The 55914-nt window shown below is 59.7% G+C and carries 57 protein-coding genes (2 of these 57 running past the window's edge); 30 read left to right on the top strand and 27 right to left on the bottom strand.

All coding sequences use genetic code 11. The features are described 5' to 3' along the window. Together DW58_RS05230 and manA are read right to left on the bottom strand one after the other, a co-directional pair. Positions 1 to 841 carry the 5' portion of a YdgA family protein gene (locus DW58_RS05230; protein ID WP_024562438.1) on the bottom strand. Its footprint begins 710 nt before the window's first position, so the window shows 841 of its 1551 coding nt (coding positions 1–841); it begins with the start codon at positions 839 to 841; the stop codon falls past the left edge of the window. A gap of 102 nt (positions 842 to 943) precedes the next feature. Then, complete coding sequence (gene manA / locus DW58_RS05225) at positions 944 to 2122, bottom strand: mannose-6-phosphate isomerase (protein WP_024547508.1); 1179 nt, start codon at positions 2120 to 2122, stop codon at positions 944 to 946. A gap of 199 nt (positions 2123 to 2321) precedes the next feature. On the opposite strand from manA, the gene fumA reads away from it, so the two are divergent. After that, complete coding sequence (fumA, locus tag DW58_RS05220) at positions 2322 to 3968, top strand: class I fumarate hydratase FumA (protein ID WP_024547509.1); 1647 nt, start codon at positions 2322 to 2324, stop codon at positions 3966 to 3968. Positions 3969 to 4111: 143 nt separating this feature from the next. Next, positions 4112 to 5509, top strand: coding sequence for a class II fumarate hydratase (fumC, locus tag DW58_RS05215; protein ID WP_024547510.1), 1398 nt, complete (start codon positions 4112 to 4114; stop codon positions 5507 to 5509). Here fumC and tus read toward each other — a convergent pair. The 6 genes from tus to ydgH form a co-directional block, all read right to left on the bottom strand. Continuing rightward, the gene (gene tus, locus DW58_RS05210; protein WP_024547511.1) at positions 5506 to 6435 is read right to left on the bottom strand and encodes a DNA replication terminus site-binding protein; all 930 of its coding nucleotides are present in this window, start codon (positions 6433 to 6435) and stop codon (positions 5506 to 5508) included. The two genes, fumC and tus, sit on opposite strands and share 4 nt — an antisense overlap. Before the next feature lie 270 nt (positions 6436 to 6705). Further along, positions 6706 to 7986, bottom strand: a complete 1281-nt coding sequence (gene rstB, locus DW58_RS05205) for a two-component system sensor histidine kinase RstB (protein ID WP_024547512.1) — start codon at positions 7984 to 7986, stop codon at positions 6706 to 6708. Continuing rightward, a complete protein-coding gene (gene rstA, locus DW58_RS05200) occupies positions 7986 to 8708 on the bottom strand; it encodes a two-component system response regulator RstA (protein ID WP_024547513.1) in 723 nt (240 codons plus the stop codon). The genes rstB and rstA overlap by 1 nt, the downstream gene beginning before the upstream one ends. A 75-nt stretch (positions 8709 to 8783) precedes the next feature. Next, positions 8784 to 9506, bottom strand: coding sequence for a dihydromonapterin reductase (gene folM, locus DW58_RS05195; protein ID WP_024562618.1), 723 nt, complete (start codon positions 9504 to 9506; stop codon positions 8784 to 8786). Positions 9507 to 9535: 29 nt separating this feature from the next. Then, the gene (locus tag DW58_RS05190) at positions 9536 to 10918 is read right to left on the bottom strand and encodes an amino acid permease (protein WP_024548113.1); all 1383 of its coding nucleotides are present in this window, start codon (positions 10916 to 10918) and stop codon (positions 9536 to 9538) included. 184 nt (positions 10919 to 11102) lie between these two features. After that, on the bottom strand, positions 11103 to 12047 hold the full coding sequence (gene ydgH / locus DW58_RS05185) for a DUF1471 family protein YdgH (RefSeq protein ID WP_024548112.1): 945 nt from the start codon (positions 12045 to 12047) through the stop codon (positions 11103 to 11105). 521 nt (positions 12048 to 12568) lie between these two features. Between ydgH and pntA the strand changes: the two genes are divergently transcribed. From pntA to DW58_RS05170, 3 genes are all read left to right on the top strand, one after another. Beyond that, the gene (gene pntA, locus DW58_RS05180; protein WP_024548111.1) at positions 12569 to 14098 is read left to right on the top strand and encodes a Re/Si-specific NAD(P)(+) transhydrogenase subunit alpha; all 1530 of its coding nucleotides are present in this window, start codon (positions 12569 to 12571) and stop codon (positions 14096 to 14098) included. Positions 14099 to 14108: 10 nt separating this feature from the next. After that, positions 14109 to 15497 (top strand): Re/Si-specific NAD(P)(+) transhydrogenase subunit beta, encoded by a 1389-nt coding sequence (gene pntB / locus DW58_RS05175; RefSeq protein ID WP_024548110.1) that lies wholly within the window; start codon positions 14109 to 14111, stop codon positions 15495 to 15497. Between the two features lie 138 nt (positions 15498 to 15635). After that, positions 15636 to 16766: a mechanosensitive ion channel family protein gene (locus tag DW58_RS05170; protein WP_024548109.1), complete on the top strand. Its 1131-nt coding sequence runs from the start codon at positions 15636 to 15638 to the stop codon at positions 16764 to 16766. Positions 16767 to 16820: 54 nt separating this feature from the next. Here DW58_RS05170 and uspE read toward each other — a convergent pair whose 3' ends face one another. The 3 genes from uspE to ogt all read right to left on the bottom strand — a co-directional run bounded on the left by uspE (position 16821) and on the right by ogt (position 19407). Further along, entirely contained in the window at positions 16821 to 17771 is a 951-nt protein-coding gene (gene uspE / locus DW58_RS05165) for a universal stress protein UspE (protein ID WP_024548108.1), read from the bottom strand. A gap of 194 nt (positions 17772 to 17965) precedes the next feature. Further along, positions 17966 to 18718: a fumarate/nitrate reduction transcriptional regulator Fnr gene (fnr, locus tag DW58_RS05160; protein WP_024548107.1), complete on the bottom strand. Its 753-nt coding sequence runs from the start codon at positions 18716 to 18718 to the stop codon at positions 17966 to 17968. Positions 18719 to 18891: 173 nt separating this feature from the next. After that, complete coding sequence (gene ogt, locus DW58_RS05155; protein WP_024548106.1) at positions 18892 to 19407, bottom strand: methylated-DNA--[protein]-cysteine S-methyltransferase; 516 nt, start codon at positions 19405 to 19407, stop codon at positions 18892 to 18894. 922 nt (positions 19408 to 20329) lie between these two features. Between ogt and smrA the strand changes: the two genes are divergently transcribed. Beyond that, entirely contained in the window at positions 20330 to 20887 is a 558-nt protein-coding gene (gene smrA, locus DW58_RS05150) for a DNA endonuclease SmrA (protein ID WP_024548105.1), read from the top strand. An 18-nt stretch (positions 20888 to 20905) separates the two neighbouring features. On the opposite strand, the gene umuC is transcribed toward smrA, so the two are convergent. The 3 genes from umuC to DW58_RS05135 all read right to left on the bottom strand — a co-directional run bounded on the left by umuC (position 20906) and on the right by DW58_RS05135 (position 24084). Further along, complete coding sequence (gene umuC, locus DW58_RS05145; protein ID WP_024548104.1) at positions 20906 to 22168, bottom strand: translesion error-prone DNA polymerase V subunit UmuC; 1263 nt, start codon at positions 22166 to 22168, stop codon at positions 20906 to 20908. Positions 22169 to 22415: 247 nt separating this feature from the next. Next, positions 22416 to 22643: a non-oxidative hydroxyarylic acid decarboxylases subunit D gene (locus DW58_RS05140; protein WP_024548103.1), complete on the bottom strand. Its 228-nt coding sequence runs from the start codon at positions 22641 to 22643 to the stop codon at positions 22416 to 22418. 10 nt (positions 22644 to 22653) lie between these two features. Continuing rightward, the gene (locus DW58_RS05135) at positions 22654 to 24084 is read right to left on the bottom strand and encodes a non-oxidative hydroxyarylic acid decarboxylases subunit C (RefSeq protein ID WP_024548102.1); all 1431 of its coding nucleotides are present in this window, start codon (positions 24082 to 24084) and stop codon (positions 22654 to 22656) included. 279 nt (positions 24085 to 24363) lie between these two features. Between DW58_RS05135 and DW58_RS05130 the strand changes: the two genes are divergently transcribed. Both DW58_RS05130 and DW58_RS05125 read left to right on the top strand, forming a co-directional pair. Continuing rightward, positions 24364 to 24648, top strand: a complete 285-nt coding sequence (locus DW58_RS05130; RefSeq protein WP_024548101.1) for a DUF2623 family protein — start codon at positions 24364 to 24366, stop codon at positions 24646 to 24648. Positions 24649 to 24737: 89 nt separating this feature from the next. Continuing rightward, positions 24738 to 25160 carry a MarR family winged helix-turn-helix transcriptional regulator gene (locus tag DW58_RS05125; RefSeq protein ID WP_024548100.1) on the top strand — a complete coding sequence of 141 codons (423 nt, stop codon included), beginning with the start codon at positions 24738 to 24740 and terminating at the stop codon, positions 25158 to 25160. A gap of 54 nt (positions 25161 to 25214) precedes the next feature. On the opposite strand, the gene proP is transcribed toward DW58_RS05125, so the two are convergent. Together proP and DW58_RS05115 are read right to left on the bottom strand one after the other, a co-directional pair. Continuing rightward, positions 25215 to 26669, bottom strand: a complete 1455-nt coding sequence (gene proP / locus DW58_RS05120; protein WP_024548099.1) for a glycine betaine/L-proline transporter ProP — start codon at positions 26667 to 26669, stop codon at positions 25215 to 25217. A 344-nt stretch (positions 26670 to 27013) separates the two neighbouring features. Next, entirely contained in the window at positions 27014 to 27895 is an 882-nt protein-coding gene (locus DW58_RS05115) for an alpha/beta fold hydrolase (protein ID WP_024548098.1), read from the bottom strand. Between the two features lie 250 nt (positions 27896 to 28145). On the opposite strand from DW58_RS05115, the gene DW58_RS05110 reads away from it, so the two are divergent. Then, positions 28146 to 28730 carry a CGNR zinc finger domain-containing protein gene (locus tag DW58_RS05110; RefSeq protein WP_024548097.1) on the top strand — a complete coding sequence of 195 codons (585 nt, stop codon included), beginning with the start codon at positions 28146 to 28148 and terminating at the stop codon, positions 28728 to 28730. Positions 28731 to 29269: 539 nt separating this feature from the next. On the opposite strand, the gene DW58_RS05105 is transcribed toward DW58_RS05110, so the two are convergent. Next, positions 29270 to 29881, bottom strand: coding sequence for a TetR/AcrR family transcriptional regulator (locus DW58_RS05105; protein ID WP_024548096.1), 612 nt, complete (start codon positions 29879 to 29881; stop codon positions 29270 to 29272). Positions 29882 to 30053: 172 nt separating this feature from the next. Here DW58_RS05105 and DW58_RS05100 point away from each other — a divergent pair, with 172 nt between their 5' ends. Continuing rightward, positions 30054 to 30458, top strand: a complete 405-nt coding sequence (locus DW58_RS05100) for a RidA family protein (RefSeq protein ID WP_024548095.1) — start codon at positions 30054 to 30056, stop codon at positions 30456 to 30458. A gap of 111 nt (positions 30459 to 30569) precedes the next feature. Beyond that, complete coding sequence (locus tag DW58_RS05095; RefSeq protein WP_024548094.1) at positions 30570 to 30815, top strand: DUF1272 domain-containing protein; 246 nt, start codon at positions 30570 to 30572, stop codon at positions 30813 to 30815. A 152-nt stretch (positions 30816 to 30967) separates the two neighbouring features. On the opposite strand, the gene umuD is transcribed toward DW58_RS05095, so the two are convergent. Continuing rightward, positions 30968 to 31396: a translesion error-prone DNA polymerase V autoproteolytic subunit gene (umuD, locus tag DW58_RS05090; RefSeq protein ID WP_024548093.1), complete on the bottom strand. Its 429-nt coding sequence runs from the start codon at positions 31394 to 31396 to the stop codon at positions 30968 to 30970. Between the two features lie 172 nt (positions 31397 to 31568). Next, on the bottom strand, positions 31569 to 32351 hold the full coding sequence (locus tag DW58_RS05085) for a DeoR/GlpR family DNA-binding transcription regulator (RefSeq protein ID WP_024548092.1): 783 nt from the start codon (positions 32349 to 32351) through the stop codon (positions 31569 to 31571). Positions 32352 to 32652: 301 nt separating this feature from the next. Between DW58_RS05085 and gatZ the strand changes: the two genes are divergently transcribed. From gatZ to DW58_RS05055, 6 genes are read left to right on the top strand one after another with little or no spacing between them, the layout of a single operon-like run. After that, positions 32653 to 33948, top strand: a complete 1296-nt coding sequence (gatZ, locus tag DW58_RS05080) for a tagatose-bisphosphate aldolase subunit GatZ (RefSeq protein WP_024548091.1) — start codon at positions 32653 to 32655, stop codon at positions 33946 to 33948. Then, entirely contained in the window at positions 33941 to 34399 is a 459-nt protein-coding gene (gatA, locus tag DW58_RS05075) for a PTS galactitol transporter subunit IIA (RefSeq protein WP_024548090.1), read from the top strand. Before gatZ ends, gatA begins: the two co-directional genes overlap by 8 nt. Before the next feature lie 33 nt (positions 34400 to 34432). Beyond that, a complete protein-coding gene (gatB, locus tag DW58_RS05070; protein WP_024548089.1) occupies positions 34433 to 34717 on the top strand; it encodes a PTS galactitol transporter subunit IIB in 285 nt (94 codons plus the stop codon). A 4-nt stretch (positions 34718 to 34721) separates the two neighbouring features. Continuing rightward, a complete protein-coding gene (locus DW58_RS05065; protein WP_024548088.1) occupies positions 34722 to 36104 on the top strand; it encodes a galactitol-specific PTS transporter subunit IIC in 1383 nt (460 codons plus the stop codon). A gap of 40 nt (positions 36105 to 36144) precedes the next feature. Continuing rightward, positions 36145 to 37209: an alcohol dehydrogenase catalytic domain-containing protein gene (locus tag DW58_RS05060; RefSeq protein ID WP_024548087.1), complete on the top strand. Its 1065-nt coding sequence runs from the start codon at positions 36145 to 36147 to the stop codon at positions 37207 to 37209. Next, positions 37209 to 38063: a tagatose bisphosphate family class II aldolase gene (locus DW58_RS05055; protein ID WP_024548086.1), complete on the top strand. Its 855-nt coding sequence runs from the start codon at positions 37209 to 37211 to the stop codon at positions 38061 to 38063. The genes DW58_RS05060 and DW58_RS05055 overlap by 1 nt, the downstream gene beginning before the upstream one ends. 193 nt (positions 38064 to 38256) lie before the next feature. Here the strand turns inward: DW58_RS05055 and DW58_RS20845 are convergent, their stop codons facing one another. Both DW58_RS20845 and DW58_RS05050 read right to left on the bottom strand, forming a co-directional pair. Then, the gene (locus DW58_RS20845; RefSeq protein WP_152525665.1) at positions 38257 to 38634 is read right to left on the bottom strand and encodes a hypothetical protein; all 378 of its coding nucleotides are present in this window, start codon (positions 38632 to 38634) and stop codon (positions 38257 to 38259) included. Continuing rightward, positions 38603 to 38803: a hypothetical protein gene (locus DW58_RS05050; protein WP_024548085.1), complete on the bottom strand. Its 201-nt coding sequence runs from the start codon at positions 38801 to 38803 to the stop codon at positions 38603 to 38605. The genes DW58_RS20845 and DW58_RS05050 overlap by 32 nt, the downstream gene beginning before the upstream one ends. A 258-nt stretch (positions 38804 to 39061) precedes the next feature. Between DW58_RS05050 and mdcA the strand changes: the two genes are divergently transcribed. The 8 genes from mdcA to mdcH all read left to right on the top strand — a co-directional run bounded on the left by mdcA (position 39062) and on the right by mdcH (position 46148). Next, entirely contained in the window at positions 39062 to 40714 is a 1653-nt protein-coding gene (gene mdcA, locus DW58_RS05045; RefSeq protein ID WP_024548084.1) for a malonate decarboxylase subunit alpha, read from the top strand. After that, entirely contained in the window at positions 40714 to 41571 is an 858-nt protein-coding gene (locus DW58_RS05040; RefSeq protein ID WP_024548083.1) for a triphosphoribosyl-dephospho-CoA synthase, read from the top strand. The genes mdcA and DW58_RS05040 overlap by 1 nt, the downstream gene beginning before the upstream one ends. 17 nt (positions 41572 to 41588) lie before the next feature. Continuing rightward, positions 41589 to 41888 carry a malonate decarboxylase acyl carrier protein gene (gene mdcC / locus DW58_RS05035; protein WP_024548082.1) on the top strand — a complete coding sequence of 100 codons (300 nt, stop codon included), beginning with the start codon at positions 41589 to 41591 and terminating at the stop codon, positions 41886 to 41888. After that, positions 41881 to 42717: a biotin-independent malonate decarboxylase subunit beta gene (locus DW58_RS05030; protein WP_024548081.1), complete on the top strand. Its 837-nt coding sequence runs from the start codon at positions 41881 to 41883 to the stop codon at positions 42715 to 42717. The genes mdcC and DW58_RS05030 overlap by 8 nt, the downstream gene beginning before the upstream one ends. Further along, a complete protein-coding gene (gene mdcE, locus DW58_RS05025; RefSeq protein ID WP_024548080.1) occupies positions 42714 to 43514 on the top strand; it encodes a biotin-independent malonate decarboxylase subunit gamma in 801 nt (266 codons plus the stop codon). Before DW58_RS05030 ends, mdcE begins: the two co-directional genes overlap by 4 nt. Before the next feature lie 157 nt (positions 43515 to 43671). Continuing rightward, on the top strand, positions 43672 to 44631 hold the full coding sequence (locus tag DW58_RS05020; RefSeq protein WP_024562684.1) for an AEC family transporter: 960 nt from the start codon (positions 43672 to 43674) through the stop codon (positions 44629 to 44631). Between the two features lie 2 nt (positions 44632 to 44633). Beyond that, positions 44634 to 45242, top strand: a complete 609-nt coding sequence (locus DW58_RS05015; protein WP_412778446.1) for a malonate decarboxylase holo-ACP synthase — start codon at positions 44634 to 44636, stop codon at positions 45240 to 45242. After that, the gene (gene mdcH, locus DW58_RS05010) at positions 45243 to 46148 is read left to right on the top strand and encodes a malonate decarboxylase subunit epsilon (RefSeq protein ID WP_024550345.1); all 906 of its coding nucleotides are present in this window, start codon (positions 45243 to 45245) and stop codon (positions 46146 to 46148) included. A 1-nt stretch (position 46149) separates the two neighbouring features. Here mdcH and DW58_RS05005 read toward each other — a convergent pair whose 3' ends face one another. Then, positions 46150 to 47085, bottom strand: coding sequence for a LysR family transcriptional regulator (locus tag DW58_RS05005; protein WP_024550344.1), 936 nt, complete (start codon positions 47083 to 47085; stop codon positions 46150 to 46152). Continuing rightward, complete coding sequence (locus DW58_RS05000; protein ID WP_409371878.1) at positions 47082 to 47495, bottom strand: ASCH domain-containing protein; 414 nt, start codon at positions 47493 to 47495, stop codon at positions 47082 to 47084. Before DW58_RS05000 ends, DW58_RS05005 begins: the two co-directional genes overlap by 4 nt. A 486-nt stretch (positions 47496 to 47981) precedes the next feature. Here DW58_RS05000 and mdtJ point away from each other — a divergent pair, with 486 nt between their 5' ends. The 3 genes from mdtJ (at position 47982) to DW58_RS04985 (ending at position 50939) form a co-directional block, all read left to right on the top strand. After that, positions 47982 to 48344 carry a multidrug/spermidine efflux SMR transporter subunit MdtJ gene (gene mdtJ, locus DW58_RS04995; protein WP_152977156.1) on the top strand — a complete coding sequence of 121 codons (363 nt, stop codon included), beginning with the start codon at positions 47982 to 47984 and terminating at the stop codon, positions 48342 to 48344. Continuing rightward, complete coding sequence (gene mdtI / locus DW58_RS04990) at positions 48331 to 48660, top strand: multidrug/spermidine efflux SMR transporter subunit MdtI (protein WP_024550341.1); 330 nt, start codon at positions 48331 to 48333, stop codon at positions 48658 to 48660. The genes mdtJ and mdtI overlap by 14 nt, the downstream gene beginning before the upstream one ends. A 119-nt stretch (positions 48661 to 48779) precedes the next feature. Further along, positions 48780 to 50939: a putative bifunctional diguanylate cyclase/phosphodiesterase gene (locus DW58_RS04985; protein ID WP_024550340.1), complete on the top strand. Its 2160-nt coding sequence runs from the start codon at positions 48780 to 48782 to the stop codon at positions 50937 to 50939. Here the strand turns inward: DW58_RS04985 and DW58_RS04980 are convergent. From DW58_RS04980 to DW58_RS04970, 4 genes are all read right to left on the bottom strand, one after another. After that, positions 50936 to 51763, bottom strand: a complete 828-nt coding sequence (locus DW58_RS04980; protein WP_024550339.1) for a trypsin-like serine peptidase — start codon at positions 51761 to 51763, stop codon at positions 50936 to 50938. The genes DW58_RS04985 and DW58_RS04980 overlap by 4 nt on opposite strands. Before the next feature lie 103 nt (positions 51764 to 51866). Beyond that, the gene (gene ydgU, locus DW58_RS21640; protein WP_459565199.1) at positions 51867 to 51947 is read right to left on the bottom strand and encodes a small membrane protein YdgU; all 81 of its coding nucleotides are present in this window, start codon (positions 51945 to 51947) and stop codon (positions 51867 to 51869) included. A 103-nt stretch (positions 51948 to 52050) separates the two neighbouring features. Continuing rightward, entirely contained in the window at positions 52051 to 52428 is a 378-nt protein-coding gene (gene asr / locus DW58_RS20615) for an acid resistance repetitive basic protein Asr (RefSeq protein ID WP_024550737.1), read from the bottom strand. A 151-nt stretch (positions 52429 to 52579) separates the two neighbouring features. Then, the gene (locus DW58_RS04970; protein WP_024550738.1) at positions 52580 to 54064 is read right to left on the bottom strand and encodes a carboxypeptidase M32; all 1485 of its coding nucleotides are present in this window, start codon (positions 54062 to 54064) and stop codon (positions 52580 to 52582) included. A gap of 183 nt (positions 54065 to 54247) precedes the next feature. On the opposite strand from DW58_RS04970, the gene DW58_RS04965 reads away from it, so the two are divergent. Both DW58_RS04965 and DW58_RS04960 read left to right on the top strand, forming a co-directional pair. Next, positions 54248 to 54817: a hypothetical protein gene (locus DW58_RS04965; RefSeq protein WP_024550739.1), complete on the top strand. Its 570-nt coding sequence runs from the start codon at positions 54248 to 54250 to the stop codon at positions 54815 to 54817. Between the two features lie 611 nt (positions 54818 to 55428). Then, positions 55429 to 55914, top strand: the 5' end (the start) of a protein-coding gene (locus DW58_RS04960) for a DUF3320 domain-containing protein (protein ID WP_024550354.1). The gene runs 5406 nt beyond the window's last position; 486 of the gene's 5892 nt are visible here — the first part of the coding sequence; the start codon lies at positions 55429 to 55431; its stop codon lies off the right edge, out of view.

Below are 55914 nucleotides of genomic sequence, written 5' to 3'. Positions count from 1 at the left end.
CGAGGGTGTAATCCACCGCGCTGTTGAGGTGTTTTTTATCCTCGGCCATCTCGGTTTTCGCCGTGAGCTGTGTCCCTTCGAACACCGCCATCTCCTTGCCTTCCACCGACATCGCCAGCTTATCGAGGCTCAGTTTCTGCTGGCCGATACGCTCTTCAGACGCGGTAAGCTCCGATGAACCGTCGGTTTGCAGATTGTTGAGCGTCAGCTGTACCCGCTGACCGTACTCGTTGACGCTGTCGATAAGCGCGCTGTCAATCTGACCGGTGAGCGACATGTCGCTCCCTTTGCCATCAACGTCAATCGAGAACTCGCCGCCGCTGAAGGCGATTTTGTCGGTCTCTTTTTGATAGTTGACCGGCACCAGGGTGATGTCGGTAGCGGTGGCGCCGCTGTAGCCCACGCGGGTATCGGCGGTAAACAGCGATTTACCTTTGGTGGTCTCAAACAGCGCTTTGGTGGTCTCGTTGTTCGCCAGCGTCGAGTTTACCGAGGCAAGCGAGGGGATCAGGTTGAATTTTTTAAGCTGGGCAAAAGGGAACGGGCCGTGATCGACATCTTCATTCAGCACCACGGTCTGACCCGGCTTGAGCCACGAGCTTTGGGCGCCCTGAATCGGCTTCACCACCAGCTCAAGCTGGCTGCTGAACACGCCGCGGTGGTAGTTCTGGTAGGCCAGCTCCAGACCAGACTCGGGTGAGGTGCGCTTCAGGTCGGCGTTGGATTTCGCCACCATCTCCGCCAGGCGGCTCTCGAATTGTTTACCGGTAAACCAGGCGGCGCCCGTCCAGACCACACCCAGGGCGACAATTACGCCCGCTGCAACCAGAGTCTTTTTCATAATCCTTTTCCCTAAAACAGTCGTCCAGGCGGGTGACCCGCCTGGTTGGTTCATCAACGTCTGACAATGAGCTTAGCAATCCGTGCCAAAAAAATCAGTAGCTTAGTCGATTTTATTGTACACGCGGGCAAGGCGCCCGATGCCGCTGGCACTGACCGGCGACTCGTTGGCAGCGATAAACGCCGATTCGCCAGGCTTCAGTACCAGCGTAGCATCATCTTTACGCAGCAGCGCTTCACCCTCAACGCAGAACACAATGGCTGCGCTGTGCTGGGCCAGTTCGGTAGGCTGGCTTGAGAGGTCGTGCAGTGAAAAGGCGAAGTCGTCGACCGGGATCGGGAAATCCAGTTCGCTGCCGCGCTTCACGGCCTGGGTGAGCAGGCTCTCCGCCGCTTTCGGCTCAAACTTCACGTTTGCGACCAGCTCAGGAATATCGATGTATTTCGGCGTCAGCCCGGCGCGCAGCACGTTGTCGGAGTTGGCCATCACCTCCAGCGCAACGCCTTTCAGATAGGCGTGGGGCGTTTCAGCAAACAGGAACATGGCTTCGCCAGGGTTAAGCTTCACCACGTTAAGCAGCAGCGGGGAGAACAGGCCGCTGTCGTCCGGGTAAAATTCCGCAATGGCGCGGATGGTGTCCCAGGGCTCGCCCTCTTTACTGTGCAGGGTCGCTTTCAGCACCGCCAGCGCACGGGATTTCTCTTCGCCTTCCATATTCAACAGGCTGGCGAACAGCTCGCTCAGGCGCTCGGCGTTCGGCGCTTCCAGGAAGTGGGCGATGGCGGTGTGCGCCCCGGACACCGGCTGCAGCAGCGACACGATGTCGTTGAACTCGCGAAACGCGTTCATCGCCAGGAAAGGGGTGAGGGCAAAGACCAGCTCCGGCTTGTGGTTTGGATCTTTGTAGTTGCGCTCGGCCGCGTCGAGCGGAATGCCCGCCGCGTTCTCTTTAGCAAAGCCCGCCTCTGACGCCTGCTTGTTGGGGTGAACCTGAATAGAGAGCGGCTGGTCGGCGCACAGCACCTTGAACAGGAACGGCAGCTCGCCAAACCGCGTCGCCACGCCCTGACCCAGCAGGGTGGCCTTATCGGCGTCAATCACCTCGCGCAGCGCCCGGCTATTGCCGTCGGCGTCCTGCACCTTTGAGCTGCTCTTCGGATGCGCACCCATCCACAGCTCTGCCATCGGCAGGTTGTCCGGGTTGGCGATACCGTAGAGTTCCGTTAACGCAGTTTTACTTCCCCAGCCGTAGTTCTGCACTGAGTTGATGAGTTTTTGCATTATCAAGCCCTGTAGTAATGTGGTTTTAATCTGCCGTATTAAACCAACAAACCGGTTTGAAGTAACCAGTGGGTGCAAAAAGTCGTATTAGTCTCAGTTTTTGTTAAAAAATTGTGTACGATGTTGCGACTCGCTTTTGAACAGGCACATGGAACATGCGCCGATAACATTCCACGTTGAAGCAGTAAGTGAGAGCACAATGTCGAACAAACCCTTTTATTATCAGGACGCCTTTCCCCTCAAAAAGGACGAAACTGAATACTATCTTCTGAGCCGCGACTACGTGTCCGTCTCGGAATTCGAAGGACAGCCGGTACTCAAAGTGGAGCCGCAGGCGCTGACCCTGCTGGCACAGCACGCGTTCCACGATGCGTCCTTCATGCTCCGTCCCGCCCACCAGCAGCAGGTTGCCGATATCCTCAACGATCCCGACGCCAGCGAGAACGATAAGTACGTGGCCCTGCAGTTCCTGCGTAACTCCGAGATCGCCGCGCGCGGCATTCTGCCGACCTGCCAGGACACCGGCACCGCCATCATTATGGGCAAAAAAGGGCAGCGCGTCTGGACCGGCGGCGGGGATGAAGCCGCGCTGGCTCACGGCGTCTACAACACCTATACCGAAGACAACCTGCGTTACTCCCAGAACGCCGCGCTGGACATGTATAAAGAGGTCAACACCGGCACCAACCTGCCGGCGCAGATCGACCTCTACAGCGTTGACGGCGAAGAGTACAAATTCCTGTGCATCGCTAAGGGCGGCGGCTCCGCCAACAAAACCTATCTCTATCAGGAAACCAAAGCGCTGCTCTCGCCGGGCAAGCTGAAAAACTACCTGGTGGAGAAGATGCGCAGCCTCGGCACCGCCGCCTGCCCGCCCTACCACATTGCGTTTGTGATTGGCGGCACCTCGGCGGAAGCGACGCTGAAAACCGTCAAGCTGGCCTCGACAAAATACTACGACGGCCTGCCCACCGAAGGTAACGAGCATGGTCAGGCGTTCCGCGATGTGCAGCTGGAGCAGGAGCTGCTGGAAGAGGCGCGTAACCTCGGCCTCGGCGCGCAGTTCGGCGGGAAATACTTCGCCCACGACGTGCGCGTGATCCGTCTGCCGCGTCACGGCGCCTCCTGCCCGGTCGGGATGGGCGTCTCCTGCTCGGCGGACCGTAATATCAAAGCCAAAATCAACCGCGACGGCATCTGGATTGAGAAGCTGGAGAACAATCCCGGGAAATACATCCCGCCGGCGCTGCGCCGTGAAGGCGAGGGGGAGGCGGTGCGTATCGATCTCAACCGCCCGATGGCAGAGATCCTCGCACAGCTCTCGCAGTACCCGGTCTCCACGCGCCTGTCGCTGACCGGCACCATTATCGTGGCGCGTGATATCGCCCATGCGAAGCTGAAAGAGCGCATCGATAACGGCCAGGGGCTGCCGCAGTACGTGAAAGATCACCCGATCTATTACGCCGGACCCGCGAAGACGCCAGACGGCTACGCCTCGGGTTCGCTCGGGCCGACCACCGCCGGGCGTATGGACTCCTACGTCGATCTGCTGCAGTCCCACGGCGGCAGCATGATCATGCTGGCGAAAGGCAACCGCAGCAAACAGGTAACCGACGCCTGCCACAAGCACGGCGGCTTTTACCTCGGCAGCATCGGCGGCCCGGCCGCGGTGCTGGCGCAGAACAGCATCAGGCGCCTCGAATGCGTCGAGTACCCTGAGCTGGGTATGGAAGCCATCTGGAAAATCGAAGTAGAAGACTTCCCGGCCTTCATCCTGGTGGATGACAAGGGCAACGACTTCTTCCAGCAGATCCAGTCCTCGGCCTGCGCCACCTGCGTTAAGTAAGCCAACCGCCCTTCGGGGCGGTTTTGTTATCCGCCGCTATAACGCACAAACCTGCAACCTGTCTTCCTGACATCATCCATACTTATTACCCGCAATTGAGCAGCGTCGGACTCGATAACTTTTGTTCTACACAGGAGAACGTCATGGCAACGCATCGCAGTGAAAAAGATTCCATGGGCGCAATTGATGTGCCGGCAGACAAACTCTGGGGCGCACAGACGCAGCGCTCGCTGGAGCATTTCCGCATTTCCACCGAGAAAATGCCGGTGTCGATGATTCAGGCGCTGGCGTTGACCAAACGCGCAGCGGCGCAGGTGAACCAGGATTTGGGGCTGCTGCCGGCCGAGAAAGCGCAGGCGATTATTCAGGCCGCGGACGAAGTGCTCGAGGGCAAACACCCGGACGAGTTCCCGCTCGCCATCTGGCAGACCGGGTCTGGCACCCAGTCCAATATGAACATGAACGAAGTGCTGGCCAACCGTGGGAGCGAGATCCTCGGCGGCGTGCGCGGGATGGATCGTAAAATCCACCCCAACGATGACGTGAACAAGAGCCAGAGCTCCAACGACGTGTTCCCGACCGCGATGCACGTTGCGGCGGTCATCGCCCTGCGCGAACAGCTTATCCCGCAGCTTAAGGTGTTGAAAAACACCCTGCATGAGAAATCTCAGGCCTTTGCTGACATCGTTAAGATTGGCCGTACCCATTTGCAGGACGCCACACCCCTGACCCTCGGGCAGGAGATCTCCGGCTGGGTAGCGATGCTGGAGCACAACCTGCGTCACCTGGAGCAGAGCCTGCCGCACCTCTCCGAGCTGGCATTGGGCGGTACGGCGGTGGGTACCGGGCTGAACACCCATCCGGAATATGCCGTGCGCGTGGCCCAGGCGCTGGCCGACCATACCGGGCAGCCGTTCGTCACCGCTCCGAACAAGTTTGAGGCGCTGGCCACCTGCGATGCGCTGGTACACGGCCACGGCGCGCTGAAAGGGCTGGCGGCCTCGCTGATGAAGATCGCCAACGACGTGCGCTGGCTGGCCTCCGGCCCGCGCTGCGGCATTGGCGAACTGGCCATTCCGGAAAACGAGCCGGGCAGCTCGATCATGCCGGGGAAAGTAAACCCGACCCAGTGCGAAGCCATGACCATGCTGTGCTGTCAGGTGATGGGCAACGACGTGGCGCTCAACATGGGCGGCGCGTCGGGCAACTTCGAGCTGAACGTCTATCGCCCGATGGTGATCCACAACTTCTTACAGTCGGTGCGGCTGCTGGCCGACGGCATGGAGAGCTTCAACGCGCACTGCGCGGTCGGCATTGAGCCGGTGCGCGAACGCATCGATCAGCTGCTCAATGAGTCGCTGATGCTGGTCACTGCGCTGAACACCCACATCGGCTATGACAAAGCCGCGGAGATCGCCAAAAAGGCGCATAAAGAGGGGCTGACACTGAAAGCCGCCGCGCTGAAGCTGGGCTATCTCAGCGAGGCGGAGTTTGATGCGTGGGTGCGGCCGGAGGAGATGGTCGGCAGCATGAACGTTTAGCGCGCCAGATAGAGGTGCAGGCGTGGAATAAGCAGCGTAAGCGGCTCCGCCAGCGGTTTGTGGCGGTGCTGCACGTTATCGGCGTTGTAGTTTAACAGCTCGCCGAGATCGGGCACGCTGCTCCCCGGTGCCGGGGGGCAGAGGGCAATAATCGGCGTGGCGCAGGCGTACTGTACCTGTTTCTGATCCTGGGCATACCAGACCCGCGCCACCGGCTGCACCTTCACCGGACGTTTAATCTTCAGCCGCGCCTGCTCGGGAAGGGCGGCAATATCCTGATACTCCTGCTCCAGATGCGCCAGCCACTGCTCACGCGTCCACGGCGCCTGCGCCCGGGGCGATTTCATGCTCTTCTCCAGCATCTCCAGCACCTCATCCCGGGTAAGATTTTTGATCACGTGCTTGTTGGCCCAGCCAAAGCGCAGGCTGGCCGGGTTATCCACCGCCACCAGCTTGCGGTAGGCGTTCAGCGTGATCAGGCCCGGCAGGTGGCGGTGCACCCATTCGAAACGTCGGGCGGGCGGCAAGCCGCTCTCTTTGGCAATCAACTGCTCCAGCGTGGCTTTCAGGGTGTTCACCTCCGCGATCTGCTGGTGGATGTCGGCCCGCTCCTCGTCGCTCACCGCCAGGCAAATGGCCCCCGGCAGGCGCACCGCCGCCTTGCTGCTGCGGTTTTCCGACTGCTGCTGAATAAACAGGTGGGTGTAGTGAGCGAGCGCCGCTGCGTGGGCCTGCTTACCGATAAGCTGATTGACGGCGATGGTCTCCAGCAGATCGTGCTCTTCGCCTTTTTTCACCGCCGGCAGGGTAAATACCCGGGCAGTCAGCAGATGGGCGGCGGCGAGCCGCTCGCGCACCCCGGCAAGCTGGCGCTCCAGTTCGCGAAACGTGGTGGTCAGGCGTTCAATCAGGTCGTAGTGCGTCATGCGGCGCTCCATTAGTTACAACATACTTATTGTTATAGCACAGGATGCACGGTTCAGGCCACGGTGTGGGGTAAGTTTTGCAGCGAATGGAGGGGGAATTTGTGGGGAGCAGCGTGCGTGCGGAGCGCAGAGGCGTCATCAGGCAGGGCGGATACACTGATTTGCTGGCTGCCAGACGTCGCCTGTTACGCCTCTGAGGCGGTTATGCGTAGCGCGCTCGCCTTACAGAAAGCGTTTATCAGTCTCGCATAAGGGATGGCCGTAGCGCTCCTACAGCCCCTCTGACGGCCAGCTAAAGCGAAAACGCGCCCCGCCATCGCGGCTGGTGTCTACGACGACCTGGCCTTTCATTGCCACGGCGATGGAGCGCACGATCGCCAGCCCAAGGCCGCAGCCGCCGGTGGCGCGGTCGCGGCTGGGGTCCAGCCGGACGAAGGGGTCAAACACGCGCTCGCGCTCCTGCTCGGGGATCCCCGGCCCGTCGTCCTCCACCGCCAGCGCCCGCTGGCTCTCATCCACGTCAAGGGAGATACGCAGCGTCCGCTGGCTGTAGCGCAGCGCGTTGTTGATCAGGTTATCCAGCACCCGGTCCATCAGCCGCACGTCCACCCGGGCCACGGTCGGCGTATCGGGGAGGGTGAGCAGGATCTGCCGTTCGGGATGGATATACCGCAGCTCTGCGGTGCGCTCGCGCAGCCAGTGCGACAGATTAAGCTCGCTCAGGGTAAGGTCGGTCTGCGGGCGATCGAGACGGGCAAAGGTAAGCAGCTCATCAATCAGCCCCTCAAGCTCGCTAATATCGCGGTTCAGCCCCCGCGCCTCGTCATCGCTCAGGTTATCGCTCATCTCCAGGCGGTAACGCAGCCGCACCAGCGGGGTGCGCAGCTCATGGGCGATACCGTCGATCAGCTGTTTTTTACTGGCGATCAGGGCGTTGATGTTATCCGCCATCTGGTTGAAGGCTACCCCGAGGCGCTGGAAGCTGGAGTCCGGATCAAAATGGATACGCTCATCAAGCTTCCCGCCCCCCAGACGCTGGGCGGCAGACTCCAGCTTCAGCATCTCCTGCCAGTGCGGGCGCATCCAGATAAACACCGGCACCGCCAGCGAGAAGGCGATAAGCGCGATCAGCGCGATATCCAGCAGCCGCATCTGGTGCAGGAAGAACAGATAGGGCACCGGACCCACCGCCAGCACGTAGTTGCTCTGGGGAATGCGCTGAATGAAGGTGTACTCTTTATCGACGGCGATGATGTCCCCGGCGCGCAGCCGCTTCATGCCCGACGCGTTGAGGGTAAACTTCGTCAGCGGTTCGATGCGCAGTTTGAACGACAGATTGAGATCAAGCTCGCCGATGGTTTTATTCCAGTCCTTCGGAGGGATTTCATCCAGCTCGCTGCGCATCAGATAGAGCGAGCTTTTCATCAGGTCATCCAGCGACTGTCGGCCCGCGCGTTCAGCGGTGAACTTGTACACCAGGCCAACCAGCATGGTCATCACCAGGAAGCAGGCAAACAGCAGCAGATAGAACTGGACGAAAAGCTTTCTCATCAGGCTTCGGTATCCCAGGCGTGAGGTGCAAACAGGTAGCCTTTGTTGCGCACGGTTTTGATGCGGTACGGCTCGGTGGCGCTGTCGTTAAGCTTTTTACGCAGCCGTGAAATCGCCACGTCCACGCTGCGGTCCAGCCCGTCATAGCTCACCCCGCGCAGGTTTTTAAGCAGCGCATCGCGATCCATGATAAGCCCGGCATGGGTGGCAAGCTCCCACAGCAGGTCGAAATCAGCGGTGGAGAGGCTTACCAGCGTGCGTCCGAGGGTGACCTGGCGGTTGAGCGGGTCAATGCACAGAGTACCGAACTGCAACGCCTTGTGCGGGCGCAGTGTGGTGGGGAGGGTGTCCTGCGCCGGCGCCTGACGCTGGCGCAGATGCAGCCGTAGCCGGGCCAGCAGCACCGGCGGCGGGGTGGTTTTCAGGATATAGTCGCTGGCTCCCATTTCGAGGGCGAGAATATGGTTCATATCGCTGTCGAGCGAAGTAAGCAGGACAATCGGGCCGTCCCACTGCGGGCGTAGATCGCGGCACAGCGTCATGCCGTCTTTTCCGGGCAGCATAATGTCCAGCAGCACCAGGTCCGGCTGTTCCCGGGCAATGGTTGCCTCGGCCTGGTCGCCCCGGTTTTCAATCACCACGTCAAGGTCGTGCTTGCCCAGCCAGGCGGCGATAAGCGACCCGACCTCCGGGTCGTCCTCAACAAAAACAATCTTGCTCATCGTGCGTTGCGCTCACGAAAAAAATCCAGGATACACGCCCCTGGATATGAATACTATCAATCCTGAGTAAACAACTCAGCGAAGGGGACGACCTCCGTCCACCCCAAACGAGCGGCCCGTGACGTAGCAGCTGGTGAGCAGGTAGTCCACCAGGTCGATGATCTCCTTTTCACCCGGCGCGATCTTCATCAGCGATTTGCTCAGCGCCTTCTGGCGATATGCAGCATCGTCACCTTCGTTAAACAGGATCAGCGACGGAGCGATGGCGTTCACCTTCACTTCGGGGGCCATTTTTTTGGCGAACGAGCGCGTCATGTTATCCAGCGCGGCTTTGCTGGCCGCATAGGCGATGTGTTTGTCGCTTCCGCGCTCCACCACGTAGTCGGTGAAGTGAATGATATCGCTCGCCGCATGGCCGCTGCCGCGCAGCAGCGGTTCAAAGGCGTAGTTGAGCAGATAGGGGGCGTGAACGTGGATCTGCAGCATGGCCGAGAGCACGTCCTGCGGTGCGTGGGCGGGGGACTCCGCCAGCCAGGCGCTGGCGTTGTGCAGCACCGCGCGCAGGCTGGTGGTGCGGCGCTTAACCTCATCGGCAAACGCCAGAATGCCCTCGTCGGTGCAGAAGTCGGCCTCAATACAGACGCCGCCAGCCTCTTCGAGCACGTCGATAGCCGGATAGCGCGTACGGTAGCTGACAATGACCGGATGCTGCTGGGCTAAAAAGTGATGCGCCAGCGCAAGGCCGATGCGACGGCCTCCGCCAGTAATCAGAATGGGGCGGTCAGGACTCTTTCCCATCGGTCACTCCTCGTTATTCAGGGTGGGGATCAGCGCATCAGCATCCAGGTTGCCGGCAGCGCAGCAATCAGCAGGGCCACCATCGCCGTTTTCTCGCGGCGGTTAAGCCGGACGTTGTCGCTATGGGTGCGGCGGGCATACACAAACACCAGCAGGCCAGGCGCATACAGTACCACCGACAGCAGCAGGTGCATTGGGCCCGAAGCATACAATAACCATAAGCCATAAATGCACGCCCCGACACCCACCATCCGGTGCAGCGGTTTTTTAGCGATTTTAAGCAGATACGCGCCAACCAGGAAGTAGGGCACGAGGATCATTTCCGAGGCGATGGTCAGCAGGGTGTTGTAGTCCGACCCGGTCAGCCAGATCAGCACCAGACAGAGCTGCACGCTGATGTTGGTCAGCCACAGCGAGGCAGACGGCGCGTTGCGGGCGTTCTGGCGGGCGAACACCTTCGGAAACGCTTTGTGCGTTGCCGCCAGCAGCGGCACCTCAGCGGCCATAATGGTCCAGCTCAGGTAGGCGCCGCACACCGAGACGATAAGCCCGGCGGAGATCACCACTTCGCCCCACTTGCCCATCATCTCAACCATCAGCCCGGCCATTGACGGGTTGCGCATCTGCGCCAACTCAGGGCGGGCAACCACGCCGAGCGACAGCAGCGTCACCAGCAGGTAGACCACCAGCGCGGAAAGTACCGCCAGCAGCGTCGCGCGGCCAACGTCGTTTTTATTGCGCGCGCGGGCGGAGACCACCACCGCGCCCTCCACGCCGATAAACACCCACAGGGTGATCAGCATGGTGTTTTTCACTTGCTCCCACACCGGGACGCCCAGCGATACCCCGGTAAAGTCGAGCGTGAAGGTATCCATGTTGAAGGCCATCACCGCCAGCACCACAAACAGGCCGAGCGGCAGCAGCTTCGCCAGCGTCGCCGCCAGATTGATGCTGGCCGCGGTTTGCACGCCGCGCAGCACCAGCCAGTGCACCAGCCACAGCAGCACCGACGCGCCAACGATGGATTGCCAGGTATTGCCGTCGCCAAACAGGCGCAGCTCAGGGGTATCGGTAAAGAAACTCAGGGCCGAGAAGACGATGACCAGATAGGACACGTTGGCGATCACCGCACACAGCCAGTAACCCCAGGCGGAGCAGAAGCCCAGCAGCTCGCCGAAGCCTTCGCGCGCATAGGTGAAGATACCGCCGTCCAGGTCCGGGCGAATGCGGGTGAGGATCAGCATCGCCACCGCCAGCATCAGGATGCCGATGCCGGTGATCCCCCAGCCAATCAGCAGCGCGGCCGGGCTTGCCACATCCGCCATGTTCTGTGGCAGGCTGAACACGCCGGCGCCCAGCATTGAGCTCAGGACCAGTGCAGTCAGTGCCGCCAGACCCAGTTTCTTTTCCATAGGTATCCTGTCAGTAACGAGAGAAGATCCAGAATAATTATTACGCTATAACGCATAAACATGGAGGATCGCACTAAGGCGCGGGATTTTACGCAGAGGGTGGCGCGCTTGCAATGAGATGAACAGCAAATAATATCAAATGACAAAAAAGGCAGCCGGGGCTGCCTTTTTTATTCACGCGCGCTTACTTGTACAGGTCGGCGCTGATGGTCATGTTGCCGCCGCTTTCCTGCCACTGGCGGGTGACATGGTAGTACCTGGCGCCTTTCTTCGCGGCGCGTTTGGCCACCTGATAGGAGACGTCGGTCATGCTGTGGTAGTTGCCGGTGAACTTCACGCTGTCGAACGGCACCATTTGGGCGGCGGTGACTTTGTTCACTTCCTGCACGGATGTGCCGTCCGGCAGGGTGACAGTGTAACGGCCACCTTTAGAGGACTGGGTTTCGAAGAAGCGGCCCACGTCGCTTGACGGCGCGGAGGAGGTAGCAACACCCGGAATTTCTACTTTCTTCGCCGCTGTACCGCCCTGCGCCAGCGCAGCACGCCCGGCATCGGAGTCGGCCGGAATCGCGTCCGGGCTCTGCAGGACGCGTTTCTTCGCATCGGCTTTATAGAGGAACGCGGTAATCAGCTGGTTGCCGCCCTGGTTAGCATCCACCTGACGCACGACGTAAAACGCGTGCGCGTCTTTGGCCTTCGCCTTTTTGGTGATGGCATCGTTAACTTCAGGCTGGCTGCGGAAGAAGCCTTTGACCGTGACGGTATCGTAAGGCTCAAGCGCGAACGCCTGATCCTTCGGCAGCTCGACCACGCCGTTGATCACGCGGTTCTGCTGGGCATCCGCTTTGGGTGCGTCTTCATGATAGACATCGGCCACGACGCGCCAGTTGCCGCTGTTGCCGGTGTCGTTGGTATCCAGAACGTAAAAAGAGGCGGCGCCCATCGCGTCGGCACGACGAGAAACGGCGGTCACCGCTTCGTTGATGGCGTTAAAGCGCCCGGTTACCGTAATGCGGTCATACGGTTTCAGAGCGGCGGCCTGGTCCGGCGTTAATTCTGTCGCGGCATGAGCGGACAGCGTGGTCGCAGCAATTACTGCGGACGCCAGAAGGGTGTTCTTGAGAGTCATAAAAATAATCCTTCGCCTTGCGCAAACCAGATACTGGTGTTGTGTATATGAATAAATCGTTAGCGCCCGATTATGGCATTGTTCCGTTGTGACTGTCTGCGTCATTTTTCACACGCCGTGCGACGCGTCGGGCAAGTTGTATAACCTTTAGTAATAGTTGCAAAAAATAGCGCGTTGACCGGTTAAAACGATAAAGCTTATGAGTTTTTACGTTAAATCATTGTTAAATATCGCACCGCTGGGCGCGCAGAATCATGTTTTACCGCTCCGCTTAAGCGGATTATCAGCCTTCTCACCCCTGATTCTGGTAAAAAACGCTGTCAGCGCGCGCAGACGCTACACTTTCACTGATTAAGTCATAAAAACGCATCGCAAGCGGTGGATCGCAGGCGGTAATTTCAGTAGGTTATACAACGTTTGTTACAGCTTCTTTTCTCAGGCGCTGCACCCCACGACCTGTTTTGGCGTGGCGCAGCGCGTGACTGTCACACCATCAATCGAAACCGATGGAAGGGAATACTATGCGTATTGGGGTACCGAAAGAGGGGTTAGCCAACGAAACCCGCGTGGCTGCGACGCCGAAAACCGTCGAACAGCTGCTGAAACTGGGATTCACCGTCGCGGTTGAGCGCGACGCGGGCAAGCTGGCAAGTTTTGATGATGCCGCATTTCTTGCGGCCGGGGCGCTTGTGGAATCCACAAGTGAGGTCTGGGCGTCGGATATCATTCTGAAAGTCAACGCGCCGCTGGAGCACGAAATTGCGCTGCTGCAGCCGGGTACTACGCTGGTGAGCTTTGTCTGGCCGGCGCAGAATCCGGAACTGATGGAGAAGCTGGCGGCCCGCGGTGTGACCGTCATGGCCATGGACTCGGTGCCGCGCATCTCCCGCGCCCAGTCGCTTGACGCGCTGAGCTCCATGGCGAACATCGCCGGCTATCGCGCCATCGTGGAGGCCGCCAACCAGTTTGGTCGCTTCTTTACCGGGCAAATTACCGCCGCCGGTAAAGTCCCGCCCGCGAAGGTGATGGTTATCGGTGCAGGCGTGGCCGGGCTGGCCGCCATCGGTGCCGCCTCAAGCCTTGGTGCCATCGTGCGCGCTTTCGATACCCGTCCTGAAGTGAAAGATCAGGTTAAAAGCATGGGCGGCGAATTCCTTGAACTCGATTTTGAAGAGGAAGCGGGAAGCGGCGACGGCTATGCGAAGGTGATGTCTGAAGCTTTTATCAAAGCCGAGATGGCGCTGTTCGCCGCCCAGGCGAAAGAGGTGGATATCATCGTCACCACCGCGCTTATCCCTGGCAAGCCCGCACCGAAGCTTATCACTCGTGAGATGGTTGACAGCATGACCCCCGGCAGCGTGGTGGTGGATCTCGCCGCGCAGAACGGCGGCAACTGTGAGTACACCGTGCCGGGTGAGATCTTTACCACTCCGAACGGCGTGAAGATCATCGGCTATACCGATCTGGCGGGCCGTCTGCCGACCCAGGCTTCCCAGCTTTACGGCACCAACCTCGTCAACCTGCTTAAGCTGCTGTGCAAAGAGAAAGACGGCAACCTGACCGTCGATTTCGACGACGTCGTCGTGCGCGGCGTGACGGTGATCCGCGACGGGGAAGTCACCTGGCCTGCGCCGCCGATTCAGGTTTCCGTACAGCCCCAGGCGGCGCCGAAAGTTGATGCCGCGCCGCCCGTGCCGGAAACCCCGGCCTCGCCGTGGCGCAAATACGCCCTGATGGCGCTGGCCATTATTCTCTTCGGCTGGCTGGCTGACGTCGCGCCGAAAGAGTTTCTCGGCCACTTCACCGTGTTCGCGCTCGCCTGCATCGTTGGCTACTACGTGGTCTGGAACGTCTCCCACGCCCTGCACACGCCGCTGATGTCGGTCACCAACGCCATCTCCGGGATTATTGTGGTCGGTGCGCTGCTGCAAATCGGCGACGGCGGCTGGGTCAGCTTCTTCAGCTTTATCGCGGTGCTGATCGCCAGCATCAATATTTTTGGTGGGTTCACCGTTACTCAGCGCATGCTGAAAATGTTCCGGAAAAATTAAGGGGTAACACATGTCTGGAGGATTAGTTACAGCTGCATACATTGTTGCCGCGATCCTGTTTATTTTCAGTCTGGCCGGGTTGTCAAAGCATGAAACGTCGCAGCAGGGCAACCGCTTCGGTATCGCCGGGATGGCGATTGCGCTGCTGGCCACCATTTTTGGCCCGGATACCGGCAACGTGGTGTGGATCATCGTCGCTATGGTGATCGGTGGCGCCATCGGTATGCATCTGGCGAAGAAAGTGGAAATGACCCAGATGCCGGAGCTGGTGGCGATCCTGCACAGCTTCGTGGGGCTGGCGGCGGTGCTGGTGGGCTTCAACAGCTACCTGCATCACGACGCAGGCCTTGAGCCGGTGCTGGTCAACATTCATCTCACCGAAGTGTTCCTCGGCATCTTCATCGGGGCGGTGACCTTCACCGGTTCGGTGGTGGCGTTCGGCAAGCTGCGCGGCACCATTTCGTCTAAGCCGCTGATGCTCCCCAACCGCCATAAGATGAACCTTGCGGCGCTGGTGGTCTCCTTCCTGCTGCTGATTGTCTTTGTGCGCGCCGAGAGCGTCGGCCTTCAGGTCCTGGCGTTGCTGTTGATGACTCTCATCGCGCTGGCGTTCGGCTGGCATCTGGTGGCGTCCATCGGCGGGGCGGATATGCCGGTGGTGGTGTCGATGCTCAACTCCTACTCCGGGTGGGCGGCGGCGGCGGCGGGCTTTATGCTCAGCAACGACCTGCTGATCGTCACCGGGGCGCTGGTAGGTTCGTCCGGTGCGATCCTCTCCTACATCATGTGTAAGGCGATGAACCGCTCCTTCTTCAGCGTTATTGCCGGCGGTTTCGGCAGCGACGGGCAAACCGGCGGCGACAGCGAAGAAGCGGGCGAGCACCGTGAAATCACCGCCCATGAAACGGCGGAGCTGCTGAAAAACTCCACGTCGGTCATCATCACCCCAGGCTATGGGATGGCGGTGGCGCAGGCGCAGTACCCAGTGGCGGAAATCACCGAGAAGCTGCGCGCGCGCGGCGTGAAGGTGCGTTTCGGCATCCACCCGGTTGCCGGGCGTCTGCCGGGCCACATGAACGTGCTGCTTGCTGAAGCGAAAGTACCGTACGACATCGTGCTGGAGATGGACGAGATCAACGACGATTTCGCCGATACCGACACGGTGCTGGTGATCGGTGCTAACGACACCGTTAACCCGGCGGCGCAGGACGATCCGAAGAGCCCCATCGCTGGTATGCCGGTGCTGGAAGTGTGGAAAGCCCAGAACGTGGTGGTGTTTAAGCGCTCCATGAACACCGGCTACGCCGGGGTGCAGAACCCGCTGTTCTTCAAAGAGAACACCCAGATGCTGTTTGGTGACGCCAAAGCCAGCGTCGACGACATTCTTAAAGCGCTGTAACAGCGCCTGCTGCATAAACCGTCCTTCGGGGCGGTTTTTTTACGTCTGTTGCCGGGCTTATCTGATTTACGTCCGCATTTTTCGACGCCTCACCCCAGCTGTCTATACTTTTACTTCGCTGTAAAAAGAGGAGGAGTAATGGATTATCTGGCCCGGCTCAATTTTGTGTCGTTACTGATGACGCCGACGTTCTGGATCGGTGTCGCCACCGTCGTTGTTGTCACTCTGGTGACCTACTGGTTGCTCAACCGCCTGCTGGCCATGCTGCATAAAGGCGTGCAGAACTGGCGGGGAAGCCATCAGCAGGAGGTCAATAACCATCGCATGCGGGTGATCCTGTTCGACATGCTCAACCGCACCAGCAAGCTGCTGATCTTTATTGCCGCCTTCCTGTTCAGCCTGCGCTTTGTCTCCCTGCCTGACCGGCTTTACGGCACCATCTCTCATGCCTGGTTCCTGGTGCTGGCGGTGCAGGTCGCCCTGTGGTTTGACCAGGTGGTGCAGTCGTGGCTACGCCATCTGATTTCAGCGCCTGGCTCCAACAAAAATCCGGTCACGCTGGTCATCGTCGGCATCCTGCTGCGCGCTCTGGTGTGGTCCATCATGCTGCTGTCGATTCTGGCGAACGCCGGGGTGGATATCACGGCGCTGGTGGCAAGTCTCGGGGTAGGGGGTATTGCTATTGCCCTGGCGGTGCAGACCATCCTCAGCGATGTCTTTGCCTCGCTCTCCATCGGCTTTGATAAACCCTTTGAGATTGGCGACTTCGTGGTGTTTGGCGATGTGGCGGGTACCATCGAGCACATCGGCCTGAAAACCACCCGTATTCGCAGCCTGAGCGGGGAGCAGATCGTCTGCGCCAACGCCATTCTGCTGCAGCAGACGCTGCACAACTATAAGCGCATGCAGACGCGTCGTATCGTCTTTACCTTCGGCGTCTCCTACTCGACGCCGCCGGAAAAGCTGCGTCTGGTTGGCGACATGGTGAAGCAGATTATTACCGACGTCGGCGAAACCAAATTCGACCGTGCGCACCTGCAGGCCTTCAGCCAGGACCGTCTGACCTTTGAAGTGGTGCATATCGTCAATACGGCGGACTACAACAAGTACATGGATATCCAGCAGGAGATCAACATCCGCATTATCGAAGGGCTGGCCGAGCATGAGATTGAGCTGGCGCTGCCAAGCCTTATCGTGCGCTCGCCGTTCTCAAGCGGCGCCGGGCAGCAGAAAGTGGCGCAGCAGGCCGCGCCGCCAACCCTGGATTAGGGTTTGGCTGGCAAAAAAAAGCCCACCGTTCGGTGGGCTTTTTCGCATCCGGGACTAGTCGTCTTCGTCGTCGTCCAGCTCAACCGGACTCTGGTAGTCATCCGGTTTGATGACCAGCAGGTCGCAGCGCAGCCGGTCGATAACCTGCTCCGCAGTATTACCGAGGAACGCGGCGGACAGCCCGGTGCGCCCGACGGTGCCGAGCACCACGATCCCGGCCTGTAGATGTTCGGCCAGATCCGGGATGACCTCTTCCGGCAGCCCTTTCTCGACGTGGGTGCACTTCTCATCAATACCAAAGCGCTGGCGCAGGGATTTCATCGCCAGCAGGTGCTGGCCGCGAATGGCATCGTTATAGACGCTGGGGTCGAAATCCGGCAGCTCAATGGCAATATTGATAGGCGTTACGGGATAGGCACCCACCAGCTGCACTTCGGTGTGGTTGACGTTCAGCGCCAGCTGCTGGGTTTCGCGTATCAGCTTCTCGTTGAGCGCGTTGTGGTACGGCTCTTCGCTGGCAAGGTTGACCGCCACCACCGCTTTCCCGCCTTCCGGCCACGGCTGATCCTTCACCATCCATACCGGGCAGGGGCACTTGCGCAGCAGATGCCAGTCGGTGGGGGTGAAAATCACGGATTCGAGACGGTCGTGCTGGTGGGCCATTTTGAGCAGCAGGTCATGATCGCCGCTGATGACTTCCTGAATGATGGCTTCGTAAGGGCGGTTGTGCCACACCACTTTTATCTCAATCGGCACGCCCGCTTCGATGTAATACTGCGCCTGCTCACGTATCCAGGCGGTACGCTGGCTGATTACGCCCTGACGCATGGCGGTGCGCTCATCGGGAGACAGCAGGGTGGTCATCTCGTAAGAAAAGTCATAAATCGGCAGGAACGCTTTAATCCGGCCACCAATCCGTTGATGCAGGTAAACTGCACGCCGTAACGCTGGCTGATCGTCCTGGTTAGGATCGATGGCCACCAGCATGTTTTGATACTTTGCCATACAGGGTCTCCTTACTTAATGCTAACCACTTGCTCCCGTTTTCCGTCACGCCCTTGCGCTTCGCCTGAACGTGATAAATCGCGGGCAGAGTTAACTTTAAGAGTAACCCATAAGGATTGAATGAAACAGATGAGAACCCTTTGCCAGATCAATAATTCAGGAAAATCCGGCGATCCGACAAAGGGCAGAGAAGGTCAGGCGACGTTGCGGGATTGCCCGGCAAGCTGCGACAGAATTTCGCTGTTTTCGATAGTGATGTACTTACCTTTTACCGCCAGCATGCCGCTTTTCTGGAAGCGACCCAGCAGACGACTGATGGTTTCCACGGTCAGCCCCAGGTAGTTACCGATATCGCCGCGGGTCATGGTCAGACGGAACTCACGCGGCGAGAAGCCACGCTGGGCGAAACGGCGGGAGAGGTTATAGATAAACGCCGCCAGACGCTCCTCGGCATTTTTCTTGGACAACAGCAGGATCATATCCTGGTCGCCTTTGATTTCGCCGCTCATCAGACGCATCATCTGCTGACGCAGGTTCGGCATCTTCCCGGACAGGTCGTCCAGAGTTTCGAACGGAATTTCGCAGACCATTGAGGTCTCCAGCGCCTGGGCAAAGCTCGGATGGTGCGCCGTACCGATGGCGTCAAACCCAACCAGATCGCCTGCCAGGTGGAAGCCGGTAATCTGCTCGTCGCCCTGTTCGGTGATGGTGTAGCTCTTAATGGTGCCGGAACGAATAGCGTAAAGCGATTTCAGCTCATCACCCGCTTTAAAGAGCGTTTGCCCCTTCTGGATAGGTTTTTTGCGCTCAATGATATTATCGAGCTGATCTAACTCATGCTCGTTCAGAGTAAAAGGGATGCATAACTGGCTGATGCTGCAATCCTGGCAATGGATGGCACAACCGCCAGACTGAATTCGTTTAATAATTCGTTTTTCCGGGATCATAGTTCTGCTCAGGCCGTAATTGATGTTGGTCAATTTTAACATCATTTTCTCTGACAGGTAAGCCCATCAAACAGCAAATTCAGGATGGCGAGAAAAATCTCTGTTATTTCTGAATTTGCGCGAGGCGGCGGGAATTAAACGCAGCGCTATTCACCGATATTGTTAATTAGAAGTTATATAAGTAAATAACCTTCGTGTTGTAATAACCATTGCTTACGTTGCACGCCGCCGGCATAGCCGGTCATGGTGCCGTTGCGGCCAATTACCCGATGGCAGGGCACCACAATGCTTACCGGATTCGAACCGTTTGCCGCGCCCACCGCACGCGCCGCGCCCGCTCGCCCAAGCTGGGCAGCAAGCTGACCGTAGTGCATCACCTGCCCGCATGGGATGGCGCGCAGCGCCGCCCACACTTCTCGCTGGAATGCCGTTCCGGCAGTGGCAGTAGGCAGGGTAGTAATAATCCCGAGATCGCCATCAAAATAATTTTTTAGCGCCTCGCTAAGCCCGCCGGGATTATTACTGGCGAGGCGCTGATAGCCGGCCGGACCGTAATGAATATTCAGCAGCTGCACCATGCGATCGCTGTGCTCTTCCCATTCCACGGCGCGCAGCTGATACTGCTCGTCGCAAATTATCCATAACGGGCCCAGCGGGGTCGCGATTTTATCTTCCAGTAATTTCAACATGGTATGCTCCGGTGCCGACATTTATGCCGGGGCGTAACATAACATGCGCATCGGGACGCGTGCCACAACCCCCAGGGTGTAATCCTGAAGGGGAACAGGTTGTTCGCCGGGATAGCGCCTTATCCGATGCTAATAATTGAGAGATGGGTCACAGTTATTGGCTGCGGCTATCGTCCTGTGACGAAAAAAAACAGCGCGCTGTTTATTGATGCCTGGTTTAATGGGCGGAAAATACGCGAAATAATAACGATGTGGTTTTGGCTTTCTATTTTTTAGTAATGCTTGGCGATAATTTTATGATTCACTGACTGCGTTGGAAAATAGACATTACGGTATTTTTAATCTGGCTTTTTTAATAAAGAGACGCATGGTGAATTCTTCTTAATGGAAGAGCGCGGTAACCTGACGCGTTTATTTTACGAGTATCGACAACTAACCTGTGTATGGCCGACATTCGCTCAACAGGCAGGCGGGACAAGGGTCTCGCTGGACCTGCATCGGTTTTCTGAAAGGACGAGCCGCAACGACTATTTTTCTGGCGCCCATTAAAGGATGAAAAAAATAGAGCCTGCCGACATCCGTCAGGCTCTATAGTACACAGCAGTGCTTCCAGAGCAGAGTCCCGACCTTTATTCCTCGGGGCCGGATTCATTTATTTATAGCAACGTCCCGGCCGTTTTGGCAGCATATTTTAGTGACGCAATTCACGTATCCTTAACGTAAATTTTTGAGTGGCCGCTTTTTAAGCGAATTAATAATTAAGGCCTGCTTAAATATCAGGCAAATGTCATTTGTGCAACGCGGAGCGATATCTCCTCCGCGTGCCCCGCTGCGTACCCCGTCATCCGTGCTATCCCGGCGTTGAGACTGTGTCTTTATACAGCTATAGTGTGTTCGTCATGCAGCACCGGGAGGATTGACGATGAACTCTGATGATAAAGCTCTGTTTCTGGACGCCATGGAGGATGTCACCCCCTTTACGCAGTCAACCCGGCGGTTGGTACCCACAGCGCCGCGTCCGCGTCAGCAGATTGATACGCTCCAGCTGGATAATTTTCTCACCACCGGTTTTCTCGATGTCATCCCGCTCGGTGAACCGCTGCTGTTCAAGCGCGAAGGGCTGCAAAGCGGGGTGCTGGAAAAGCTGCGTCAGGGTAAGTACGCGCAGCAGGCCAGCCTCAATCTGCTGCGTCAGCCGGTAGAGCAGTGCCGCCAGCAGCTGTTTGCCTTTATTCAGCGCTGCAGCGAACAGAGCCTGCGCACGCTGCTCATCGTTCACGGCAAGGGGCGGGACGATCGGTCCCATGCCAATATCGTGCGCAGCTATCTTGCCCGCTGGCTGACCGAATTCGAGCAGGTTCAGGCCTTCTGTAGCGCACTGCCGCACCACGGCGGCAGCGGAGCCTGCTATGTGGCGCTGAAAAAGTCCGCCGAAGCGAAGCAGGAGACCTGGGAGCAGCACGCCAAGCGCAGCCGCTGACAGCCAGCGGCGCACGCCTCACCAGTCCGCACGGGCCACCGGCACATCGCTCAGTTGCGTGGTCCAGGCGGGTGAGAGCATGGTGCGTTTCATGCCCCACTCCTGGCGCATCCCCTGGCCGGCAAACCAGAGCGACTGGCCGTTTTTCTGGTTGATGTGGTCCATCAGCGTCATCAGCCTGTCGCCGTTAGCGCGCGGCGTAAAGGCATCAAACAGATTGAGCTGCGCAACCCCCTGACTGAAAAAATCCCCCAGCATCACGCCGGCTTTCTGATAACGCAGCCCGTCGCGCCAGACCTGCTCCAGGCAGTGGGTCGCCGCGGCGATAATATCGCGCGTATCCTGGGTCGGGGTTTGCAGGGCGATCCCGGCACGCTGGCTGTAATAAGGCTCATGGGGATCGTGCGGGCTGTTTTTAAGGAAGGTGGAGACGTAGCGGCAGTACTGATGTTCTGCTCGCAGCTTCTGGGCCGCGCGCGCCGCCCAGGTGCAGATAGCTTCCCGCACCGCCTGATAGTCGCTGACGCGTTCACCAAACGAGCGCGAGCTGATGATCTCCTGTTTGGTTGGCGCAAACTCCTCGAAGGCCAGGCAGGGCTCACCGCGCAGTTCACGTACCGTGCGCTCCAGCACGACGTTGAAGTTTTTGCGGATAAACCAGAGATCGCTTTGCGCCAGCTTGAGCGCATTGTCGATCCCCATCGCGTTCAGCTTCGCGCTCAGGCGACGGCCTACGCCCCATACGGCATCCACCGGTAACAGCTGCATCAGCCGCCGCTGGCGCGCGGGATCGGAGAGATCCACCACGCCTCTGGTCTGCGGCCATTTTTTGGCGGCGTGGTTTGCCAGCTTGGCGAGGGTTTTGGTCGGGGCGATGCCGACCCCGACGGTCAGCATGGTATGTTGATAAATACGGTCGCGAATGGTGTGCCCGAATGCGTCGAGCCGATCGATTCCGCTCAGGTCGGCAAAGGCTTCATCAATGCTGTAGATCTCCACCTGCGGGCAGAGCTGTTCAAGGGTATCCATCACCCGCTGGCTCATGTCGCCATACAGCCGGTAGTTGCTGCTGAAGACCACCACGCCGTTGCGCTCCAGCATGGCTTTCTGCTTAAACCAGGGCTCGCCCATGCCGATACCCAGCGCTTTCGCCTCGGCGGAACGAGAGATAATGCAGCCGTCGTTATTCGACAGCACCACCACCGGCTTACCGAGCAGATCCGGCCGCCAGGCGGTTTCGCAGCTGGTATAAAAGGAATTTACGTCTACAAGTGCCAGCATCGTCAGGCTCCCATACGTGCTACGCCAGTGTGCGGCGTAAAAATAGCGTCAACCCGGTTGACGGGGTTCATTCGTTGCATCGTTTTTTAATTTTACTGTGTTTATATACAGTATCGTCAGCAGGCTGAAACAATCAAGCCGCGGCGCGAAAAAAACGCCATCGTGAAGAGGGATTCGGAATCGGGTGGGTAAACCGGTGAGGGAACTGACGGGGAACGGCGGGCCAGCGGTCCGCCGTTCAGGGTGATTACGGGGTTAACAGCGGCGGCACCGTGGGCACCTCCGGCGCATTGTCGATATCCTGCTGGGTCATGCGGAACGCCTGCGGATAGTGTTCGCGGCTGGTACGGCGCAGGGGCTCCGTGTCGCGCCAGGTATAAAAGCAGCGCTGGCACTGGTAAACCGTCCAGACGCCTTCCACGGGTGAGGTTGCCATCACTTCTACATGTGCATCGGCGCAGCGTGGGCAGATCATCGTTGCCTCCTTATTGATGTCGATTGGCCAACATGGCCGTCAGTTTTTCCACCCACAGCGACGTTTCCGGCAGATCCTTGACCGGCTGGCTGTAGTGGCCGCGGGTATCCGGCGCAACCGGGGTAGTGGCGTCGATAATCAGTTTGTCGGTAATCCCCGCCGGGCTGGAGCCGGGGTCAAGCTCCAGCACCGACATATTGGGCAACTGCACCAGATCCCCCGCCGGGTTTACCTTCGACGACAGCGCCCACATCACCTGCGGCAGGTCGAACGGGTCGACATCTTCGTCCACCATGATCACCATCTTCACATAGCCCAGGCCGTGCGGCGTGGTCATGGCGCGTAGGCCAACGGCGCGGGCAAAGCCGCCGTAGCGTTTTTTGGTGGAGATAATCGCCAGCAGGCCGTGGGTGTACATGGCGTTTACCGCCTGCACTTCCGGAAACTCCGCTTTCAGCTGCTGATAGAGCGGAACACAGGTTGCGGGACCGATGAGATAGTCGATTTCGGTCCAGGGCATCCCGAGGTAGAGCGACTCATAAATGGGGTTAGTGCGCCAGGAAACCTTGTCGATGCGCACCACCGTCATATTGCGCCCGCCGGAGTAGTGGCCAGTGAACTCCCCGAATGGGCCTTCAATTTCGCGTTTCCGGCCTTCAATAACCCCTTCAAGGATCACCTCCGATCCCCAGGGCACGTCGAAGCCGGTGAGCGGCGCGGTAGCGATGGGATAAGGGCTTTCTCGCAGCGCACCGGCCATTTCATACTCGGACTGGTCGTACTTCAGCGGGGTGGCGCCCATCAGCGTGATGATCGGATCGTTGCCCAGGGTAATGGCGATGGGGAGATCCTCGCCGCGCTCCTCCGCGTTGTGCAGGTGCAGCGCGATGTCATGCATCGGTACCGGCTGCAGACCAAGCCGGCGTTTGCCTTTGACCTCCATCCGGTAGATACCGACGTTCTGCTTGCCGAAGTGCGTCGGGTCGAGCGGATCGCGTGATACCACGCAGGCTTTATCCAGATAGAAACCGCCGTCGCCGTCGTTCAGGCGGAACAGCGGCAGGATATCGAACAGGTTGATATCGTCACCGTCCGCGCTGTTTTCAGCCCAGGCCGGATTGCTGCGGCGCTCCGGTGCCACCGGAAAGGTATCCCAGCGGCGGATAAACTCCTCTATCTGTCGTTTAACCGGGGTTGCTGGGGGTAGCCCCAGCGAGATGGCATGGTTCTGCCATGACCCGATGGTATTCATCACTACGTGAGCCCGATCGAAGCCTTTGATATGAGTAAAGGATATCGCCGGCGCGCCGTCCCCGATGCGTCCCGTCGCGTTAGCGGCCGCCGCGATATCCGGCTCGGCCTGCACCTCTTCGTTAATCTCAAGCAGCTGTCCGTGCGCATCCAGCGCGCGTAAAAAGCTGCGCAAATCGTCAAACGCCATCTCTGTCCCTCCCGTTATGAATCGGTTTCCCGACCCGGCCAACGCGACACGGCGGTGAGCCTCGCTCTCTGTCTTGTCACCTGCGCTCGCCAGATTTTGTTCGTGTGCGAACTTTATGGCAGGGTAATCCTGTTGGCTGGGTGAGGCAACGGGGGAGAAGGGGAAAGTTCGTGTACGAATGTTTCAGCTTTCCCGCGCCGCGTTCGCTAACCCCTAAGAGGGCTTTTTAAACCGTGCTGATTCGTTATATATTTATGTATATAACGATGCGAGGTACGTATGAAAAATCATTTTGGTAAAGGCCTGATGGCGGGATTTACGGCGGCGGGGCCCTGTCCGGTAAAGGTGCCGGCCCGGTTTTGCGCCGAGTACAAGCGCGGTTATGTGCTGGGCTACTGTTATCAGCTGGAGCAAAAAACCGGTGAAAAACGCGTCGCGGCGCTGGAAGCGGGCAGACTGACGAAGCAGTACAACCTCGATCGCAACCTGATGACGGAATTCTTTACCGAGTTTCAGTCGGACAACGCCGTGCGCTATTTTAATATCGGCTATACGGGGAAATAACGGGTACGACCGGGCGTGAAGGCTCAACGGTGCGGGGAAAATACGATAAGCTTTGCAGTATCACGCGTTTCCCTACAGAGCGATCACTCATGAGCAACGATATCAGCACCATTCCTTTCCATCTGATGCGCCAGCTGATTCAGGAGCACACCGCCCGCTGGCAAAAATCGTTGCCCGACCTTACCAAGCAGCAGTACGCCGTACTGACAGCGGTGAGGGAAAAGCCGGGTATTGAGCAGATGGAACTGATGGATGCAGCGGTCAGTACTAAAGCAACCCTGGCTGAACTGCTGGCACGGATGGAAAAAAAAGGGTTGATTGCGCGTCAGCAGGGGGATGCTGACAGGCGTCGCCGCTTTATATTTTTAACCGATGCCGGGCAGGCGGCGCTGGCCCAGGCAAAGCCCGTGGCGGACAAGGTGGATGCGGCATTTCTGGACGCGCTCTCCGCCCCGCGCCAGCAGGCGCTGGTTGAACTGCTCCAGGATATGCTCAGCGGCGTGAAAACCTGATGGCGTGCCCCTCACATAAAAAAAGCCGGATTGTTATCCGGCTTTTTGGTTGCATCACGCGGGGTTCTGCGCCGCGGGCTGCTTTTTGCCGCGCTGGCGGCGCAGCGTGTTGATCAGCGAGTGCGCTTCCGCATGGGAGGCGACCGCGGGCGATGAGCCGCTCAGCGGCTTACGGGCGGTTTCCCGCAGCGTCAGTACGGTAATCAGGCCAATCACCCCGGCACCCATCATATAGTAGGCGGGCATCATCACGTTCTGCGTGGTATCCACCAGCCAGGCGGTGATAAGCGGCGTGGTGCCGCCGAACAGTGATACCGAGACGTTGAAGCCGATGGCCAGCGCGCTGTAGCGAATATCGGTGACGAACAGCGCCGGCAGCGTCGCCGGCATGGTGCCGCTAAAGCAGGTGTGCAGCACGCCCAGCACGATTAACCCGGCGAATACCGCCAGCATGTTACCGGAACCGATCAGCATAAAGCTCGGAATAGCCAACAGCACCAGGCCCAGCGCGCCGACGCCAATTACCGGGCGACGCCCGATGCGGTCGGTCCAGTGGCCCCAGACCAGAGTCAACGGCATCATCACGAACATCACCACCATCACCAGCAGCAGGCCGGTCAGCTCGCTCAGCCCCAGTACGCCGGTCAGATAGCTCGGCATGTACGAGGTCAGCATGTAGTTCGAGACGTTAAACACCAGCACCAGCCCGATACACTTCAGCAGCTGCTTTTTATGCTGGTTCAGCATCTGGAACAGCCCGAGGCGCGGCTTGCTGTGCTCGAGCGCCTCCTGCTTATCCATATGATCCTTAAACGCCGGCGTCTCTTCGAGCTTCAGACGGATATAGAGGCCGAACAGCCCCAGCGGCGCGGCGAGGAAGAAGGGAATGCGCCAGCCCCAGTCGAGCATCGCCTGGGCGGGAAGTACGGCCATCATGATGGTGACCAGGCTCGCCCCCAGCAGGTAGCCGCCGAGGGTACCGAACTCCAGGAAGCTGCCCATAAAACCGCGGCGCTTGTCGGTGGAGTACTCAGCGATAAAGGTGGCTGCACCACCATACTCGCCGCCGGTGGAGAAGCCCTGCACCAGACGGGCAATCAGCAGCAGGATCGGCGCCATAATACCGATGCTGCCGTAATCCGGGATCAGGCCGATGCAGAAGGTGCCGATCGACATCATGATCATGGTGAACGCGAGCACCTTCTGGCGGCCAAAGCGATCGCCGAGCGGGCCAAATACCATCCCGCCCAGTGGGCGTACCAGGAACGCGGCGGCGAAGGTCCCGAAGGAGGCGATGAGCTGCGCGGTGGCGCTGGCGTCCGGGAAGAAGACTTTCCCGATGATCACGGCCAGATAGCTGTAAACACCAAAGTCGAACCACTCCATGGTGTTGCCGAGTGCGGCGGCGCCCACGGCGCGTTTAAGTAATTTGCTGTCGATCACCGTGATGTCATCGACGGTAAGCTCAGATTTTTTTTCGTGCGGTACGGCGGTTGTCGTGGTGGTCATAAACTCCCCATAAATGTTGATGGAGCAGCTTATAGCTTTCGCAGCCGGGACGTTCAAAGAAGGAAAAGAAAGCTATAAGAGGCTAAAAGTTGAGCCAGGTCACATTCCGTGAGTGGCTGCCACCTTAAAGAAAACTCGGCGCAGGTGCAACTTTGTGGCGTTAAACACCTAATTTATGGGCTTATCACGTGTTACGTGCTGGTTGTTTGCTTTTTGGGCGGGGTAAATAATTATGCTGATTTAAGGGAAATGCGCGCCAACAGGTTGCAGATTATGCGGCGCAGGGCGGTGGCGGGCGGCAGATATTGTGTGATGCGGAGCGGCAAAGGCCGCTCCGCTGTGGGTCAGCGTGTTTCCCCGCCGAAAGTTTCACGAATGCGCGTCGCAATATGGGTGACATGGGTTTCCAGCGCGAAGTGGCCGGTGTCCAGCAGCTCCACTACGGCGTTCGGGTTATCGCGGCGGTAGGCTTCAGCCCCGGCCGGGATGAAAAACGGATCGTGTTTGCCCCAGATAATCAGCGCTGGCGGCTGTCTGTCGCGGAAAAAGGCCTGAAAATCGGGGTAGCGCGTCAGGTTATTGGCGTAATCCAGGAACAGATCGAGCTGGATCTCGCGGTTGCCGGGGCGCTCCATCAGCAGGGTATCAAGATGCCAGGTTTCCGGTGCCACTTGCTCCACGTCGGTCACACCATGCAGGTACTGCCAGCGAATGCCCTCCATATTAAGCACCGCGTCATTCACCACCTGACGGTTTGCGGCCGACGGCTCCGCCCAGTAGGCCTGCACCGGTGCCCAGGCATCTCCCAGCCCTTCCAGATAGGCGTTACCGTTCTGGGAGATAAACCCTGTCACCCGCTCAGGATAGTTGAGCGCCAGGCGCAGCCCGACCGGTGCGCCGTAATCGAAGACGTAGAGCGTATAGCTCGCCAGACCCAGTGCATCCACAAAATGGGTCAGCGTCTGGCCGAAGGCATCAAAGGTGTAGCGGTAGTCGCGCGCTGCCGGTACCTCGGTAAAACCGAAACCCGGCAGGTCGGGAGCCACGATATGAAATTTATCCGCCAGCAGCGGGATCAGCTCGCGGAACTGGTGCGATGAACTGGCAAAGCCATGCAGCAGCAGCAGCGTCGGATGGGTAGGATCGCCGGCCTCGCGGTAAAACACGCGCATGCCATCGGCATTGGCCCAGGTATAACGCACGGGATAGTAAGTATTCATGGTCATCGCACTCCTGTAACTGGTAAATGTATTTTTAGTGGTTACTTGCAGTCAGTATGACCGTCTTTTGTAACCCGTCAATATGTATTTTAACGGTTACAGACGCGTGTGGCGCTTTGTCATCGGCCAGGCTGTTCAGACGATCGCTTAGTTATCAGGGGGTTGAAGCAAATCCGCGCCTGCCATCAGGATGTAACTGTTAATTATTAATTTTATAGGTTACGATCTGCTTCACGATTTCTGACGGAGGTATCCCGTGTCTGATAACGCAACGCAGCATGCCGGCGGCGCACTGTTTATCGCCGACCACGGCGCGCTTGATTTTCTTAATACCGTGGCGCAGGTAGAAGGGCAGGCGGTGGATGCCTGGCAACGCGACGACGACGTGAAACGCTGGCTGGCGCAGTCCGGGCTGGTGGTGGTTCCAGAGTCGCTGGCATTCGCAGAAGGGGAGCTGCTCCGGGAAGCCAGAGCGCTGCGCGAGACGATCCGGCGGCTGGTGGGGCAGAAAAAGGCGGGTGAGCCGGTGGATACGGCGGCCCTGAACCACTATCTGGCGTGCGCCAGCAGTTACCCGCAGCTGGTGGAAGGCGACGACGGTGCGCTGGAGATTACACGCATCTATGGTTACCAGACCCCGGCTCAGCTGCTTGAACCGATCGCCACCCTGGCGGCGTCGCTACTGAGCGATCCGCATTTCGAGCGGGTGCGCGAGTGCGAGCACCCGGAGTGTATCCTGTGGTTTTACGATCGTACCAAAGCGCATCGCCGCCGCTGGTGCAGCATGGCGCTGTGCGGTAACCGGGCAAAAGTGGCGCGTTTTCGTCAGCAGCAGAAATAGCGGCGCGGATTATCGGGGCGCTCATTCGGGTGGCGTAAATAAGACGCAAAAGAAGGGTAAGCCTGGCGGGAAATGATAAAAAAAGCCGGGCGATAAGCCCGGAATAAATATGGCACACAGAATATTAAGCCGTTAAAAAAGGGCTTGATGAGGGTTAAAGCGGCGGCACAATACACGCCGCGGCGCCGTTTGTTGTTATCAAAAGATGCCGTTAACGCCCGGCGGGAAGTGAGCCGCCAGCCCTTTCTGCGCGGGCGCTGACGGGCTTACCACCTATTGATTAATAACTATTAACTAATTCATGCAAAAAGAGTGCGTAATTATTCATGGGGCAGGGCGCCAGCTAATGCACTATTTTTCGGCTATAAGGTATTTCCTGGCATCTTTTCGGCAAAGCGACAACGCCGTCATGGATTACGGTATTGGCAAAAAAGGCGGCGAATAATCCGGCGTGCGTCGAGCAATATATTTGCCCGGCGATGAACCACCTGCCGGAATTTACGCAGGCAGCCGTTAGCGCCGCCTGGGGTTATATCTGCTCAGGATGCAGCGCTGTCATCGCGCTGGACCCGTAACCCGGACATCAGCACCTTAAACGCGCTAATCGCGCGCGGGAGCACCTCGTGAGGGGCGTCTGAGGCGGCGATCCACAGGGCGGCGTTCAGCGCCGCGCCATTCACCAGCCGGGCTGCCGCTTCGGCATCGACCTCACGCACGGTACCCTGGGCAATAAGCGCTTCAAGGGTGTCGGCGGTGGTACGCAGACAGGCGGTTTGGTTCGGCCACTGCGAGGGATCGCCCAGCACCGCCGGGCCATCCAGCAGCATGATGCGCTGCACTTCCGGCTCCAGCGACATCTCGATATAGGTCAGCGCTTCGGTAATAAACGCGTCCCACAGGGTGGCTTCGCGCGCGCCCGCCTCCCGCATCCGGGTGAGTATTTCGCCGTCTATCTGGTCGATTACCGCCTGAAGCAGTCCCTTCTTATCGCCAAAGTTATGATAGAGCGCCCCGCGCGTAAGCCCGGCCGACGCCGTCAGCTCATCCATCGACGCCGCGGCATAACCTTTCCCGGAAAACGCCGCTCGCGCCGCCTGAATCAGCCTTGCTCGTGTCTCTTCCACCTGCTCGGCGCGTCGTTTTGCTGCCATACCTGCTCCTGAAAAAAGATGTCGATAGTGTTTGACATACGTCGCGTATGTTTAATAATTTACATACGCCGCGTATGTTTTCGATTGTAGCATAGTCCCGGCGATCTGTTTTGCATTAGCCCGATGCCGGTGACGGCGGGCGGGCGTCCCTACTGATGAACTGGAGAACACCATGACCACACGCGACGCAATTTTCCCGGCAGGCCGCCAGGCGCTGTATAACATCAACCGCTATTCCGCGGCCATCCGCGCGGGGGACCTCCTGTTTGTGTCCGGCCAGGTGGGCAGCCGCGAGGACGGTTCCCCGGAGCCTGATTTTGTCAAACAGGTGGAACTGGCCTTCGCCAACCTGGAAGCGGTGCTGGCCGCCGCGGGCTGCACCGTTGATGACGTAGTGGACGTCACCACGTTCCATACCGATCCGGAAAAGCAGTTTGGCCTGCTCAACCCGGTACGGCTGAAGGTGTTCGGCGAGGCGCCGTACCCCAACTGGACGGCGGTCGGCGTCAACTGGCTGGCGGGTTTCGATTTTGAAATAAAAGTTATCGCCCGCATTCCGGAAAGCGCAGGTCAGTAACGACGCCAGGGGCGGGCAGGGGGATGTCCTTTTCTGCACGCACCCTGTCCTGAAAAGGTATTACAGGGACGCTCATCAGCGGGTAGGGTAGGCGGAACAGAGGAGAACACCATGCTTGCGTTACGACCAAACTGCGAATGCTGTGACCAGGATCTGCCCGCCCACGCACCGGACGCGCGCATATGCTCGTTCGAGTGCACCTTCTGCGCGCGCTGTGCGGACGAGGTGTTCGCCGGTAGCTGCCCGAACTGCGGTGGGGAGCTGGTACGCCGCCCCATCCGGCCAGCGGCGAAGCTCGCCACCGCCCCGGCGTCAACCCAGCGGGTGCACCGCGCGCCGCGCCGCCACGAGGAATAACCGGGCTGATGCGCCCCTCTGTCTGGCGTGCGCGTCAGTTTTCTTACGTCTGCTTTAGGCGTTGACCTCACCACCTGCGACCGCGTACTGACTCACGCCTGTGCGGTGCGCAACAGAATGCCATCCCATAACGCGCCGCCATGCCATGAGGTTCAGCCGTTGCGCGAGGGGGTATGGATAACCGTGGTCACCACCCCGACGATATGCACATCTTCTTCATCGCTGAGCGGAATCGGCGCATAGGCGGGATTCTCCGGACACAGCTGCGGGGTTGGCACCAGCCGCAGGCGTTTCACGGTAAAGTCGCCGCGCAGCCGGGCGACCACGATATCGCCATGCCGCGCGCGCAGGCTGGCATCCACCAGCAGCAGCGATCCGTTAACGATCGCGGCATCGCGCATGGAATCGCCCGACACCCGCAGCACGTAGGTGGAAGAGGGGTGTGGGATCAGGTGCTTCACCAGATCGATCGCGTTATCAATGTAGTCTGCTGCCGGGCTTGGGAACCCGGCGGAAACCCGCTCAAGGTAGAGCGGTAAACGAACGGTGTGAGGCGAAGGGGATAAATGATATAGCGCCATCGCAGCGGTCCCGATAATTATACTGTATTTATAACCAGTATAAGTCACTTCCGGTGATTGGCAATGCTGTTGCCGCGCGCTTCGTTTGTTATCGGGCCTATCTTACTGTTCGCTGAGGGAAAAAAATTTTTCGCCGGCGCGCAGCGCTAAACGTCACGCCGTGTCACCTCGATCATACGATAATCACTTTTTTACCTTTGCTTTTCAGTCGCTTAATGGCGTCTTCCGGTGCGTTTTTATCAGTAACGATCGTATCGATCCTGTCGATCGACAGAACGGTGTTGAAACCTTTGCGGCCAAATTTGCTGGAATCGCTGACCACCACCACCTGTCGGGCCGCTTCCGCCATAACGCCGCTTATCGCATAGCCTTCGTTAAAGGTGGTAATGCCGGTTTCGCAGTCAAAGCCGTCGGCGCCCACAAACATCAGGTTGGCCGACACCCCGCGCAGGGCGTACTCCGCGATGCTGCCGTGTAAAGAGACCGTTTTATGCCGCAGCGTGCCGCCGCACACCACCAGCGTAATATCGGTATTTTCCAGCAGCACGTTGGCGGCGGGCAGGTTGTTAGTGATGACCGTGATGTTGCTCATGCCAGCCAGTTCATCCGCCAGCAGCCTGGTGGTGCTGCCGCTGTCGAGGATCACGGTATCGCCCTCTTTAACCAGCTTTGCCGCTTCAATGGCGATGCGCCGTTTGGGATCCGCCGCCAGCAGGTAGCGATCGTGCAGGCTGACCTCGCTGCCCTCAACCGCGCTGTCGAGCGCGATCAGCGCGCCGCTGCGCGCGGCACCGCCGTGAAAGCGGGTCAGCATGCCGCGCTCCTCCAGCAGGCGAAGATCGGTGCGCACGGTCACTTCCGTTACTCCCAGCGCGGCGGCAATATCGTTAACCATGACGCTGCCGGCACCGTTAACCATCTCAACAATCTTGTTTCTGCGCTCAAACGTATTCATGCCACCTCCCGAAAAAGTGTGATCATCCTAAAACGAAAGGGTTAGAAAGTAAAACGCCGTTCATCACCCTGTGAAGCACCGCGCAATTACGCCAACCAGTAACGCGAAAACCTCATTATTCTTCAATAAAAAGCGTTAATTCATTCACTTAACGAATCATTCTCTCGCCTTACGCCGCCGCATTATTACCTGGCGACGCCGGTAAACGAAATTAAACGATCGCGATCACACATCAAAAAGAAAGCAATTGTGGTATTAACGAAAAGAAACGATGGTAAATGCCAGCCATTCGGAGGAAATGATGAAAACGTTACTACAACAGCATAAACGTGGTGTGGATTGCGGGATCTGCTCGGTCTGTTCCGCACATCCGCTGGTGATTGAAGCGGCGCTGCGCTTCGATCTGCACAGCCAGCGCAAGGTTCTGATTGAGGCGACCTCAAATCAGGTGAATCAGTACGGCGGCTATACCGGCATGAAACCCGCCGCCTTTCGCGAGTACGTGCTGGCCATTGCCCGGCAGGTGGGGTTCCCGGCGTCACGCCTGATCCTCGGCGGCGACCATCTGGGGCCGAACTGCTGGCAGAACGAGAGCGCTGCTCAGGCCATGGCAAAAGCCCGGGTGCTGATCGCCGACTACGTGCAGGCAGGCTTCAGCAAAATTCACCTTGATGCCTCAATGGCCTGCGCGGACGATCCCGTCCCGCTGCCACCGGCGCGGGTAGCGGAGCGCGCCGCCGAGCTGGGCGCCGTCGCGGAGGCTACGGCCACCGAGGCGCAGAAAGCGGTGCTGACCTACGTCATTGGTACGGAGGTGCCAGTGCCGGGCGGCGAAGCCTCGGCCATCGCCAGCGTGCATGTCACCCGTCCCGAAGACGCGGCGGATACCCTTGAGCTGCACCACCGCGCGTTTCGGCACGCCGGCCTGGAGGCGGCAATTCCCCGCATCATCGCCCTGGTGGTACAGCCTGGGGTAGAGTTCGACCACAGCAGCGTGGTGCAGTACGACCCGGCAAAAGCCCAGCCGCTCAGCCAGTTTATCGCCACCACCCCGGTGGTGTACGAAGCGCACTCAACCGATTACCAGACCCGCGATGCGTATCGGGCGCTGGTGAAGGATCACTTTGCGATCCTCAAGGTCGGGCCGGCGCTGACCTTCGCCATGCGCGAAGCGATCTTTGCCCTCGCCAGCATGGAGCAGGCGCTGATCGCCCCTGAAAGCCAGAGCCGGATCATGCAGGTTATCGATCAGGTGATGCTCGATGAGCCGGGCTACTGGAAAAAGTACTACCGCCAGGCCTGGTCGGACGCGCTGGTGGACATTCATTTCAGCCTGTCGGACCGCATTCGCTACTACTGGCCCCATGCGCGCATCAGCCACGCGCTGGAAACGCTGCTGCACAACCTCAACGGCGTCACGCTCCCGCTGGGGATGCTGAGCCAGTATCTGCCTGAACAGTTCCACCGCGTGCTGAGCGGCACCCTGACGCCCACTCCGCATAACCTGATTATCGACAAAATCCAGGACGTGCTGCGCGACTACGCCTGGGGCTGCCAACCGCAAAATCTGTGCGCAGGGCAGGTGAACCATGCATAGCTACCGACTGCTTACCGCGTCCGGGCTGGTATTTCGTGACGATCGCGAGGCGCTGGCGCATATCGGCGACACCCTGGTAAAGGCCGGGGTGTGTCGGGAGAGCTATCCCGCCGCGCTGCGCGAGCGGGAAGCCGCGTACCCCACCGGCATCCTGCTCGAGGATCACTGCGTGGCGATCCCGCACTGCGATGCGAGCCACGCGCGGGAGCCAGCCATCTACCTGATTCGTCCCCGGTATCCGGTTCCCTTCAGGCAGGCCGACGATGACGCCTGCGTGAACGCCGAACTGATTATCGCCCTGGTGGTCACCCAGCCGCAGGCGCAGCTGAGCCTGCTGCGGACGCTGTTCGGCCAGCTTCAGCTGCCGGCATTTATCGACAGCCTGTTAACGGTGCCGGAGCAGGAGCTGGCGGCGTGTTTTCGCCGTCACATCCTGACGCCGGCGGCGTGACGTTCAACCTGTACCTGCAAACGGAGAATAACAATGAAACGTAAAGTGATTGTGGCCTGCGGAGGCGCGGTCGCCACCTCTACCCTGGCCGCACAAGAAATTCAGGAGCTGTGCGATGAGCATCAGATTGCGCTGGAGCTGGTCCAGTGTCGGGTGAATGAAATCGACACCTATCTCGATGGGGTGGATCTGATCTGCACCACCGCCAGGGTTGATCGCACTTTCGGCGACGTACCGGTAGTTCACGGTATGCCGTTCGTCTCGGGCGTCGGCATTGAGGCGCTGCGGCAAAAAATCCTCGTCCTGCTGCAGGAGTAAGCCCATGTTTACTGAAATCATGCGTTACATCCTCGATCTGGGGCCAACGGTGATGCTGCCGGTGGTGATTGGCCTGTTTTCCCTGTGCCTCGGTATGAAGGCGGGCGACGCCTTCAAATCCGGGCTGCAAATCGGTATCGGTTTTGTCGGTATCGGGCTGGTAATCGGGCTGATGCTTGACTCCATCGGCCCGGCCGCAAAAGCGATGGCCGAGCATTTTGAGATCGGGCTGGAGGTGGTGGACGTCGGCTGGCCCGGCTCCTCGCCGATGACCTGGGCGTCGCAGATTGCGCTGATCGCCATTCCGGTCGCCATCGGGGTCAATATTCTGATGCTGGTGACGCGAATGACCCGGGTGGTCAACGTCGATATCTGGAACATCTGGCATATGACCTTCACCGGCGCGCTGGTCCATCTGGCAACCGGCTCGTACTGGCTGGGCATGCTGGGCGTGGTGGTGCATGCCGCCTTTGCCTACAAGCTCGGCGACTGGTTCGCCCGGGATACCCGCGACTTTTTCGGCCTTGAGGACATTGCCGTGCCGCACGGCACCTCCGCTTACCTTGGCCCGATCGCGGTGCTGGTGGATACGCTGATCGAGAAAGTGCCGGGGCTGCGCCGTATTCACTTCAGCGCTGACGATGTGCAGAAGCGCTTTGGCGCCTTCGGGGAACCGGTGACCGTCGGCTTTATCATGGGGGCGATTATCGGGGTGCTGGCCTCCTACGACGTCAAAGGCGTGCTGCAGCTGGCGGTCAAAACCGCCGCGGTAATGCTGCTGATGCCGCGCGTGATCAAGCCCATCATGGATGGCCTGACGCCCATCGCCCGCCAGGCGCGCGCCCGGCTACAGGCGAAGTTTGGTGGCCAGTCCTTCCTGATTGGTCTCGATCCGGCGCTGCTGCTCGGTCACACCGCGGTGGTCTCCGCCAGCCTGATCTTTATTCCGCTGACCATCCTCATAGCGGTGCTGCTGCCGGGGAACAAAGTGCTGCCGTTTGGCGATCTGGCCACCATCGGCTTCTTTGTGGCGATGGCGGTCGCGGTACACCGCGGCAACCTGTTCCGCACCCTGATCTCGGGCGTCATCATCATGAGCATCACGCTGTGGATTGCCACCCAGACCATCGGGCTGCACACCCAGCTGGCCGCCAACGCCGGTGCGCTGAAAGCCGGCGGGCAGGTTGCCTCAATGGATCAGGGCGGTTCCCCGGTGACCTATTTGCTTATCCAGCTGCTGACCTGGCAGAACGTCACGGCGCTGGTGGTTATCGGCGTCATCTACGGCCTTGGCGTAGCGCTCACCTGGCGACGGGCGCGGCGCACGCAAGACGAGGCGTCACTCTCCGACACCACGCTGACCACCGACAAGCCGCTGGCCAGATAACCCGACGGGGGCGTGCCCCCGTTTTACTGGAGTCTTAACAATGAAATCTGTCGTGATACACGCCGGAGGCTGCGTGACGGTTGAAGAACAGCCGCTGCCTCAGATTCAGAACGCCGATGAGGTACTGGTTAAGGTGCGCTGCGCCGGACTGTGCGGGTCCGACATCCCGCGTATTTTCCATGAGGGCGCCCATTTTTATCCCATCACCCTCGGGCATGAGTTTTGTGGCGAGGTCGTCCGGACCGGAGAGGCGGTGAAGGATATGCAGGCCGGGGATCGGGTGGCCTGCGTACCGTTGCAGCCTTGCTTCGCCTGCGAGGAGTGCCGCCGCCAGCTGTGGTCCCAGTGCCGTCGCTACCAGTTTATTGGCTCGCGCAGCGACGGTGGCAACCGGGAGTTCATCGTGCTGCCGCGTCGTAACCTGTTTCGCCTGCCCGCCGGTGTCTCGACGGTGGAGGGCGCCTTCTTTGAGCCTCTGACGGTAGGGCTGCACGCCATGCAGCTGGCGGGGGGCTGCACCAACAAGCACGTGATCGTTATCGGGGCGGGCACCATTGGGCTGCTGGCGCTTCAGGCGGCAAAAGCCCTCGGGGCAGCGTCGGTAAGCGCCGTGGATATCAATCCGCAGCGGCTGGCGTTGGCCGAACGGCTGGGCGCTGACCGGGTCTTTAACAGCGCCGAGCTGAGCGGCGAGGCTATCCATACCGCGCTGGACGCGCAGCGTTTCGATCAGCTGATCCTGGAGACGGCGGGCAGCCCGCAGACCGTGGCACTGGCCCTTGAGATAGCCGGTCCGCAGGCGCAAATCGGTCTTATCGGCACGCTGCACCGCGATCTGACCCTCAGCGCCGCCAGCTTTGGGCTGATTTTACGGCGCGAGCTGCGCCTGCTGGGAAGCTGGATGAACTACGCCGGCCCCTGGCCGGGCGTCGAATGGCAGCAGGCGACGGCGCTGTTTACCGGCGGCCATATCGATCTTGAACCGCTGATCGCCGTGCAGGCGGGGCCACAGGGATATGCGGAAGCGGTGGCGGCGCTCGGCGGGCAGCCGATGAACGGCAAAATCATGCTGGATTTCACCCGTAGCCAGCAGGAGGCGTGCTGATGTATCTCATCTCCAGTCATACCATGCTGCAAAAGGCGCAGCGCGAGGGGTACGCGGTACCGGCGTTTAATGTGCATAACCTCGAGACGGTCCAGGCGATTACCGAGACCGCGGCGCAGCTGGGCTCCCCGGTGATCCTGGCGGGTACCGCCGGCACCTGGCGCTACGCCGGGGTCGATTACCTGGTCGCTATCTGCCAGCAGGCGGCGCGACGCTACGATCTGCCGCTGGCCCTGCATCTTGATCATCACGAGGTGCTGGAGGATATCCACCTCAAGGTCAAAGCCGGCGTGCGCTCGGTGATGATCGACGCCTCGCATCTGCCTTTTGAGCACAACGTTGAGACGGTCGCCGGGGTGGTAAGGCTATGCCATCGCTATGGCGTCAGCGTGGAGGCGGAGCTGGGCACGCTGGGCGGGCAGGAGGATGAGCGGGTGGTGGCGGAGAACGCCTGCGTGTTCACCGACCCGCTGCTGGCCCAGGCGTTCGTGCGCCGCACCGGCATCGACTCGCTGGCGGTGGCGATTGGCTCCGCCCACGGGCTCTATCGCGGCGAACCCAGGCTCGATTTCCCCCGCCTGGCGCAGATCCGCGCCCAGGTTAGCGTGCCGCTGGTGCTGCACGGTGCCTCCGGTATCCCGGCAGAGATGGTGAAGCAGGCAATAGCGCACGGCATCTGCAAGGTGAACGTCGCCACCGAGCTGAAAATCGCCTTCGCCGATGCGGTAAAAGCATTCTTCACGGCGCATCCGCAGGCTAACGATCCGCGCGAGTATATGGAGCCGGGCAAGCAGGCGTTAAAGCGGGTGGTCGAGGAGAAAATCCGTATCTGCGGCAGTGAAGGGAAGCTGTAACAGGGCGACTAAAAAGGGGGCAGGCCGCGAGTTTGTCCCCCTCATTTACTGAGTAAAACCCGTGTCATAACACCGCTTCGAAGAATGCCTGGGGTGTTAAGTGTGCTTTGAACGCAACGTATCGTGGAGCAGATCGTCCAGGCGTTGATGGATAAGGCGCATTTGATAGTCGTTGTGCTTCTTCTTGCCCGTTTCACCAAACATATCGGCGCGATCGATCATGGCAAGCACGATCAGAGCCGGGGCACTGTTTTTCGCGCTTTTCAAAAGTGAGGATCAGCAGGGGATCGGTTTCGGTTTCATCATCCAGTAGCCGGGTGTGATGCAGTCCGATATAAAGGGGGACGACTGCGCCGTTGCCTTTAATGTGGGATTCTTTAATCCAGCCATGCTGATGTTTTTCGCCCTGGGAATAGACCCAGACGCATTTGTGGTTTTCCCATCGTTGAATAAGATCGTCGATATCCTGGAAATACGATAAAACCACATCAGGGGTGAAGCCATACTCGCGGGAAATGGCATGAAACAGGGTACTGATTTCAACGCACGCAATTTTTTCTCTTCTGCCCATGATGGTTAATTCCTTTAACCGGCTGTGTCTCATCCCTGTCGAGCACGTCTGTGATGAACTGCTGGCGACGCTCTTCCTGCGTATTACCCGTTAAGCGAATGCTGCCCGCACGGCGCGCTTTTGCCAGCAGACCGGAAAGGTCAGGGGCGTTTATCGGGGTGTTTTTCATACATCCTCCTGTACATTTATCCAACAAGTATACCACAGGCGCGTTGCCGACAAAGCAAGAGGCGCCCGCTCTGCGGCGCGGCTCGCAAACCGGCGTCCACCTCTACATTTTGAGATCCATATCGCATTTCTGCATTTCAATTATTACTCTCAGGCTAATGATTCGCCTGCGAACTTAATTGATGGTCGCGGACGGCGGGCGCAGACTACCTCCAGCATTGAGCAAATCATAAAGATTCGCTAAATCAGGAGGTTAATAATGAGTGGTAACCAAACGGCCCGTGTGTGGAACACGCGCCGCACGGAGAAACAGCGGCGCATCGCCTCGGTTCCCGTGCAGGGTAAGGTGCTTCCCACCGACCAGCTGAGCGACATGCTGGAAAAACTGATCGCCCCCGGCGACCGCGTGGTGCTGGAAGGGAACAACCAGAAGCAGGCAGATTTTCTCTCCCGCATGCTGGCGGAGGTTAACCCGTCAAAAGTTCACGATCTGCATATGATTATGCCGAGCGTCGGACGCAGCGAACATCTGGATATCTTTGAAAAGGGCATCGCCCGCAAACTCGACTTCTCCTTCTCCGGTACCCAGAGCCTGCGCATCTCGCAGTTGCTGGAGGATGGCCTGCTGGAAATCGGTGCCATCCACACCTACATCGAGCTTTACTCCCGTCTGTATGTCGATCTGGCACCCAACGTCGCGCTGATTGCCGGCTTTAAAGCTGACCGCAAAGGCAATCTCTATACCGGCGCCAGCACCGAAGACACCCCCGCGCTGGTCGAAGCCGCCGCGTTCCATGACGGCATCGTTATCGCCCAGGTCAATGAGCTGGTGGATGACGAAAACGACCTGCCGCGCGTCGATATTCCCGGTTCGTGGGTGGATTTCGTGGTGGTGGCGGACAAGCCGTTCTTTATCGAACCGCTGTTTACCCGCGACCCGCGTCTCATCAAGCAGGAGCACATCCTGATGGCGATGATGGCCATCAAGGGCATCTACGCCGAGCACCAGGTGCAGTCCCTCAACCACGGCATCGGCTTTAACACCGCCGCCATCGAGCTGCTGCTGCCGACCTACGGCGAACAGCTGGGGCTGAAGGGCAAAATCTGTAAGCACTGGACCCTCAACCCGCATCCGACCCTGATCCCCGCCATCGAAAGTGGCTGGGTGGAGAGCGTGCACTGCTTCGGCGGTGAACTGGGAATGGAGGAGTACATCCGCGCCCGTCCTGACGTGTTCTTTACCGGTGCCGATGGTTCGATGCGCTCCAACCGCGCCTTCTGCCAGCTGGCAGGCCAGTACGCGGTGGATATGTTTATCGGCTCGACGTTGCAGGTTGACGGCTACGCCAACTCCTCCACCGTCACCCGCGGGCGCCTCTCCGGCTTCGGCGGTGCGCCAAACATGGGCCACGATCCGCACGGTCGTCGCCACGCCACTCCAGCCTGGCTGAACATGATCACCGAACCGGACCCGATGCAGCGCGGTAAAAAGCTGGTGGTGCAGATGGTGGAAACCTTCCAGGCGGGCGTAAAACCGACCTTCGTGGAAAAACTCGACGCGGTTGAGGTGGCGAAAGCCTCCGGGATGCCGCTGGCGCCGGTCATGATCTACGGCGACGACGTTACCCACGTGCTGACCGAGGAGGGGATCGCCTATCTCTACCGGGCGGAAAGTCTCGAAGAGCGCCGTGCGATGGTCGCAGCGGTTGCCGGGATCACCGATATCGGCCTGGGCATTGACGCGGCGCGCGTTGCCGAGCTGCGCCGCAGCGGCAAAGTGGTCTACCCGGAAGACATGGGGATCCGTCGCGCCGACGCTACCCGTTCGCTGCTCGCCGCCAGCAGCGTCGCTGACCTGGTTGAATGGTCGGACGGTCTTTACAACCCACCTGCGAAATTCCGGAGCTGGTAATGAAACACCTTCCACAGACTCACGCCGACGAGATGGCGGGCTGGCTGGCCCAGGTGGCTACCGCCTGTCTGATTGATGAAGCACGACTGACGCCGAAGCCGGGTCTGGTGGATAGCCGGGGGAGCGGAGCGCATCACGACCTGACGCTGGCCCTGATGGAGCGGTCGGCGCACAGCCTGACCCCGGCGTTTCGATACATGGCGGAACACAGCTGGCAGCGTCCGGCCGATATCGCCCTGCGGGAAACCGTCGGGCGGCTGGGACGCGATGGCGAACAGGCCATGATGGCGGCCACCGGTGGGGTGAACACCCATCGCGGCGCTATCTGGGCGCTTGGGCTGCTGGTCAGCGCCGTCGCCATGCTGGGCGGCAGCGCCTCGGGTGACGTTGTCACCGTGTGCGCTGCCCGGCTGGCGCGGCTTCCGGACAGCGCGGCTCCTAAAGGCTTCAGCAAAGGGCTGCGCGCCACGCACCGTTACCAGGTGCCAGGCGCGCGGGAAGAGGCCCAACAGGGCTTTCCGCACGTGACCCGTCTGGCGCTGCCGCAGCTGCGTGCCAGCCGGGCGCGGGGGGCCGCCGAAACCGAGGCTCGCCTCGATGCGCTGATGGCGATCATGACCTCGCTGAGCGACACCTGCGTGCTGAACCGCGCCGGGCTGGCGGGGCTTGAGGCGATGCAGCGCGGCGCCCGTGCCGTGCTGAACGCCGGGGGTACCGCACAGCCCGCCGGTCGCGAGGCGCTGGCGCGTCTTGACGCTGATATGCTGGCGCGCAACGCCTCGCCGGGCGGGGCCGCCGACCTGCTCGCCGCCACGCTGTTTCTGGATCGCACGAGCCTGCCACAGGCGGCTCACTAACACATTAAGAGGGCGTTATGGAACACATTACGTTGTCATTTCCCGCCAGCCGTGCGCTGAGCGGCAAAGCACTGGCGGGGGTCGTCGGCTCCGGTGATATGGAAGTGCTGTTCACCGCCGACGCCGCATCCACCCTGACGGTGGATATCACCACCTCCGTGGATAACAGCACGGCGCGCTGGACCGCGCTGTTTGAGCGTCTCACCCTGCAGAAGGGGTTGCCGTCCGGCCAGATGATTATTCACGACTTCGGCGCGACGCCTGGCGTGGCGCGCATTCGCATTGAGCAGGTTTTCGAGGAGGTGGAGCATGCGTAACGATCGCAGTTTTATCGAGCTTCGGGCGCGCGAACGTGCGCACGCCCTGCTGGATGACGGCAGCTACCGTGAGTTACTGGACCCGTTCGAGGGCGTGATGTCCCCGTGGCTCGGCGCGCAGGGCATCGTCCCGCAGGCCGATGACGGGATGGTGGTCGCCAAAGGCACCATCAACAGCCAGCCGTCGGTGGTGATTGCTATCGAAGGCACCTTCCAGGGCGGCAGCATGGGTGAAGTCTCCGGGGCGAAAATGGCCGCCGCGCTTGAGCTGGCGGCGGAAGATAACCGCAACGGTATCCCGACCCAGGCGGTACTGTGCCTGGAAACCGGCGGGGTGCGTTTGCAGGAGGCCAACCTGGGGCTGGCGGCCATTGCCGACATCCACGCGGCGATTGTCGATCTGCGTCGCTATACCCCGGTAGTCGGGATTATTACCGGCACCGTTGGCTGCTTCGGCGGGATGTCCATCGCCGCCGCGCTGTGCAGCTACCTGATCGTGACCCGCGAAGCGCGCCTCGGCCTTAACGGCCCACAGGTTATCGAGCAGGAAGCGGGCATTGAGGAGTACGACTCCCGCGACCGGCCGTTTATCTGGCGCATGACCGGGGGCGAAACCCGCTACCAGAGCGGTCTGGTGGATGCCCTGGTGGGCGACGGCGTGAACGCCGTGAAAAACGCCATGAACGAGGCGATTGCCAAAGGCGTGCCTGCGCAACACCGCAGTGAGAACTATGCCTGGTATCTCGATCGCCTGAGCACATTCGACACCCGGCAGCAGGCCGATGCCGAACAGATCAAACAGATTTTTGCACCGGAGGTGAAAGGATGAGCGATTCAGTAAGCCGGGGTGCGTTATGGCTGGAAAAACTGGCACCCAACGCAACACGTATGGCAGGTCTGTGCCCCTCCGTTCAGGTCGCGGATGGCGAACTGAACGGTGAAACGGCGCGTTTTATCGCCGTGGTACCGGATGCCAACAACCACTATCCGCGCGCCGCGAAGGGTGAAGTCGGGCTGCTTGAGGGCTGGACGCTGGCGAAAGTGGTGCAGGAAACGATCGCCGCCGATGCCGATAAGCCGGTGAAGCGCCCGATTATCGCGGTGATCGACGTCCCAAGCCAGGCTTACGGGCGTCGCGAAGAGGCGTTCGGGATCCACCAGGCGCTGGCCGGGGCGGCGGGGGCGTATGCCAGCGCCCGTCTGGCCGGGCATCCGGTGATTGGCCTGATCGTCGGCAAAGCGATGTCCGGGGCGTTTCTGGCCCACGGTTATCAGGCCAATCGCCTGATTGCCTTTAACGACAGCGGTGTACAGGTGCATGCCATGGGTAAAGCGTCGGCGGCGCGCATCACGCTGCGTACCGTTGAGGCGCTGGAAAAACTGGCGGCAACCATTCCGCCGATGGCCTATGACATCGACAACTATGCCAGCCTGGGGCTGCTTTCGGCGCTGCTGGACATCAGCAACCCGGATGCGCCATCCGGTGACGATCTCGCTATCGTCAACCGCACGCTGGTGGAAGCGGTGCGCGATGCGCGTCAGGATCCCAGTCTGAAAAACCGTCTCGGTGCGGAGAATCGCCGTAGCTCAGCCCTGGTCCGCGAACGCCTGCGCGCCAGCTGGTAAGAAAAGTAATAAGCAACCTGCCGGGAGCGGCGTCGGCGCTGTCGATGCCGCCTCTGAAAAATATAAATGCTCACCACCATTCGGGGCGTCCGTCCCCGGAGGATGGGCGAGCAACCCATCGCGCCAGTGCTACTTTCTCTTTTCATACAGGTGATTTATGACTTACGTGATTGTTCATGCTCTAGCCCCCATTTTTGTCATCATGATTCTTGGCTTCTGGGCCGGGAAGGCAAAAATGGTCGATAACCAGAATGTTTCCTTACTCAATATCTTCGTGATGGATTTCGCGCTGCCGGCCGCGCTGTTCACGGCGACCGTGCAGACCCCGTGGAGCGGGATTGTTGCGCAGTCACCGTTGATTGTGGTGCTGGTACTGGCGATGTGGATCACCTATGCCGCTATCTATTTCCTCGCCACCAGCGTGTTTAAAAAATCACCGCAGGATGCCGCCGTGCTGACCCTGACCGTGGCGCTGCCGAACTATGCGGCGCTGGGTCTGCCGATCCTCGGCAGCGTGCTGGGGGAAGGGCCGTCCACGTCGTTGTCGGTGGCAGTCTCCATCGCCTGCGGTTCGGTGTTGATGACCCCGTTCTGCCTGCTGATCCTTGAGCGCGAGAAGGCCCGCGCCGCCGGTGAGAACAGCGGCTCGACGCTGGCGATGCTGCCGGTGCTGATGTGGCGCTCGGTGAAAAAACCGATTGTCTGGGGCCCGCTGCTCGGGGTGGTGCTGTCCGCCTTTGGCATCAAAATGCCGGATTTGCTGCTGGCGTCCATCAAGCCGCTGGGGCTCTCCGCCACCGCCGCCGCGCTGTTCCTGACCGGGGTCATCCTCTCTGCCCGTAAGCTGCAAATCAACACCATGGTTGTGACCGCTACCCTCACCAAACTGCTTATCCAGCCGGCGATTGCCTGGGGGATTGTGCTGGCGCTCGGCCTGTCCGGTTCGGTCGCCGTGACCGCCATTCTGATGATTGCCCTGGCGGCCGGTTTCTTCGGCGTGGTGTTTGGTAACCGGTTTGGCGTACAGTCCCCGGATGCCGAAGCGGTGCTGCTGTTGAGCTCGGTGCTGAGCATTCTGTCGCTGCCGCTGTTTATCTCACTCACCTCAGGAATGTAATGATGACGCCACGTCCACACGACCTGCTCTGGCTGCGCGACCGCGCCTCGCTACAGGGCATTACCGACCCCTGGGTTAATACGCAGTGGCACTGCGGCCTGCCGGTGGTGGTGCGACGTGACGTGGACGGCGAAAACGTGCCGGTCGGGGTGCGCGGGCTGCGCCGCGACCAGCGCGCTGCCGGCTGGGTGGCGCGCGATGCGGTAACCCGGCGCGTCACGCCGGAGAGCCTGACCGATCTGGCGCTGTTGCTCAATTCGCCGTTCGTCTCCCAGCCACCGGTGCAGGCTGGCATCCAGCTGGCGCAGCACGCCTGGCCGTGGCCCTGGGGGATTACCGGCAGCGTCGGCTACGCGCTGGCCACCGACATTCCGGTGCTGCACGCCGACAGCGATCTCGATCTGACCCTGCGCGCCCCCGCGCCGCTGCAACCGGCGCAGTTTGCCGGCTGGCAGGCGCTGATCGCCCGGCTGCTGTGCCGGGCCGATACCCAGGTGGAAACGCCGAACGGCGCGTTCTCCCTGAACGAGTGGCTGCGGGACGGGCGGGTACTGCTGAAAACCAATCAGGGGCCGCGTCTGGTGAGCGACCCCTGGCACAGGGAGGCATAAATGAAAATCGTCATGACCTTTCCCGGTCAGGGCACCCAGCGTGCAGGCATGCTGGAACACCTGAAAACCAGCGACGCCTGGCGTGAAGCGCGTGAGGTGCTGGGCGACGAACTGGAGACCCTCGATACGCCTGAAGCGCTGCGTCACACCCGGGCGGTGCAGCTGGCGCTGCTGATAGCCGGTGTGGCGGGCGCACGTGCGCTGGCGGCACGCGGCGTAACGCCGGATATCGTCAGCGGGCTGTCGATCGGTGCCTATCCGGCGGCGGTCATTGCCGGGGCGCTGGCCTACGACGATGCGTTAAGGCTGGTGGCGCTGCGCGGCGATCTGATGGAGCAGGCGTGGCCTGAGGGGTACGGGCTGACGGCGATCGTCGGCCTGCGCCAGCCGCAGGTTGAAACACTGCTGGCGGGCAGCGGGGCCTACCTCGCCAATCTCAACGCGGAAACCCAGATTGTGATTGCCGGGAGCGACGCGCAGATGGCCGCCGTGGGCAAGGCGGCGCTGGCGATGGGCGCCAGTAAGGTGAACCGTCTGGCGGTCAGCGTGCCGTCGCACTGCGCGCTGCTCAATGAGCCAGCGCAGAAGCTGGCCCGGGCCTTTGATAAGGTGACGCTGACGCGCCCGAGGTGCGCCTACCTGAGCGGCAGCAGCGCGCGCGTGCTGTGGCAGCCAGAGAGGATCGCCGACGATCTGGCATTTAACATGGCGCGCACCGTGCGCTGGCAGGAGGCGATGATCGCCGCCAGGGAGCGGGAAGGGCGACTGGCCATCGAAATGCCGCCGGGCGGCGTGTTGACCTGCCTGACGCGGCAGGCGGGCTGGGAGGGGGAGAGCATCTCACTCGAACGCAGCGGCATTGACGTGGCGGTGCATCTGGCAAACCGGATGCGCCAGCAGGCCTGACTCAGGCCGGTTTATCCTGGCGGCTCAGGGCGAACATGCGGCCTTCGGCCGCCAGCGCCAGCAGGTTTGGATCGCGCTCGCGGTTGTGGGCGAAGACAATCGCAATCTGCTGACGCATCTGGTACGGCTCCGCCAGCTTCAGCAGCTGGAGCTTGTCCTCATACAGGGTTTTCATGCGTCCTGGCACCAGCGACAGCCCGACCCCGGCCTGCACCAGGCTCAGCATCGAGAAAATATCATTTACCCGCGCCACGATGTCCGGCTCAAACCCGGCGACGTGGCACGCTTCCTGAAAGCCCGCGTAGGTGGCAAACCCTTCTGCCAGCGAGACAAACTTGCGGTCGCTGTAGTCGCGCAGATCCACCACGTCGCGCTCGACGTTAGCCTGCTCAAGCGGCGCGGCCAGCCAGATATCGTCGTGAAACAGGGGGATAACGTCCAGGGTCTTCGGGTCGATATGCACTTCCGACACTGAAATCAGGATCGCATCCAGCAGGCCATCCTCCAGTTTATTGAGCAGCACCTGGTTTGACCCCATAGTGAGATCCATCTCCAGCTCGGGACGCCGCAGCTTCATGCCCATGATCAGGTGCGGAACGGTTTGCAGCGTCAGGGAGTAGAGCGTGCCGACCCGCAGCCGCCCCTGGCCGACGCCGGCGATACGCCGCGTCTCCTCCAGCCCGCGCGCCATCAGCTGCGTGACCTCTTTGCTGTATTCAAACAGCGTCCAGGCGGCGGGGAGGGGAACCAGGTTGCGTCCTTTATGGGTGAACAGCGGGCAGCGCAGTCCCTCTTCAAGGGTATGCAGCGCGCGATGGACGCTGACGGCGCTGATATCCAGCGCCTCGGCGGTGCGGGCAATGTTGCCGCGCTCCATAAAGGCCATAAAGATAGCGAGCTTGCGGAACGTCAGCTCGCTGTCGATGGCGACACTCACGACAGGGTCTCGATAAGCGCAAACTCGTCGAAGATCAGCTCCATGTCGGGAGAGAAGCAGCCCGCGCGGGTAAAGAAGGTTTCGTGGCCGTCGCGCCAGTAGGCGAGGCTTTTATCCCCTTCGCCTTCCAGCGCTGCCAGCTCCGGCGTTACGTCGCAGTAACGCACCAGTCGCAGGGTGTGGGTACGGATGACGCAGGCCGGTTCACCGGCGCCGTTTAAAATGATGTGGTAGTCCCCCGGGACGACCTTAAACCCTTCTTCATTGAAGGCGCTGGCCGCACTGCAGGTGGCGCGCTTGTCGCCGTGGATCACGTAGTTGAGCAGTTCATCCGCCAGTTCTGGCGAGTCGCCGAACGCCCAGACGTGGGCGCCGGGATAGCGTTCTTTCAGCGAGGTAAGCTGGTCCATATTAATGACTCCGGATAATGATTATTGTTGTTAACAGGATAATAACGGCTGGCGGCATAATAATGCTACTATTTTTCCTTTATCTGCATGCGCATGCAGGATTAGATGAAAAAAGCGTGAAGCAACCTTAATTAATGCATTAACAAAAAGATAACGCCACGTAAATAATTTAAAATGTTTTGAGTAAATACCTGGCTTATGGTAAAAAACAGGCGTGTTTAACTACCGGGGACATTATTCATCCGCAATGACGAGAAGCAACACCGCGGATAACTTGTAATTATATGGATAAGCAATTCAGGACGCTCTTTTCTACCCAATCTGCTCTACCTCCTTCTGTTTTCTCGCCCTGTGGCGAGCACTACTGGCACGCCGCGCTTTAGTATCCTCTCCTGTTCACCTTTGATTTTTGCCGTTAAGGCCTGGCTGTGGCCCGTTTAAATACGGACGAAACGCTGGGTATATTATTTCTCGCTCAGGAGAAGCATCGTGTTTTACTGGATATTATTGGGTCTGGCGATCGTCGCAGAAATTACCGGCACACTGGCTATGAAATGGGCCAGCGTCAGCGACGGCAGCGGCGGTTTTATTTTAATGCTGGTGATGATTTCCACCTCCTATATTTTTCTGGCGTTTTCCATTAAGCGCATCGCCCTCGGCGTGGCATACGCCTTGTGGGAGGGAATCGGTATTGTGCTGATTACCCTGTTCAGCGTCTGGCTGTTTGACGAGAGCCTGTCGGGGATGAAACTCGCCGGCATCGCCACGCTAATCGCCGGCATTCTGCTGATTAAATCGGGAAGCAGCATGCCGCGCAGCGGCAGGGGAGATCGCCATGTCGCCCTTTGAGTGGACGCACGCGCTGTGGCTGGGCGCCGCCATCGCGCTGGAAATTCTCGCCAATATTCTGCTGAAGTTCTCCGACGGTTTTCGCCGCCTCGGCTATGGGGCGCTGTCGCTGGTGGCGGTGCTGGCCGCCTTCAGCGCGCTTTCCCAGGCGGTGAAGGGCATTGACCTCTCCGTGGCCTACGCCCTGTGGGGCGGCTTCGGGGTAGCGGCGACCATCGCCGCAGGCTGGGTGATGTTCGGCCAGCGCCTGAACCGCAAAGGCTGGATTGGCCTGGCGCTGCTGCTGGCCGGCATGGTAATGATCAAACTCGCCTGAACGATTTGCCGCCTCACCAGGCGGCGAAATTGCCGCGATGAAGTACTATTAATACACAAGTGTTAACAAGTTGTTTCATACTTACGTCTTATTGACATCCACAGGCGAGAGCGCGGCGAATGCATAAACCGTTTAGCTGGCGCACCGTGTCCACCGCGCGTGCGCTGTTTGTTATGATTTTTATGGCCGGTATCGGCCTGACTCTCTCTATCGTAGCGCTGCTCTACCTCTCGCTTAATCTCATCAGTGCCAAAACCAACGAAATCGACGAGCAGCGCTCGGCGCTCTCGGTGCAGGGAGCGCTGCAGACCTCGGTCAATAAGATGTGGGCGCTGGTGATCGATAACGCCGTCTGGGATGACGCGGTGCGTCAGGTCTATCGCCCGACCCTCGATCACAGCTGGCTGTATAACACCTGGGGGGCGGGAGATAAGATCAATAACCTCTATGACGGCACCTTCGTGCTGGACGAGAACTTCCGCGTGCTGTGGGGCGCGTTTCGCAGCGAGCCGTTCCAGGCCCGGGACCTGACCTTTCTCGGCAGCGGCTTTCAGGCGCTGGTGGATCGCTACGCGACGGCGCTGCGCGACGACAAGTTTATCTATGCCGGCATCACCCGCACCGATGCCGGGGTAGCGTTTGTCGGCATCGGCCTGATCCGCCCGATGAACGGCCGTTTGCAGGTTAACGACCGCACCCGCCGCTATCTGGTGATCACCCGCCATCTCAATAGCGCGATGTTGCACGATCTGGGCAATACCTTTCAGATAGAAAATCTGACCTGGCGCACCCACCGGCCTGACGCGTCAGGCATTCCGCTGCACAGCGCCGCCGGCGAGACGCTCGGCTATCTCAACTGGACACCGCGCCAGCCGGGAATGCAGGCGGCGAAAGCGGCGTCGGATGACATCGCGCGCATCGTTGCGCTGGCGGCGGCGCTGATCGCGCTGTTTATCACCCTGAGCAGCGTCGGGCTCTACAAGCTGGCGCGCGGTGAAAAGCTGGCCCGCGAGCTGGCGATGACCGACTGGCTCAGCCATCTGCCCAACCGGCGGGCGCTGATTGAGCGGCTGGAGGCGGTAAGCCAGAGCGACCCGGCCGACATCACCTGCATGGTGTTTATCGATCTCGACGGCTTTAAGGACGTCAACGACATCTACGGTCACGCGGTGGGCGACAAGCTGATCGTGCTGATCGCTAACCGGCTGCGTGCGATGGCGCCCCCGGACAGCATGCTGGCCCGGCTTGGCGGGGACGAGTTTGCCCTGGCGCTGGGCGGGAGCGATGCCGGGGAGCGGGCCGCGGCGTTTGCCGGCGGCGTACTCGACGCGCTCAATCAGCCGCTGCGGGTTGGCGAGCGTACGCTGCATATCGGCGCCAGTATCGGGATTGCCTCCGGTTCGCTGGCGGAGTGCAGCAGTTCGGAGCTGTTCCGCCGGGCCGACATTGCGATGTATCACTCCAAGGTCACCGGGAAAGGGCGCATTACCCACTACGATGCCGAGCTGAACAACGCCCGCGAGCACCAGCTGCGCATTGAAAACGACATTCGCGACGGGCTGCTGCGCAATGAGTTTGACGTCTGGTATCAGCCGATTGTCGATGCCCGCAGCCTGGCGACCATCGGCGTGGAGGCGCTGGTACGCTGGCCGCGCCGTCCGGCCGGGGCGCTGCCGCCGGATGAGTTTATCGGCATCGCGGAAACCAGCGGGCTGATTTACGCCCTCGGCCAGTTCGTGCTGCGCCGCGCCTGCCACGATCTGCTGCCGTTCAGCGATCTGAAGCTGTCGGTCAATATCTCCCCGGCCCAGTTCCGTGACCCGGAGTTTGAAAACAAAGTGGCCGGGGTGATTACCGGCAGCGGATTCCCGGCCCACCGTCTGCAGCTGGAAGTTACCGAAACCTACGTGCTGGAGAACCCGGAGCGGGCGCGGGCGGCGATCACCAACCTGAAAGGGCTGGGCACCGCGGTGGCGCTGGACGACTTTGGCACCGGCTACTCGAGCATCGGCTATCTGCGGCGCTTTAACTTTGACACCATCAAGATCGACAAATCGCTGGCCGGGCTGATTGATACCGACGAGCAGGCGGCGGCGCTGGTGGGCGGCACCATCCGCATCGCCAGCGCGCTGGGCATGGCGGTCACCGCCGAAGGGATTGAGAATGAAAAGCAGATGAAGCTGCTGCGCCTGGCGGGCTGCGACCAGCTACAGGGCTACTGGTTTAGCGAACCGATGCCGATTGAGGATCTGCGCAGCCTGCGCCAGCAGCACGGTTAAGGAGCCTGCTGGGCGAGGGATTCCAGCTCGCCGTGAAAACCGGTGACGGCAATCGCCCGGTTGTCGGCGCGGTAGCGATCTTTCGCCGCCGGGGCCGAGCTCTGTACGCCAATCACCTGCCAGCCGTTGTCGGTGCTAAGCATCAGCGGCGAGCCGCTGTCGCCGGGCAGCGTATCGCACTGGTGGGAGAGCACGCTGCGCTGCGCCCAGCCGGTCACCACGCAGTTCTGGTGGCTCCAGAGGCCGTCGAGGTGATCCTGCGGATAGCCTGCCTGGGTGACCCGGCGCTGCTGGGTCTTCAGGGCCGCGGTCAGATCGCTGCGCGAGCCGTCAAACAGCGGCAGGGGGGTAATGCCCGACGGCGGATTGCGCAGCACCACCAGGCCAAAATCGTACGGGGCGGCGGAGGAAGGGACGATCCAGCCGTCACCGTCCGGCTTCAGGCGGCGGCCCAGCGAGGCGTCCACCCGGCCTTCAATATCGTGAATCTCATAGCGCCAGCCCCCTTTACGCGCCACAAAGCGCAGCACTACCGCGCGGTCGGGCGTACCGTCAGGCGGGCTTAGCAGGCAGTGTCCGGCGGTCAGCGCCAGGTGCGGGGAGATAAGCGTCGCGGTGCAGAGGTTGCCGCTGGCGGTTTCCAGCTGACCGATAGCGTCCCAGGGCGCGTCGGTCGGGTCCTGCACGGCGGTTCGATCGTCCTTACCAAAAAACAGCGTGGTCACGTCACTGCTACTCATTTCACTGTCGCCGCCGTCATCGGCGTGGGCAAAAAAGGCGGACAGGCAAAGCGATCCCAGAAAAATCACAACGGTTTTACGCATATCACTCTCTGTGGGGGCAATTATGATTATTAAAGTAAACCCTGTGGCTTAACTATAGACGGGACGCGGAAAAAAAGGGATGAAATCAGCGCGCTACGGCGACTCAAAGATAGAAACTGGCCGCCACGGCACCGCAGCAGATCAGTAGTAGCAGAAGCAGTTCGAACTGATGGCGACGAAACATGGGCGGCCTCCGAAAAAGCGTCTCTGGCGCGGCACACGGCGGTCCCGGGGATGAACCGCCTGATCCTTGCCTGCGCCAGAGACGAACTCAGTTCACGAGGGGATTATGCAGCTGGCTGGGCAGCAGGTGCAGCAGCCGGGGCGGCAGCGGCGTGGGCCGGTTTCTTATGGTGTTTTTTGGCAGCCTGGGCTTTCTGTGCCGCCGGCTTCTGCTCAGTCACGGTCGCTTTTTTGTGATGCTTTTTCGCAGCCTGGGCTTTCTGCTCTACCGGTTTCTGCTCGGCAGGCTTCGCCGCCGCTTTTTTGTGGTGCTTTTTCGCAGCCTGAGCTTTCTGCTCAACGGCGTGTTTTTTGTGGTGGGTGGTGGTCTTGGCCACGGACGTCTGGGTAGCGGACGCCGGTGCGGTAGCGGTGTCGGCAGCGAACGCGGCGGAAGACAGACCCATAGCAGCGGCAACAACCAGAGCTAATACTTTTTTCATGGTGAATCCCTCAAATTGGTTTTGGTTTCAACCCCACTGCGGGGCCGTTGAAAGCAACTATAGGGGGATGCACCACGGGGTTCAGTGAGTGATTGGTATCGGCGTGTAACGGATTGTACAGCGCCGGGGGAGGCCCCCCGGCGGCAGGGGATCAGAGGTAGCGTGCCTCTAAATGCTGGCGGAAGTAGCGCGGGTTGAGATCCTCGCCGGTGGCGTTGGTAATCAGCGCCGAGGTCGAGAAGCGGCTGCCGTGCTGCCAGATGTTCTGACGCAGCCAGTCGAACAGCGCACCGAAGTCGCCGCGGCTGATGTCGTCATCCAGCGTTGGCAGTGCGCGTCGGGCGGCGTGGAACAGCTGCGCGGCGTACATCGCTCCAAGGGTGTAGGACGGGAAGTAGCCGAAGCCGCCGTCAGTCCAGTGGATATCCTGCATACAGCCGTTGCGATAGTTGCCTTTGGTGGAAAGCCCCAGCCACGCCTGCATTTTTTCATCCCACAGCGCCGGGATGTCCTCCACTTCAATGTCACCGTCGATCAGCGCCCGCTCAATTTCATAGCGCAGCACGATGTGCGCCGGGTAGCTCACCTCGTCGGCATCGACGCGGATATAACCCGGCTTCACGCGCTGGTTCCAGGCGATATAGTTCTGCGCCTCAAACGCCGGCTGGTTGCCGAAACGGCTGACGATCTGCGGCAGCAGGCGCGTCAGGAACGCTTCGCTGCGCCCGAGCTGCATCTCAAAGAACAGGCTCTGGGATTCGTGAATGGCGGTAGAGCGGGCGAGGGCGACCGGCTGGCCAAGCCACTCGCGCGGCAGGTTCTGCTCATAACGCGCGTGCCCGGTCTCGTGTACCACACCGAACAGGGCGCTGAACAGCTCCTGCTCGTCATAGCGGGTGGTAATGCGCACGTCTTCCGGCACGCCGCCGCAGAACGGGTGGGCGCTGACGTCAAGCCGCCCGGCGTCGAAGTCGAACCCCAGCAGCCTCATGGCATCAAGGCCCAGCTCGCGCTGCGTCTCCACCGGGAACGGCCCGGTCGGGGCGATAAGGCTGGCGGACGCCTGCTTGTCGGTCACCTTCTCAAGCAGCGACGGCAGCCAGCTTTTCAGATCGGCGAACAGCACGTCGAGGCGGGCGCTGGTCATGTCCGGCTCGAAGATGTCCAGCAGCGCGTCATAGCGTGAGCCACCCTTTGCCTCTGCGCGCAGGCGCGCCTCTTCGCGGCTGAGCTTCACCACCTCTTTCAGATTGGCCGAGAACCCCTCCCAGTCGTTGTTCGGACGCTGGGTGCGCCAGGCGTGTTCGCACTTGCTGCCCGCCAGGCTTTTGGCTTCCACCAGCGACTCCGGCAGCAGCACCGCCTGCTGATAATGACGCTGCATCTCGCGCAGGTTGGCGCGCTCCACGTCGTTCAGGTTCTCCTGTTCGGCAGCGGTAAGCCACTGGCCGACCTGCTTGTCGGTCAGGATCTGATGCTGCAATACGCCGATCTCCGCCAGAGCGGCCCCGCGCGCGGCGCTGCCCGCCGGCGGCATCATGGCGAACATGTCCCAGCTGGCGATAGCCGAGAGGTGCGAGAAGTGGGAAAGCCGGGCGAAAGTGCGGGTAAGGTTCTGATAATGCGTGTTTTCCATAGGGCCTCATCTCAGTGGCGTGCTTTTTTCTGAAGGTAGCATTATGCGGGCGGAAAGACGAGGGGCGACAGGACTGGCGGTTAACCTGGCTTACAACACGAATGAAATGGTGTATAGAGAAGAACGACTTATGCGTCAGGCGGTGCGGTAAATGCCTGAGAACCTCAACAAGGAAAGGCTGCAATGTTGAAATACTTATCGCTGTTGGCAGGGATGGTGCTGGTGGGTTGTACCAGCGCGCTCAATTTACCGCCCACCGATACCATCGTGGCGATCAAACCGATCGAGTCCGGCATCATCGCCAGCTCGGCGAAGTACAGTTACCGTTTCTTCCGCAACGGCGTCCCGCAGGAGTACCAGCGCTATAAAACGTTTTATGACCGCTTTCACCAGCAGGCCGCCGGCGTGCGGGTCAACTTCGTGGTGGAGAATCATGAAGTGACAGCGGAGTACCTGGTGGTAATGGATAAGCGCAAGCTGGATGCCACTCAGCAGGAGACGCTGGTCAAACAGTATCACGCGACGCCGATCGACGGGGATCGCCTCGGGGTGGTATTTAAAGCCAGCGGATTCTGGTCATCCTCTTACGCCCCGGAGCTGGCTGCGCCTTACAGGCTGGAGCAACCCGTGGTTGTGGCGATCAATGATAAAACCCAAACCGTCAGCACCCTCGGCGCTATCGCCCTGATACCGCTTGTCCCGCTGTTTCCGCTGTACATGATGTACGGGTGCGCGAAGGGGCCGTGTGTGTGAGTGAGAAGGGGGGGGGCGCGGGTGGCCGGGCGTTACGTAGTTTGGCGTTAAGGGTGTGGGGGGCCGCCTGGAGTGAGGGCGGACGTTCGGCATTTAACAAAAGCATAAATAAGAGCGGTGTCAGTTAAACAGCAAGGGGTAAGTCAAGGGATATATTCAGTTTCCATCAGTCAATTTTTCAATATATTATATCGAATATCACCACTTTTTGACTCTTTTTGTTGTGATTTTTTTCAGTAGCATTATTAAATTAAATAAAAAACCCTATTTATCATAAGTATATGATTTTCTAAAATTGCTAAACCACTTCAAAATACTGGGCTGCCTTAATCTATAGATCATGTTCTCTTAATACTTTATGTTAGGAAGATATCAAGACGATTCTTAGGAATGCCCTCTTGACGACAGAAGAAGTATGCATTGATTTTTACAATCACTGCCTTTCGCCTCAACCTTATCCGCGAATGATGCTTCCTGAACTTGCGCGCCTATTGTGATACTTGCCGCCAAAGCAATGAAATTGCTGATGCTTCCTTCCTGTTCAATGCGCCTCCTGTCGTCAACATTACAGAGCATATTTAAGTGATTTCCTCTCAAGGAGAACTATTTTCATGGGTATAAAAGCGCAGGTGAGTATCGCGCCCAAGCTGGGATTCACATCACACCAGAATGCAGTTCCGATGTTACGTGAGCTTGTCTTGCATAATGAATCTGAAGAGACATTTCAGGATCTGACGCTACACCTGCGGACCGCGCCAGCTGTGCTCGAAGAAAAAAAATGGAATATCGATCGCCTGCTTCCCGGTACTTCATTAGATATCAGGGATCGGGATATCAAACTTAATGCCGAATGGCTCGCCGAACTGACCGAAACTGTAATCTGTGAAGTCACCCTAAGTTTGCGCCAGGGTGAAGACGAACTCTTCATTACCCATTATCCGCTTGAAGCTCTTGCGAAAAATGAATGGGGCGGCAGTGCAATGATTGAATTGCTACCTTCATTTATCATTCCTAATGATCCGGCGGTTGATCGTGTACTCAAGGCAACCTCTGATGTTCTTCGCTGGGCGGGCAAGGATGACGCTCTTAATGGTTAT

The sequence above is a fragment of the Siccibacter turicensis LMG 23730 genome, assembly GCF_000463155.2.
GTDB lineage: Bacteria > Pseudomonadota > Gammaproteobacteria > Enterobacterales > Enterobacteriaceae > Siccibacter > Siccibacter turicensis.
The sequence above is the reverse complement of the archived record's forward strand: the minus strand, read 5'-3'. Positions and strand labels throughout refer to the sequence as shown.

Bases quoted from the DNA above. Each gene is read 5' to 3' on its own strand.
- ogt (WP_024548106.1), bottom strand. From the start codon at position 19,407: ATGTTGAAATTACTGGAAGATAAAATCGCGACCCCGCTGGGCCCGTTA.
- rstA (WP_024547513.1), bottom strand. From the start codon at position 8,708: ATGAGCAAGATTGTTTTTGTTGAGGACGACCCGGAGGTCGGGTCGCTT.
- mdcC (WP_024548082.1), top strand. From the start codon at position 41,589: ATGGAACACATTACGTTGTCATTTCCCGCCAGCCGTGCGCTGAGCGGC.
- pntB (WP_024548110.1), top strand. From the start codon at position 14,109: ATGTCTGGAGGATTAGTTACAGCTGCATACATTGTTGCCGCGATCCTG.
- mdcH (WP_024550345.1), top strand. From the start codon at position 45,243: ATGAAAATCGTCATGACCTTTCCCGGTCAGGGCACCCAGCGTGCAGGC.
- ydgH (WP_024548112.1), bottom strand. From the start codon at position 12,047: ATGACTCTCAAGAACACCCTTCTGGCGTCCGCAGTAATTGCTGCGACC.
- fumC (WP_024547510.1), top strand. From the start codon at position 4,112: ATGGCAACGCATCGCAGTGAAAAAGATTCCATGGGCGCAATTGATGTG.
- DW58_RS05170 (WP_024548109.1), top strand. From the start codon at position 15,636: ATGGATTATCTGGCCCGGCTCAATTTTGTGTCGTTACTGATGACGCCG.
- folM (WP_024562618.1), bottom strand. From the start codon at position 9,506: ATGGGAAAGAGTCCTGACCGCCCCATTCTGATTACTGGCGGAGGCCGT.
- DW58_RS05135 (WP_024548102.1), bottom strand. From the start codon at position 24,084: ATGGCGTTTGACGATTTGCGCAGCTTTTTACGCGCGCTGGATGCGCAC.
- gatA (WP_024548090.1), top strand. From the start codon at position 33,941: ATGCATAGCTACCGACTGCTTACCGCGTCCGGGCTGGTATTTCGTGAC.
- gatZ (WP_024548091.1), top strand. From the start codon at position 32,653: ATGAAAACGTTACTACAACAGCATAAACGTGGTGTGGATTGCGGGATC.
- rstB (WP_024547512.1), bottom strand. From the start codon at position 7,986: ATGAGAAAGCTTTTCGTCCAGTTCTATCTGCTGCTGTTTGCCTGCTTC.
- pntA (WP_024548111.1), top strand. From the start codon at position 12,569: ATGCGTATTGGGGTACCGAAAGAGGGGTTAGCCAACGAAACCCGCGTG.
- DW58_RS05085 (WP_024548092.1), bottom strand. From the start codon at position 32,351: ATGAATACGTTTGAGCGCAGAAACAAGATTGTTGAGATGGTTAACGGT.
- manA (WP_024547508.1), bottom strand. From the start codon at position 2,122: ATGCAAAAACTCATCAACTCAGTGCAGAACTACGGCTGGGGAAGTAAA.
- gatB (WP_024548089.1), top strand. From the start codon at position 34,433: ATGAAACGTAAAGTGATTGTGGCCTGCGGAGGCGCGGTCGCCACCTCT.
- DW58_RS05065 (WP_024548088.1), top strand. From the start codon at position 34,722: ATGTTTACTGAAATCATGCGTTACATCCTCGATCTGGGGCCAACGGTG.
- DW58_RS05020 (WP_024562684.1), top strand. From the start codon at position 43,672: ATGACTTACGTGATTGTTCATGCTCTAGCCCCCATTTTTGTCATCATG.
- DW58_RS04965 (WP_024550739.1), top strand. From the start codon at position 54,248: ATGTTGAAATACTTATCGCTGTTGGCAGGGATGGTGCTGGTGGGTTGT.
- DW58_RS05140 (WP_024548103.1), bottom strand. From the start codon at position 22,643: ATGATCTGCCCACGCTGCGCCGATGCACATGTAGAAGTGATGGCAACC.
- fumA (WP_024547509.1), top strand. From the start codon at position 2,322: ATGTCGAACAAACCCTTTTATTATCAGGACGCCTTTCCCCTCAAAAAG.
- DW58_RS05130 (WP_024548101.1), top strand. From the start codon at position 24,364: ATGAAAAATCATTTTGGTAAAGGCCTGATGGCGGGATTTACGGCGGCG.
- proP (WP_024548099.1), bottom strand. From the start codon at position 26,669: ATGACCACCACGACAACCGCCGTACCGCACGAAAAAAAATCTGAGCTT.
- smrA (WP_024548105.1), top strand. From the start codon at position 20,330: ATGAACTCTGATGATAAAGCTCTGTTTCTGGACGCCATGGAGGATGTC.
- DW58_RS05055 (WP_024548086.1), top strand. From the start codon at position 37,209: ATGTATCTCATCTCCAGTCATACCATGCTGCAAAAGGCGCAGCGCGAG.
- umuC (WP_024548104.1), bottom strand. From the start codon at position 22,168: ATGCTGGCACTTGTAGACGTAAATTCCTTTTATACCAGCTGCGAAACC.
- mdcE (WP_024548080.1), top strand. From the start codon at position 42,714: ATGAGCGATTCAGTAAGCCGGGGTGCGTTATGGCTGGAAAAACTGGCA.
- DW58_RS05190 (WP_024548113.1), bottom strand. From the start codon at position 10,918: ATGGAAAAGAAACTGGGTCTGGCGGCACTGACTGCACTGGTCCTGAGC.
- uspE (WP_024548108.1), bottom strand. From the start codon at position 17,771: ATGGCAAAGTATCAAAACATGCTGGTGGCCATCGATCCTAACCAGGAC.
- ydgU (WP_459565199.1), bottom strand. From the start codon at position 51,947: ATGTTTCGTCGCCATCAGTTCGAACTGCTTCTGCTACTACTGATCTGC.
- DW58_RS05105 (WP_024548096.1), bottom strand. From the start codon at position 29,881: ATGGCAGCAAAACGACGCGCCGAGCAGGTGGAAGAGACACGAGCAAGG.
- DW58_RS05015 (WP_412778446.1), top strand. From the start codon at position 44,634: ATGACGCCACGTCCACACGACCTGCTCTGGCTGCGCGACCGCGCCTCG.
- tus (WP_024547511.1), bottom strand. From the start codon at position 6,435: ATGACGCACTACGACCTGATTGAACGCCTGACCACCACGTTTCGCGAA.
- DW58_RS05030 (WP_024548081.1), top strand. From the start codon at position 41,881: ATGCGTAACGATCGCAGTTTTATCGAGCTTCGGGCGCGCGAACGTGCG.
- DW58_RS04985 (WP_024550340.1), top strand. From the start codon at position 48,780: ATGCATAAACCGTTTAGCTGGCGCACCGTGTCCACCGCGCGTGCGCTG.
- DW58_RS05050 (WP_024548085.1), bottom strand. From the start codon at position 38,803: ATGAAAAACACCCCGATAAACGCCCCTGACCTTTCCGGTCTGCTGGCA.
- DW58_RS05040 (WP_024548083.1), top strand. From the start codon at position 40,714: ATGAAACACCTTCCACAGACTCACGCCGACGAGATGGCGGGCTGGCTG.
- mdcA (WP_024548084.1), top strand. From the start codon at position 39,062: ATGAGTGGTAACCAAACGGCCCGTGTGTGGAACACGCGCCGCACGGAG.
- DW58_RS05060 (WP_024548087.1), top strand. From the start codon at position 36,145: ATGAAATCTGTCGTGATACACGCCGGAGGCTGCGTGACGGTTGAAGAA.
- DW58_RS05115 (WP_024548098.1), bottom strand. From the start codon at position 27,895: ATGACCATGAATACTTACTATCCCGTGCGTTATACCTGGGCCAATGCC.
- DW58_RS20845 (WP_152525665.1), bottom strand. From the start codon at position 38,634: ATGGGCAGAAGAGAAAAAATTGCGTGCGTTGAAATCAGTACCCTGTTT.
- umuD (WP_024548093.1), bottom strand. From the start codon at position 31,396: ATGGCGCTATATCATTTATCCCCTTCGCCTCACACCGTTCGTTTACCG.
- DW58_RS04980 (WP_024550339.1), bottom strand. From the start codon at position 51,763: ATGCGTAAAACCGTTGTGATTTTTCTGGGATCGCTTTGCCTGTCCGCC.
- mdtI (WP_024550341.1), top strand. From the start codon at position 48,331: ATGTCGCCCTTTGAGTGGACGCACGCGCTGTGGCTGGGCGCCGCCATC.
- DW58_RS04970 (WP_024550738.1), bottom strand. From the start codon at position 54,064: ATGGAAAACACGCATTATCAGAACCTTACCCGCACTTTCGCCCGGCTT.
- DW58_RS05095 (WP_024548094.1), top strand. From the start codon at position 30,570: ATGCTTGCGTTACGACCAAACTGCGAATGCTGTGACCAGGATCTGCCC.
- asr (WP_024550737.1), bottom strand. From the start codon at position 52,428: ATGAAAAAAGTATTAGCTCTGGTTGTTGCCGCTGCTATGGGTCTGTCT.
- DW58_RS05100 (WP_024548095.1), top strand. From the start codon at position 30,054: ATGACCACACGCGACGCAATTTTCCCGGCAGGCCGCCAGGCGCTGTAT.
- DW58_RS05125 (WP_024548100.1), top strand. From the start codon at position 24,738: ATGAGCAACGATATCAGCACCATTCCTTTCCATCTGATGCGCCAGCTG.
- DW58_RS05000 (WP_409371878.1), bottom strand. From the start codon at position 47,495: ATGGACCAGCTTACCTCGCTGAAAGAACGCTATCCCGGCGCCCACGTC.
- fnr (WP_024548107.1), bottom strand. From the start codon at position 18,718: ATGATCCCGGAAAAACGAATTATTAAACGAATTCAGTCTGGCGGTTGT.